Source organism: Rhodococcus sp. 15-725-2-2b (assembly GCF_002259075.1).
Classification (GTDB): Bacteria; Actinomycetota; Actinomycetes; order Mycobacteriales; family Mycobacteriaceae; genus Rhodococcoides.
In genome coordinates this window covers 1-57,373 of the sequence record NZ_NPFL01000008.1, presented here as the reverse complement: position 1 = coordinate 57,373, position 57,373 = coordinate 1, and the positions used below count along the sequence as shown (strand labels likewise).

General features: G+C 65.0%; 53 protein-coding genes, 1 tRNA gene and 1 other RNA gene (1 of these 55 cut by a window edge). 22 read left to right on the top strand and 33 right to left on the bottom strand.

The annotated features are described in order from the left end of the window. Together CH306_RS11045 and CH306_RS11040 are read right to left on the bottom strand one after the other, a co-directional pair. Positions 1–1,901: the 5' portion of a 3-hydroxyacyl-CoA dehydrogenase NAD-binding domain-containing protein gene (locus CH306_RS11045; RefSeq protein WP_032395307.1), read on the bottom strand. Its footprint begins 235 nt before the window's first position; the window shows 1,901 of its 2,136 coding nt (coding positions 1–1,901); its start codon is at positions 1,899–1,901; the stop codon falls past the left edge of the window. Between the two features lie 9 nt (positions 1,902–1,910). Further along, positions 1,911–3,122, bottom strand: a complete 1,212-nt coding sequence (locus CH306_RS11040; protein ID WP_032395308.1) for an acetyl-CoA C-acetyltransferase — start codon at positions 3,120–3,122, stop codon at positions 1,911–1,913. Positions 3,123–3,354: 232 nt separating this feature from the next. On the opposite strand from CH306_RS11040, the gene CH306_RS11035 reads away from it, so the two are divergent. Next, a complete protein-coding gene (locus CH306_RS11035; protein ID WP_094632114.1) occupies positions 3,355–3,591 on the top strand; it encodes a hypothetical protein in 237 nt (78 codons plus the stop codon). A gap of 12 nt (positions 3,592–3,603) precedes the next feature. Here the strand turns inward: CH306_RS11035 and CH306_RS11030 are convergent, their stop codons facing one another. The 7 genes from CH306_RS11030 to phoU form a co-directional block, all read right to left on the bottom strand. Continuing rightward, on the bottom strand, positions 3,604–5,880 hold the full coding sequence (locus tag CH306_RS11030; protein ID WP_094646644.1) for a DNA polymerase III subunit gamma and tau: 2,277 nt from the start codon (positions 5,878–5,880) through the stop codon (positions 3,604–3,606). A 44-nt stretch (positions 5,881–5,924) separates the two neighbouring features. Next, positions 5,925–8,318: a helicase-associated domain-containing protein gene (locus CH306_RS11025; protein WP_094646626.1), complete on the bottom strand. Its 2,394-nt coding sequence runs from the start codon at positions 8,316–8,318 to the stop codon at positions 5,925–5,927. Between the two features lie 51 nt (positions 8,319–8,369). Beyond that, positions 8,370–8,945 (bottom strand): HhH-GPD-type base excision DNA repair protein, encoded by a 576-nt coding sequence (locus tag CH306_RS11020; protein WP_032395311.1) that lies wholly within the window; start codon positions 8,943–8,945, stop codon positions 8,370–8,372. Between the two features lie 106 nt (positions 8,946–9,051). Then, a complete protein-coding gene (locus CH306_RS11015; protein WP_094632110.1) occupies positions 9,052–11,775 on the bottom strand; it encodes a helix-turn-helix transcriptional regulator in 2,724 nt (907 codons plus the stop codon). A gap of 326 nt (positions 11,776–12,101) precedes the next feature. Then, positions 12,102–13,334: a hypothetical protein gene (locus tag CH306_RS11010; protein ID WP_141214778.1), complete on the bottom strand. Its 1,233-nt coding sequence runs from the start codon at positions 13,332–13,334 to the stop codon at positions 12,102–12,104. 33 nt (positions 13,335–13,367) lie between these two features. Beyond that, complete coding sequence (locus CH306_RS11005; protein WP_052049483.1) at positions 13,368–14,171, bottom strand: transglutaminase-like domain-containing protein; 804 nt, start codon at positions 14,169–14,171, stop codon at positions 13,368–13,370. A 37-nt stretch (positions 14,172–14,208) separates the two neighbouring features. After that, positions 14,209–14,862 carry a phosphate signaling complex protein PhoU gene (phoU, locus tag CH306_RS11000; RefSeq protein ID WP_032395313.1) on the bottom strand — a complete coding sequence of 218 codons (654 nt, stop codon included), beginning with the start codon at positions 14,860–14,862 and terminating at the stop codon, positions 14,209–14,211. A 105-nt stretch (positions 14,863–14,967) separates the two neighbouring features. Between phoU and CH306_RS10995 the strand changes: the two genes are divergently transcribed. Then, positions 14,968–15,297, top strand: coding sequence for a YnfA family protein (locus CH306_RS10995; protein ID WP_032395314.1), 330 nt, complete (start codon positions 14,968–14,970; stop codon positions 15,295–15,297). Between the two features lie 25 nt (positions 15,298–15,322). Here CH306_RS10995 and CH306_RS10990 read toward each other — a convergent pair whose 3' ends face one another. After that, positions 15,323–16,573, bottom strand: coding sequence for a lipase family protein (locus CH306_RS10990; protein WP_094632215.1), 1,251 nt, complete (start codon positions 16,571–16,573; stop codon positions 15,323–15,325). Between the two features lie 185 nt (positions 16,574–16,758). After that, positions 16,759–17,430 (bottom strand): TetR/AcrR family transcriptional regulator, encoded by a 672-nt coding sequence (locus CH306_RS10985; RefSeq protein ID WP_094646625.1) that lies wholly within the window; start codon positions 17,428–17,430, stop codon positions 16,759–16,761. A gap of 104 nt (positions 17,431–17,534) precedes the next feature. On the opposite strand from CH306_RS10985, the gene CH306_RS10980 reads away from it, so the two are divergent. Then, entirely contained in the window at positions 17,535–19,052 is a 1,518-nt protein-coding gene (locus CH306_RS10980) for a DHA2 family efflux MFS transporter permease subunit (protein WP_094646624.1), read from the top strand. A 53-nt stretch (positions 19,053–19,105) separates the two neighbouring features. Here CH306_RS10980 and CH306_RS10975 read toward each other — a convergent pair whose 3' ends face one another. Further along, positions 19,106–20,392, bottom strand: coding sequence for an aminotransferase class I/II-fold pyridoxal phosphate-dependent enzyme (locus tag CH306_RS10975; protein ID WP_094646623.1), 1,287 nt, complete (start codon positions 20,390–20,392; stop codon positions 19,106–19,108). Positions 20,393–20,445: 53 nt separating this feature from the next. Beyond that, positions 20,446–20,540, bottom strand: an RNA gene (ffs, locus tag CH306_RS10970) — signal recognition particle sRNA small type. A 95-nt stretch (positions 20,541–20,635) separates the two neighbouring features. On the opposite strand from ffs, the gene CH306_RS10965 reads away from it, so the two are divergent. Beyond that, a tRNA-Ser gene (locus CH306_RS10965) sits at positions 20,636–20,723 on the top strand. 213 nt (positions 20,724–20,936) lie between these two features. Here CH306_RS10965 and CH306_RS10960 read toward each other — a convergent pair. Both CH306_RS10960 and CH306_RS10955 read right to left on the bottom strand, forming a co-directional pair. Further along, positions 20,937–21,683: a 3-hydroxybutyrate dehydrogenase gene (locus CH306_RS10960; protein WP_032395318.1), complete on the bottom strand. Its 747-nt coding sequence runs from the start codon at positions 21,681–21,683 to the stop codon at positions 20,937–20,939. After that, the gene (locus tag CH306_RS10955; RefSeq protein ID WP_032395319.1) at positions 21,680–23,095 is read right to left on the bottom strand and encodes an MFS transporter; all 1,416 of its coding nucleotides are present in this window, start codon (positions 23,093–23,095) and stop codon (positions 21,680–21,682) included. The genes CH306_RS10960 and CH306_RS10955 overlap by 4 nt, the downstream gene beginning before the upstream one ends. A 137-nt stretch (positions 23,096–23,232) precedes the next feature. On the opposite strand from CH306_RS10955, the gene CH306_RS10950 reads away from it, so the two are divergent. Together CH306_RS10950 and CH306_RS10945 are read left to right on the top strand one after the other, a co-directional pair. Beyond that, positions 23,233–24,141: a LysR family transcriptional regulator gene (locus CH306_RS10950; protein WP_179273014.1), complete on the top strand. Its 909-nt coding sequence runs from the start codon at positions 23,233–23,235 to the stop codon at positions 24,139–24,141. A 64-nt stretch (positions 24,142–24,205) separates the two neighbouring features. Beyond that, positions 24,206–24,928 carry a mycothiol-dependent nitroreductase Rv2466c family protein gene (locus CH306_RS10945; RefSeq protein ID WP_032395321.1) on the top strand — a complete coding sequence of 241 codons (723 nt, stop codon included), beginning with the start codon at positions 24,206–24,208 and terminating at the stop codon, positions 24,926–24,928. A 148-nt stretch (positions 24,929–25,076) separates the two neighbouring features. Here CH306_RS10945 and arr read toward each other — a convergent pair whose 3' ends face one another. Further along, positions 25,077–25,505 carry an NAD(+)--rifampin ADP-ribosyltransferase gene (arr, locus tag CH306_RS10940; protein ID WP_032395579.1) on the bottom strand — a complete coding sequence of 143 codons (429 nt, stop codon included), beginning with the start codon at positions 25,503–25,505 and terminating at the stop codon, positions 25,077–25,079. 119 nt (positions 25,506–25,624) lie between these two features. Further along, positions 25,625–26,485 carry an NmrA family NAD(P)-binding protein gene (locus CH306_RS10935; RefSeq protein WP_094646622.1) on the bottom strand — a complete coding sequence of 287 codons (861 nt, stop codon included), beginning with the start codon at positions 26,483–26,485 and terminating at the stop codon, positions 25,625–25,627. Between the two features lie 49 nt (positions 26,486–26,534). Between CH306_RS10935 and CH306_RS10930 the strand changes: the two genes are divergently transcribed. Then, on the top strand, positions 26,535–27,281 hold the full coding sequence (locus CH306_RS10930) for a TetR/AcrR family transcriptional regulator (RefSeq protein ID WP_094646621.1): 747 nt from the start codon (positions 26,535–26,537) through the stop codon (positions 27,279–27,281). A 106-nt stretch (positions 27,282–27,387) separates the two neighbouring features. On the opposite strand, the gene CH306_RS10925 is transcribed toward CH306_RS10930, so the two are convergent. After that, positions 27,388–28,038 (bottom strand): class I SAM-dependent methyltransferase, encoded by a 651-nt coding sequence (locus CH306_RS10925; RefSeq protein WP_094646643.1) that lies wholly within the window; start codon positions 28,036–28,038, stop codon positions 27,388–27,390. 63 nt (positions 28,039–28,101) lie between these two features. Between CH306_RS10925 and CH306_RS10920 the strand changes: the two genes are divergently transcribed. Further along, the gene (locus CH306_RS10920) at positions 28,102–29,538 is read left to right on the top strand and encodes a dihydrolipoyl dehydrogenase family protein (protein ID WP_256981133.1); all 1,437 of its coding nucleotides are present in this window, start codon (positions 28,102–28,104) and stop codon (positions 29,536–29,538) included. On the opposite strand, the gene CH306_RS10915 is transcribed toward CH306_RS10920, so the two are convergent. Both CH306_RS10915 and CH306_RS10910 read right to left on the bottom strand, forming a co-directional pair. After that, entirely contained in the window at positions 29,510–30,121 is a 612-nt protein-coding gene (locus CH306_RS10915; protein WP_094646619.1) for a CDP-alcohol phosphatidyltransferase family protein, read from the bottom strand. The two genes, CH306_RS10920 and CH306_RS10915, sit on opposite strands and share 29 nt — an antisense overlap. Further along, complete coding sequence (locus CH306_RS10910; RefSeq protein WP_230596763.1) at positions 30,118–30,786, bottom strand: TVP38/TMEM64 family protein; 669 nt, start codon at positions 30,784–30,786, stop codon at positions 30,118–30,120. The genes CH306_RS10915 and CH306_RS10910 overlap by 4 nt, the downstream gene beginning before the upstream one ends. 168 nt (positions 30,787–30,954) lie before the next feature. Between CH306_RS10910 and CH306_RS10905 the strand changes: the two genes are divergently transcribed. From CH306_RS10905 to CH306_RS10885, 5 genes are all read left to right on the top strand, one after another. Further along, positions 30,955–32,166: an ABC transporter substrate-binding protein gene (locus CH306_RS10905; protein WP_256981132.1), complete on the top strand. Its 1,212-nt coding sequence runs from the start codon at positions 30,955–30,957 to the stop codon at positions 32,164–32,166. After that, positions 32,163–33,002 (top strand): ABC transporter permease subunit, encoded by an 840-nt coding sequence (locus CH306_RS10900; protein WP_094646617.1) that lies wholly within the window; start codon positions 32,163–32,165, stop codon positions 33,000–33,002. Before CH306_RS10905 ends, CH306_RS10900 begins: the two co-directional genes overlap by 4 nt. Then, entirely contained in the window at positions 32,999–33,772 is a 774-nt protein-coding gene (locus CH306_RS10895; RefSeq protein WP_094632092.1) for an ABC transporter permease, read from the top strand. Before CH306_RS10900 ends, CH306_RS10895 begins: the two co-directional genes overlap by 4 nt. After that, a complete protein-coding gene (locus tag CH306_RS10890; RefSeq protein ID WP_094646616.1) occupies positions 33,769–34,800 on the top strand; it encodes an ABC transporter ATP-binding protein in 1,032 nt (343 codons plus the stop codon). Before CH306_RS10895 ends, CH306_RS10890 begins: the two co-directional genes overlap by 4 nt. A gap of 158 nt (positions 34,801–34,958) precedes the next feature. Continuing rightward, positions 34,959–35,090, top strand: coding sequence for a hypothetical protein (locus CH306_RS10885; protein ID WP_256981131.1), 132 nt, complete (start codon positions 34,959–34,961; stop codon positions 35,088–35,090). Positions 35,091–35,134: 44 nt separating this feature from the next. On the opposite strand, the gene wrbA is transcribed toward CH306_RS10885, so the two are convergent. Continuing rightward, on the bottom strand, positions 35,135–35,734 hold the full coding sequence (gene wrbA, locus CH306_RS10880) for an NAD(P)H:quinone oxidoreductase (protein ID WP_032395327.1): 600 nt from the start codon (positions 35,732–35,734) through the stop codon (positions 35,135–35,137). A 285-nt stretch (positions 35,735–36,019) separates the two neighbouring features. On the opposite strand from wrbA, the gene CH306_RS10875 reads away from it, so the two are divergent. From CH306_RS10875 to CH306_RS10860, 4 genes are all read left to right on the top strand, one after another. Further along, entirely contained in the window at positions 36,020–36,733 is a 714-nt protein-coding gene (locus CH306_RS10875) for a haloacid dehalogenase type II (protein WP_256981130.1), read from the top strand. A gap of 10 nt (positions 36,734–36,743) precedes the next feature. After that, positions 36,744–37,604, top strand: a complete 861-nt coding sequence (gene gluQRS / locus CH306_RS10870) for a tRNA glutamyl-Q(34) synthetase GluQRS (protein WP_094646614.1) — start codon at positions 36,744–36,746, stop codon at positions 37,602–37,604. Between the two features lie 103 nt (positions 37,605–37,707). Then, positions 37,708–38,490, top strand: a complete 783-nt coding sequence (locus CH306_RS10865) for a hypothetical protein (RefSeq protein WP_094646613.1) — start codon at positions 37,708–37,710, stop codon at positions 38,488–38,490. A gap of 78 nt (positions 38,491–38,568) precedes the next feature. After that, positions 38,569–39,318 carry a queuosine precursor transporter gene (locus CH306_RS10860; protein ID WP_032395329.1) on the top strand — a complete coding sequence of 250 codons (750 nt, stop codon included), beginning with the start codon at positions 38,569–38,571 and terminating at the stop codon, positions 39,316–39,318. Here CH306_RS10860 and CH306_RS10855 read toward each other — a convergent pair. The 4 genes from CH306_RS10855 to CH306_RS10840 all read right to left on the bottom strand — a co-directional run bounded on the left by CH306_RS10855 (position 39,278) and on the right by CH306_RS10840 (position 43,018). Beyond that, entirely contained in the window at positions 39,278–40,129 is an 852-nt protein-coding gene (locus tag CH306_RS10855) for a PaaX family transcriptional regulator (RefSeq protein ID WP_094646612.1), read from the bottom strand. The two genes, CH306_RS10860 and CH306_RS10855, sit on opposite strands and share 41 nt — an antisense overlap. Continuing rightward, the gene (locus CH306_RS10850) at positions 40,110–41,321 is read right to left on the bottom strand and encodes a kynureninase (RefSeq protein ID WP_094646611.1); all 1,212 of its coding nucleotides are present in this window, start codon (positions 41,319–41,321) and stop codon (positions 40,110–40,112) included. Before CH306_RS10850 ends, CH306_RS10855 begins: the two co-directional genes overlap by 20 nt. After that, complete coding sequence (locus tag CH306_RS10845) at positions 41,318–42,172, bottom strand: tryptophan 2,3-dioxygenase (protein WP_094646610.1); 855 nt, start codon at positions 42,170–42,172, stop codon at positions 41,318–41,320. Before CH306_RS10845 ends, CH306_RS10850 begins: the two co-directional genes overlap by 4 nt. Before the next feature lie 126 nt (positions 42,173–42,298). Next, the gene (locus CH306_RS10840; protein ID WP_094646609.1) at positions 42,299–43,018 is read right to left on the bottom strand and encodes a VIT1/CCC1 transporter family protein; all 720 of its coding nucleotides are present in this window, start codon (positions 43,016–43,018) and stop codon (positions 42,299–42,301) included. 178 nt (positions 43,019–43,196) lie between these two features. On the opposite strand from CH306_RS10840, the gene CH306_RS10835 reads away from it, so the two are divergent. Further along, positions 43,197–43,853: a pyridoxamine 5'-phosphate oxidase family protein gene (locus tag CH306_RS10835; protein WP_094646641.1), complete on the top strand. Its 657-nt coding sequence runs from the start codon at positions 43,197–43,199 to the stop codon at positions 43,851–43,853. Here the strand turns inward: CH306_RS10835 and tgt are convergent. From tgt to CH306_RS10800, 7 genes are all read right to left on the bottom strand, one after another. Further along, positions 43,807–45,045 carry a tRNA guanosine(34) transglycosylase Tgt gene (gene tgt, locus CH306_RS10830; protein ID WP_094646608.1) on the bottom strand — a complete coding sequence of 413 codons (1,239 nt, stop codon included), beginning with the start codon at positions 45,043–45,045 and terminating at the stop codon, positions 43,807–43,809. The genes CH306_RS10835 and tgt overlap by 47 nt on opposite strands. Before the next feature lie 87 nt (positions 45,046–45,132). Next, complete coding sequence (locus CH306_RS10825) at positions 45,133–47,067, bottom strand: ABC transporter ATP-binding protein (RefSeq protein ID WP_306436757.1); 1,935 nt, start codon at positions 47,065–47,067, stop codon at positions 45,133–45,135. A gap of 8 nt (positions 47,068–47,075) precedes the next feature. After that, positions 47,076–48,806: an ABC transporter ATP-binding protein gene (locus tag CH306_RS10820; protein ID WP_032395341.1), complete on the bottom strand. Its 1,731-nt coding sequence runs from the start codon at positions 48,804–48,806 to the stop codon at positions 47,076–47,078. Positions 48,807–48,886: 80 nt separating this feature from the next. Further along, on the bottom strand, positions 48,887–51,187 hold the full coding sequence (locus CH306_RS10815) for an MMPL family transporter (RefSeq protein WP_094646606.1): 2,301 nt from the start codon (positions 51,185–51,187) through the stop codon (positions 48,887–48,889). 2 nt (positions 51,188–51,189) lie between these two features. Beyond that, on the bottom strand, positions 51,190–51,828 hold the full coding sequence (locus tag CH306_RS10810; protein WP_094632062.1) for a TetR/AcrR family transcriptional regulator: 639 nt from the start codon (positions 51,826–51,828) through the stop codon (positions 51,190–51,192). 86 nt (positions 51,829–51,914) lie between these two features. Further along, the gene (locus tag CH306_RS10805) at positions 51,915–52,373 is read right to left on the bottom strand and encodes an RrF2 family transcriptional regulator (RefSeq protein ID WP_032395344.1); all 459 of its coding nucleotides are present in this window, start codon (positions 52,371–52,373) and stop codon (positions 51,915–51,917) included. Positions 52,374–52,432: 59 nt separating this feature from the next. Beyond that, complete coding sequence (locus CH306_RS10800) at positions 52,433–53,068, bottom strand: SOUL family heme-binding protein (RefSeq protein ID WP_094646605.1); 636 nt, start codon at positions 53,066–53,068, stop codon at positions 52,433–52,435. A gap of 114 nt (positions 53,069–53,182) precedes the next feature. Between CH306_RS10800 and CH306_RS10795 the strand changes: the two genes are divergently transcribed. Then, positions 53,183–54,088 carry a sterol desaturase family protein gene (locus CH306_RS10795; protein ID WP_045198246.1) on the top strand — a complete coding sequence of 302 codons (906 nt, stop codon included), beginning with the start codon at positions 53,183–53,185 and terminating at the stop codon, positions 54,086–54,088. Here CH306_RS10795 and CH306_RS10790 read toward each other — a convergent pair. After that, a complete protein-coding gene (locus CH306_RS10790; RefSeq protein WP_032395347.1) occupies positions 54,069–54,758 on the bottom strand; it encodes a YceI family protein in 690 nt (229 codons plus the stop codon). The two genes, CH306_RS10795 and CH306_RS10790, sit on opposite strands and share 20 nt — an antisense overlap. 120 nt (positions 54,759–54,878) lie before the next feature. Between CH306_RS10790 and CH306_RS10785 the strand changes: the two genes are divergently transcribed. From CH306_RS10785 to CH306_RS10775, 3 genes are read left to right on the top strand one after another with little or no spacing between them, the layout of a single operon-like run. Beyond that, positions 54,879–55,889, top strand: a complete 1,011-nt coding sequence (locus CH306_RS10785; protein WP_094646640.1) for a PHP domain-containing protein — start codon at positions 54,879–54,881, stop codon at positions 55,887–55,889. Further along, positions 55,886–56,800 carry an alpha/beta hydrolase family protein gene (locus tag CH306_RS10780; protein WP_032395348.1) on the top strand — a complete coding sequence of 305 codons (915 nt, stop codon included), beginning with the start codon at positions 55,886–55,888 and terminating at the stop codon, positions 56,798–56,800. Before CH306_RS10785 ends, CH306_RS10780 begins: the two co-directional genes overlap by 4 nt. A gap of 35 nt (positions 56,801–56,835) precedes the next feature. Next, positions 56,836–57,291: a hypothetical protein gene (locus CH306_RS10775; RefSeq protein ID WP_094646604.1), complete on the top strand. Its 456-nt coding sequence runs from the start codon at positions 56,836–56,838 to the stop codon at positions 57,289–57,291. Positions 57,292–57,373: the final 82 nt, after the last annotated feature.

The window sequence follows — 57,373 nt, the reverse complement described above, 5'->3', positions numbered from 1 at the left end:
CGTTCCTTGAGGTCCTCGAACGGGATGTCCGCCGAACCCGACTTGAACGCATCACGCAGTCCGGGCCACAGTCCGGTGCGCTTGCCGTCCTCGTACTCGTAGAAGCCCGCGCCCTTGGCCTTCGACGGACGCTCGAACTCGTCGACCATCTTGTCGATGACGGCACCGGCCGGATCCTCGGGAGGAGTCTGACCCGCGGCGATGAGGGCGTCGTAGGTTTCCTTGCGGATCTTCTGCATCAGGTTGAGCGTCAGCTCGTCCGAGAGCTGAAGCGGCGCAGCCGGGTAACCGGCCTGCAGACCGGCCTGCTCGATGGTCGACGGCTCGACGCCCTCGCCCAGCATCGCAATGGCCTCGTTGATGAACGTGCCGATCACACGCGAGGTGAAGAAGCCGCGGCTGTCGTTGACGACGATCGGGGTCTTCTTGATGATCTGCACCAGGTCGAATGCCTTGGCCAAGGCCGCATCCGACGTCTTCTCGCCGCGAATGATCTCCACCAGCGGCATCTTGTCGACGGGCGAGAAGAAGTGGATTCCGATGAAGTCTTCCTGACGCTTGATGCCCTGAGCGAGGCTCGTGATGGGCAGCGTCGAGGTGTTGGAACCGAGCAACGCCGTCGGATCGACGAGGTCCTCGATCTCCTGGAACACCTTCTGCTTCAACTCTTCCGACTCGAAGACGGCCTCGATGACGAGGTCTGCGCCTTCGACGTCCTTGGCGTCGGCCGTCGGGTGGATCCGCGCGAGCAGAGCGTCGGACTTCTCCTGGGTGGTCTTGCCACGCGAGAGTGCCTTGGCCTCGATGGCCTCGGAGTACGCCTTGCCCTTCTGCGCCGCCTCGAGAGCAACATCCTTGAGCACCACGTCGATTCCGGCCTTGGCACACACGTACGCGATGCCCGCGCCCATCATGCCTGCGCCGAGAACCGCAACCTTGGTGAAGGTGGTCTTCTCGATGCCGTCGGGACGGGACTTGCCGGCGTTGATCGCCTGCAGATCGAAGAAGAACGCCTGAATCATGTTCTTGGACACCAGGCCGGTGACCAACTCGGTGAAGTACCGCGACTCGATGGTGCACGCGTTGTCGAAGTCGACCTGCGCACCTTCGACCGCCGCCGCGAGAATCGCACGCGGTGCAGGCATCGGAGCGCCCTTGATCTGCTTGCGCAGATTGGACGGGAATGCGGGCAGGATCTGTGCGAGCTTCGGATTGGACGGCGTGCCGCCGGGAATCTTGTAGCCCTTGACATCCCACGGTGCGACGCCACCCTCGGGGTTGGCCTTGATCCAGGCCTTGGCGGTGGGCACCAATTCGTCGATGCTGCCGACCAACTCGTGAATCAGACCGATCTCGAGTGCCTTCGCCGGACGGAACCGGGTGCCCTGCGCGAGCACGGTCATGAAGCCGGTCTGGATGCCGAGAAGTCGCGTGATGCGGGCGACTCCACCGCCGCCGGGCAGCAGGCCGAGGGAAACCTCGGGAAGACCGATCTGGACGCCGGGAACGTCGGCCGCGATGCGGTGATGAGTCGCGAGCGCGATCTCGAGTCCGCCGCCGAGTGCTGCGCCGTTGATGGCGGACACGACCGGCTTGCCGAGCTTCTCGATACGACGCAGCTGGCCCTTGACTTCCTGCACCTCGTCGAACACCTGCTGAGCGTCCTCGGGCTTGGCAGCGATGAGCGTGTGCAGATCGCCGCCGGCGAAGAACGTCTTCTTGGCGGAGGTGATCACGACGCCGGTGATGGAGTCGACCTCGGCCTCGAGGCGGTCGACGGTCGCTCCCATCGAATCCTTGTACAGCTGGTTCATCGTGTTGGCGCCCTGGTTGGGGTCGTCCATCGTCAGAACGACGATACCGTCGGCGTCCTGGTCCCACTGAATCATGTTGTCAGACATCGTAATACCTCAGACTCGCTCGATGATGGTGGCGACGCCCATGCCGCCGCCGATGCACAGGGTGATCAAGGCGTACCGGCCGCCGCGGCGCTCGAGCTCGTCCAGCACGGTGCCGGTGATCATCGCTCCGGTCGCTCCCAGCGGGTGGCCCATGGCGATGGCACCACCGTTGACGTTGAGCTTCTCGTTCGGGATGTTCAGATCCTTCTGGAAGCGCAGCACCACGGAGGCGAACGCCTCGTTGAGCTCGAAGAGATCGATGTCGTCGACGGTCAGGCCCGCGGTCGCGAGAACCTTCTTCGACGCCGGGGTGGGCCCGGTCAGCATGATGGTCGTATCGGCACCACTGGTGGCGGTCGCGACGATGCGCGCCCTCGGAACCAGGTTCAGATCCTTACCGGCCTGCTCGCTGCCGACGAGGACGAGTGCTGCGCCGTCGACGATGCCGGAGCTGTTTCCGCCGGTGTGCACGTGATCGATCTTCTCCACCCAGTGGTACTTCTGCAGCGCCACATCGTCGAATCCGCCCATGGCCGCGATACCGGTGAAGGCCGGGTTCAGCTTGCCGAGCGATTCCACGGTGCTACCCGGACGCATGTGCTCGTCCTGATCGAGGATGAGCAGGCCGTTCTGGTCGGTGACCGGAACGACGGACTTCGCGAAGTAGCCACCCGACCACGCTGCGGCGGCGCGCTCCTGCGACTGGACGGCATATGCGTCGACGTCCTCGCGGCTGAACCCCTCGATCGTCGCGATGAGGTCGGCACCGATGCCCTGCGGGGCGAAGTAGGTGTCGTAGTTGGTGACGGGGTCCATGGCCCACGCGCCGCCGTCACTGCCCATCGGCACACGCGACATCGACTCGACGCCACCGGCGATGACGAGCTCGTCCCAGCCCGAGCGCACCTTCTGTGCAGCCAGGTTGACGGCCTCGAGACCGGACGCGCAGAAGCGGTTGAGCTGGAAGCCGCCGACGGTGTCGGGCATCTTCGCTGCGAGCACCGCCGTGCGCGCGATATCGGCACCCTGATCTCCGACGGGTGAGACCACGCCGAGGATGAGGTCGGAGATCCGGTTCTCGTCCATGTCGGGGAACCGTCGACGAAGCTCGTCGATCAGACCGGTCACCAGGGAAATCGGCTTCACCGAATGCAGGGAGCCGTTCTTTCCCTTGCCTCGGGGAGTCCTGATGGCCTCGTAAATGAATGCCTCTGTAGTCACAGCGCGCAGTTCCTTCCAGATACTCGATCTTCTTGCGGTCGCCGTGCCGGCCGACCGCGTCGGTGCGAGGCCATGACAGACCTCAGCTCATGCCACAGTAGGGCGGGCGATGGATCCGGCGTAAGGACCGAAACGAGCGTTGTACATGACCGACGCGAAGGTTCACGTTTGAACGACCTGATCGTGGGACACTCCGATAGATCAGATCTACCGAGCGCGGAAGAAGACCTCCATGGAAACCAACAACGAATTGACCGTGGGCGCTCGCGTCAAAGTACGCATTCACACCACCGGCACCGATGACGAAGCTGCTCAGGACACGTACGAGACCGGGGCGATCGTCGAGGACTTCGGTGTCCAGACACCCGAGACCACCTCCCGGGACTGGGCGGTGGCACGGCGTTGGGCCGTGGCGCTCGACAGCGGACGCCTGGTGTTCGCCGACAACGAGGACCTGACCGTCGGCTGAGTCACCCGTCGATCAGGTCTCCTTGAGCGGTACCGCTCCCAGTTCGCTGACCAGCAGCTCCATCGCGACGGTCTCCGGATCGCGTCGAACCGTCGGATCGGCAGGCTCGGCCGCGGCCTTGAGCAGCTCTTCCTCGTCCTCCGGGGTCTCCGGTGGCGGTGGCCCTACCGGCTCGGGCTCGTCGGGGTAGTCCGGCGCTTCGGGCATCGGAATGTCGTCCGCCCCGATGCCGGCCGAGGATCCATCGCCCGCTGATCCGAACCCGTCCGACGTGGGACGGGAAGCCCCTGCCTGGCTCGGCCTCGAGAACTTCGGCAGCGACGCGGGTTTCGCTGCCGGTTCATCTTTTTTTGCTGATGACTGTTCCGGCGGTGCCGCCGCACCGACCAGGCACACCACCGACCATTCGACCCCGAATACGTCACGCAGAGCGTCGCGAATGACGTCGGCGTTGCGCGGTTCCTCCAGCCGCTTGGCCAGCGGTGCCGAGTCGTGACCGAGCGTGATGGTGCCGTTCTCGACGGTGCGCACCGAGGCACCGGAGAGCATCACCTCGACGGTCCGGCTCCGGTCTCGTACCTTCGTGCGCACCTCCGACCACACAGCTCGAACCGCGGCTGCGTCGGGCTCGCTCGACACGGCGGCGGGGGCCGCCACGGGTTCCGGTTCCGACTCGAACACCGGATCCGGCTCGGGGCCGTAATCGTCCTCGGGCTCCGGCGGAAAATCTTCGTGGGAAACCGAGGCAGCGGGGGCCGGTTCCTGTGATGCCGAAACCGGTTCCGGAGTCGGCTCGGGTGTGGGGGCCGGTTCCGGAGTCGGCTCGGGTGTGGGAGCGGGCTCGGGTGTGGGAGCGGGCTCGGGTGTCGGAGCGGGCTCGGGTATCGGGGCCGGCTCGGGTCGTGCAGGCTCCGGTGCCGGTGTGGGAATCGAGGCAGCGGGTGCGGGCGCCACTGGAGCAGGTGCCGGTGCGGGCGCTGCCGGCTCTGCGGCCGGTGGACGTTGCGACGGTCGCTGAAACTTGCTCACCGGTGCCGGACCCGGGGGCGCGGGTTCCTCGGTGGGTTGCAACTGCGGTCGCGTCGGATCTGCGGCTGCCTGGGCGACGGCTGCTTGCTCCCCCGCCGGAAGGGTGACGTCCAGGCGGCGCTCGACGCGTTCGAGTCGTTGCAGCACCGCCGATTCCGCGTCGGACGCCGAGGGCAGCAGCATTCGGGCACACATCACTTCGAGCAGCAGACGCGGGGCCGTGGCACCGCGCATCTCGCCGAGGCCCGAGTGCACGATCTCGGCGTACCGAGTCAGTGTCGCCGAACCGAGCAGATCGGCCTCGTCACGCAGTCTCTCGAGGACGTCGCCGGGAACGTCGACCAGACCGCGTTCTCCGGCGTCGGGCACGGCCTTCATCAGGATCAGATCTCGCATGCGATCGAGGAGGTCGATGGCGAAGCGGCGTGGGTCGTGGCCCGCGTCCATCACCTTGTCGACGGTGCCGAACAGTGCGCCGCCGTCGCCCGCGGCCAACGCGTCGACCGCTTCGTCGATCAGTGCGACGTCGGTGACGCCGAGAAGCGAGAGTGCGCGCGGGTACGTGACGCCCTCGGGTCCGGCTCCGGCCAGGAGCTGATCCATGACGCTGAGCGAGTCACGGGGCGAACCTCCGCCGGCGCGGATGACCAGCGGGTAGACCGCATCCTCGACCGGAACCTGTTCCTGGCCACAGATCTTCTCGAGCAGACCGCGCATCGTCGACGGCGCGAGGAGCCGGAACGGGTAGTGGTGGGTACGCGAGCGGATGGTGGGGAGCACCTTCTCGGGCTCGGTGGTGGCGAAGATGAAGACGAGGTGCTCTGGTGGCTCCTCGACGACCTTGAGCAGCGCGTTGAAGCCCGCCGGGGTCACCATGTGTGCCTCGTCGATGATGAAGATGACGTAGCGCGATTCAGCCGGGGCGTACACGGCCTTGTCTCGCAGATCTCGCGCATCGTCGACGCCACCGTGGCTGGCCGCGTCCATCTCGACGACGTCGAAGTTGCCGGGTCCGCCCGGTGCGAGGGCGACGCAGGAGTTGCACACGCCGCAGGGGGTCGACGTCGGACCCTCGGCGCAGTTCAGCGATCGGGCGAGGATGCGCGCCGAGGAGGTCTTTCCGCAGCCACGCGGCCCGGAGAACAGGTACGCGTGGTTGATTCTGTTGCTGTCCAACGCCACGCTGATCGGCTCGGTGACGTGCTCCTGACCGACGACCTCGGCGAACGTCGCGGGACGGTACTTCCGGTAGAGGGCCACGCCCGAAAGGGTACCGGCGACCACGGACACAGTTGCATCGCCGGTCATTGTGGACGGGTGGATACCGCTCTGATGTTCATGATGGCGAAGCTCTCGCGGCTGCCGGTCGATTCCGAGAGCGCGTGCAGCCAGTGGCCGTCCTGCAGCGCATCCGAGATCGCGTGCCGAACGATGGCTCCTCTGGAGTTCTGGTAGTCGATGGAGACGGGTGTGCCGCGCGCTGCGGCGTCGGTCAACAGATCCAGCTCACGCGGCAGCAGCCGGCTGTGTGAATCGAGTGCAGACCGCACTCGTGCCTCGTCGACGGCTCCGTCGCCGCCGGCCAGCAGGAGCCGCGCGAGCTCGCGTGGTTCGCGGCGGTGCCGTGCCGGGTGGACGGCACGATGGGTCTCCCGAGTCTCCCCCGTGCGGATTCGAGGCGCGCTGTCGAGTTGGAGTTGCCCGGTGTCGGAGTGCCGCACCGGGGAGTATCCGTGCCTGCGAAGCACGGCGATGGTGTCGATGGGCGTGGCCGAACTGACCAGGACGGTGGGAGCGAGGCGCTGGAACTGCAGCACGGCCAGTGACTCGTCGGTCTCGATGTTCGTCAACAGGACGACGTCCTCAGAGACGATCGCGCACGGGATCCTCCTCACGGCCAGTGCGCCGTAGCTGCGCCAGCAGTCTCGGATCGTGTAGTCCAGTGCCTGAGGCAACTCGGTGTCGGCCATCGCGGTCAACGCATCGATCAACTCCTCGCCGGTGCCGCCGGTGTCGAAGAAGCCCCGGATGGTCGCCGGGGTGAAACGCCAGACCGACGCGACGTCCCTCGACTCGGGCTGCGCCGCCGAGCCGAGTATCGACGCCACCTCGGTACTGGGTGGTCCGGTCACCACCGCCGTGGAATCGGGCAACAGCCGAACGGAGAACGGAACCCACCCGGCCATGTCCTGCAACTGTGCTGTCAGAGCCGCGCGGATCTCGCGAGGGTCGCCGTCTCGACCCGCAGGGAACTCGGTGAGGGTGCGGCACAGATCGGTCGGCGCACCGTCGGCCAGTACCCCGAGTCGACCGGCCTCGAGCCACAGCGCGTGCACGTGACCGGCCCCGGCGCTGGTCGAGACGACCGGGATGTGCCAGTCCAGATACCGGGCAAAATCCTCCGAACCATGCAGAACCGTCGCCGGCGCGTCGGCGTCCTCGTATCGCAGCAGAGCCGTCAGCGCCGTCGCACGCAGGTCCGCTGCCGCCGGGTCGTCGAGCATCTTCTTGAGAACGGGAACGGTCTTCTGGGACGCACGGGGCACTCGGTGGGTGGGCGTGAAGGGCGAACTCCACCATGCCGTCAGCAATGTGGCCGCCTGTTCGGCCCGCGTGCTCGTGGACCACGTCTCGTACGCCGAAGTCAACGCGATTCCGGTCTTCCCGCGTTCGGCCAGCAGTCCGGCTTCGCGGGCCAGCATCAGCATCAACGCGGTGTCGTGTTCGTCGGCGAATCCCAGCCTGCTCGTCAGCGACCGAATCCCCTTGGCACTGACGCCACCGGTCTTCATCGTCGTCAGGCCGTCGGCGTCGATGGCCGTCAGCAACGCCTGCGTGTGTTCGCAGAACTGCAGCAGGGCGATCGAACGTGTGCGCCGCACGTCGTCGTGCGAGAGCACTCGGGTGTCGAATGTCGGCGGCGTGAGTTCGATGGGCAGACGCCACCGCTCCCCTCGCAGGGCGATGCTCACCTCCAACGGCATCTCGACGCGATGCCCGTCGAGTCGATACAACAATCCCCGCTCGAATGCGGCCGCGCCTGCAGTCGGAGGAACATCGAAGATCAGTGACACCGGCTTGCCATCAACGAAGCGAGACAACATCTCTCGCATCTCCTCCGGCCCGCCGTCGAACAGTTCGCGGATACGTTCGGGCGTCATGGCAGTGGCAACGGAATCCGCGCGCGCCGCTCGCTCGAGCGTCGGGTCGATACCGAGGAGCGACAGCACAGCCACCCTGTCCTGCTCGACTGCGCAGTGCAGGAACAGCTTTCGCTGCCTGCGGGCCAGTCCGAACGGATGCGAGAACACCCCGGACAGGTCGACGGGTGAGTATTCGACAGTGCCTGCGCCGAGTGAGGAATTCGGCCAGATCAACCCGTGGGCCGTCAGTGTGGCCAGAGCTGCATCGATGTGTGGTGTCTCGTTGATCGATCCTTCACTCGCCCAGTGCCCGATCTCCGCGCGGCTCAGATCGCCCATGAGCGCAAATAATTCGAGGAGAGCGAGCGCACCGCTGTCGAGTCGACGCGGCAGCATCGACACCCGAGACGGGGCTTCGAGCAACTGCGCGAGCAAGCCGAACGAGCGCGGTGGTGGGTCGGTCGCCACGTCCGGCCGACGGTGCAGCAGATCGGTCAGCGCGTCCTCGTCGAGAGACGCCAGCCAGCCCTCGTACGTCCCGATACTGTCGGTCATCTCGCCCCCCGGTGAAAGTTCTGGTCACTGTAACGACCGGCACCGACAGACTTATTTGTTCTTGGCTGCCGCTTTCGCCGCCTTCTTGAACTCGCGCACCTCGAGCAACGACTTCTCGTCCACCACGTCGGCGATGGATCGACGCGCTCCGTCGTCGCCGTACGGTCCGGCGGCCTTGCGCCAGCCGTCGGGCGTGACGCCCATCTGCTTACCGAGCAGCGCGAGAAAGATGCGGGCCTTCTGATCGCCGTAGCCGGGGAGGGCCTTGAGTCGTTTCAGCACTTCGGCACCGTTGGGATCGTCGCGAGTCCAGATCTCCTGCGGCTTTCCGTCGTAGTTCTCGACCAGGAACGCCGCCAGCCCTTGGATGCGCTTGGCCATCGAACCCGGGAACCGATGGACGGCCGGGGTCTGCGCGCACAGGGCCGCGAATTCCTCGGGATCGGCGTCGGCGACGGTGTCGACTTTCAGGTCGCCGAGACGGTCGACGAGCTTCTTGGGGCCTGCGAACGCCGACTCCATCGGTACCTGTTGATCGAGCAACATGCCGATCAACAGCGCGAACGGATCCTCGGCGAGCAGTGCATCGGCCTCGGGATCGCCGACGAGGTGCAGTGTGCGAGACATGGCCTCGATCCTGCCACGGTGGATCTCGATCCGTGGCCGGGGCCGCAACAGATCCGGTTCAGTTCCATGCGCTCTCCATTGTCCGAAGAAGCTCCGGACGTCTCGTTCACCCTTTCGCGAAGCGCGCTGCTTCCGTGCGGTTCCGGGCTCCGAGTTTGGTCAGCACGTTCGACACGTGCACGCTGACGGTCTTGACGCTGATCACGAGCCGCTCGGCGATCTGTTTGTTGGTGCATCCCTCGCCGAGGAGTTCGAGAACGTCCCACTCGCGACGAGTCAACAGGTCGGTGCCCAGGGGACGGCGCGCATCGCCGAGTCTCACGGTGACCCCGAGTCGGTCGTAGATCGCGATGGCCTGATCGGCCGCGTGTGCGGCTGACGACCGGTCCCCGGCCGCCTCGAGGGCTTCGGAGAGCGACTGCAGGGCACGGGCACGCTCGAACGGCTGAATTGCGAACGCGTCCACAGCCGCACGCCATGCCGCCACTACCGAGGCAGCATGCCCGTATCCGCAGTTGAGACGCAGGTGACCCAACTCGGCCTCGCCCCGCAGTATCCACGCAGTCGACTCCCAACCGTATGACGGGCTGGAACTCGCGGTGCGTTCGATGTCGGCGTGCAGGCGTGATCCGATGTCCAGTGCGGCCTGAGTTCCGATGACGGTCGACCCGCGGCGCGCCGCTTCCATCGCCAGTACCGACAATCGGATGCGTCCCCCGAACCATGGGTTGTGCCACTGCGCGCCCACGGTGGCGACAGCGGCTTCGAGGGATGTGATCACTTCGCCGAACCGCCCGTTGCACAACGCTGTATAGGCAACAGCTGTGCTCGTCAGAATGGTGATGAAACCATCCTGAGATTGGAAGGGTCGAACACGTTCGATGTCGGACGCGAGTTCCTCGTCCCCGATTGCGGCGCGAATCTGAAACCCTGCACACAGCTGCTCGGCCGAACCCAAAGGTGCTGCGTCCGATTCGATCCGAGCCAGGTCGGTAAGGGCCAGGGTCCAATCACCCGAGTAGTACCGCACGTTCGCCAACTGGACACGCGCCCCGACGCCGTAAGGTGTCCATTGGCGGCCGGCGGATCGGGCGATCTTGACTGCCTCCTCGAACGACTCCTGAGCCGATACGAAATCTCCGTCGTCGAATTCGACCATCCCGAGATTGAACTTGCTGCGCAACAGATTCCCGATGTCACCGCTTTGCCGTGCGAGCGCAGCGGTTCGTATGAGGAGCGTGCGCGACGCCGCGGGGTCGTTGTGGCGTCTGTGTAAGCGCGCCAGGGTGATTCGTGCATCTGCCGACAGCCCCGGGTCGCCGAGGGATTCTGCGATACGTACAGACTCCTCGGCCCAGGCGAGCGACTGATCCTCCCGGCCCAACGCCTCGGTTATCCGAGCACCGAGACCGGTCAAGTGCACTCTCCATGAAGCGAATTCCTCCGAGGCCGCGATGATCAAAGCGTGCTCGACGGCCGCCAGGGCCGCATCCTCTCGTTCGATCGCCAGAGCCGATGTCGCCTCGGCATGCAACAAGTCGAGTCGCTCGGGGATCGTCAGCGCATCCCCACCCCGTTCCAGTTCGGCTCGGACGACCGAGAGCGCCCGCTGGTCTTGCCCTGCCGCCGTCGACGCCGACGCGTATTCCAGCACCAGCGCCGTTTCCGTCGGCTCCCATTGCGGCTGTCGCAGTTCCAATGCGGCGGCGAGGTGAGCCATGGCCTCAGCGGGAGCAGCCAGCGTCATCGCCTCGCGGCCCGCGTCGACGTGGGCTCCGAACGCCTTCGGCAGATCGTGGGCCAATCCTGCGTGTCGAGCCAGGTCCGCGGCGGCACCACGATGCCGGTGTTCGGTGAGCGTATCGACGAAAGAAGCGTGCAACCTCGCACGACGGCCGGGCAGGACGTCGTCGTAGATGGCGTCGGCCAGGAGCGCGTGCCGGAAGACGTAATAGAAGTCGGTGGTCTCCACGAGCCGGGCGTCGACGATTTCGCGGATCACGTCTTCGAGCCGGTCGTCGTCAAGACCGGTCACCTCAGCCAGAACCTCGTGCGCGACGCGGGGGCCACCCACCGCCATCGTTTCGGCTACCGACTTCGCCTCGGGCGACAAGGCGTCGAGCCGGACCAGCAGTAGCTCGGCAAGGCCCGGCGGTATCGACGATCCGGGACGCTGGCCGGCAGAGACGAGTTCTTCGATGAAAAACGGATTGCCGCCCGATCGCTCCACGATGACGTCCCGGGATGCCACATCCGTCGCTGCCGGAAGCGAATCGAGGAGGCGATACGACGATTCGACATCGAGAGGCGTCACGTCGACTCGACGGACGTAGCTCAGACGTGTCCACTCGGAGAGCGACTGCCGGAGTGGGTGTTTGCGATGCAGATCGTCGCTACGATACGAGATCACCAAGGACACATGCGTTTTCGCGAGTCTCGACAGCAGGAATGTCATGAGCTCACGGGTGGAGGTGTCCGCCCAGTGCGCATCCTCGACGATGAGGAGCGCCGGGCGGTCGGCCCCAGCTGCAGTCAGTGCGACGAGGGCAGCATCGAACAGTTCGGACCGGGTGGTGTGCGGGAGTGGACCGAACAGTTCGGTGAACGCGAGGTACGGAATACCGACCTCACCGAGGTCCAAGCACCGCCCGACCAGTACCCGAGTTCCGCGTGCTTCCGCATTGCGCCACAGTTCTGCCAGCAGCCGCGTTTTGCCGACACCGGCGTCACCGGACACGACGACCGCGGCAGGTGCACCGCGGGCAGCGTCGGCGACGACCTGTTCGAGCGCCGCGAGTTCGGCATCCCGTCCGATCAGAGTGCGAGCCACGCTAACAAACTACGCCGCGCTCGTGGCCTGCGGTCGTTCTGTGCGCGGCTGCGCACCCGGCGGTCGTACGCTCGCAGCGAATCGGCAACACGGCGTTCATGATCGGCCAGAACATCATAGGTGGGGTACATGGAACCCACTCTTGCTCCGCCGCACCGTCCACACATCGGACGAGTTCCCTATCTTCGGTCGAACCGTCGTGCGAGAGCGCCCTAGGGAACAGTCTCGGGGCACCTGGTCATATCCGACAGACGTCACCGACGCTCACTATGATCCGGACGAGTTCATCCATCTGTCCGTGTGCACGATCGCGACGAACGCCGATGTCAGTCGACAGACCCTGCCACAGTCAACGCAATCGCCTGCAGAAGGGGTCGGTCCACAAGGGTTTGTGCTGCTGCAATCTGCACGTCCACTCGGGTGCCCGACGGTTTGACCAAAGTGATGTCGTCGATCGGGTCGCCGTCGAGGGTCATTCCGCTCGCACCCGGGTAGTCGTCACGAAATTGCGAGCCGTCCGCCAATGTCACCGCACCCGAGGGATTCGGGGACGGCTCGTAGTCCGCGTCGATCACTCTGATCATCAGGGTGCCGTCGCCGGCCATCACGGCTCCGCACGCGCCGGCCGATCCCGATGGGGACGTCCGCATCGAGCCCAGCGGTCTGTCGAGTTCCACCGGAATCCCGGCCGATTGCCAGAAGTCGTCCAGCGAGGCATTGAGGCGATCGACTGCCTGAGACGAGAACTGCCCTGCGCCTTCGGAATTGGTGTCACACGACATCGGGAGCGGGGGAATTCCATCGGGAACAGGTGCGGACCAGAGCAGTTCGGGCCGCAGCGCAATCCTGCGCAACTCATCGATCGACAGTGGCACGGTACCGGTGGATTCGTAGTCCGCGTTCCGGTCCGATGACGCCGCTACGACGACGGAACCATCGCGTGCATACACACGCACGATATTGGAGTGGGAGCGGTCACCGTCGAATTCATCCCAGGTGTCCCGAATGTCGACGACGGTTCCGTCGGGCAGAGTTTCGCGAGCGTCGAGCCAGCCGGCCTGGCATGGCTTGGGCCCATCGTCCACGCGGGTGACATTGACCGTCACCGAACCTTCGACGCCGTCGCGAGTGACCAGCCCGTCCGCGGAAGTGCCGGGGTCATACGCACCGTCCGCGCTGGCTGCGGGTTGGAAGACGAGAGGATCGCCCGCATACCGAAGCGACGAACCGTCGACAGTGTCGACTCGAGGGGGTAGGGCCTCGCGCACCGCAATCGACATCGCGTTCGCCTTTTTCGACGTCAACCACGGGTAGGCGGGGTTGTCGTAATCCTCCTGGCCCGTGGTCAGCACGCCGTAGAACTGCTCCTCCTCGGGCGGCTCCACCGATTCGCATCCAGGAATGTTCACCGGGTACTCGACAGGCTCACTGACGTAGCCCGATCCCGACTGCCCCATCGGCTGGTGGGTGAGACCCGCGGCAACTGTTCCAACGGCGACGATCACGCCAATGACGACCCCGTCGGTTCGCTCCCCACCACGCCGCAAAGAGATTCGCACGGCCGCAGCCTAACGCGGCCCGACTCGGCGCGATCAGGTGATCGAGACCAGCTGGGTGATGTCGTCGAAGGGCAGTGGTCCGTCGACGACGGCTCCGACGACGGCGCTGTTGAGGATGATCGATCCGCCGTGGTTGTCGAGGAAGGCGGTGTCGGATGCATCGCGTCCGGTGGCGATGCGCACCAGGGTCGATCGAGGTGCGAGGCACGTCGCGTCCACCACTCGCCATTGGCCTTCGACGAATGCTTCGGCGACCGCGTGGAAGTCCATGGGATCGCAGCCCGGTGCGTACACCGCGACCAGGCGAGCGGGGACGTTGACCGCACGCAGCAGGGCCACCACGAGGTGGGTGTAGTCGCGGCAGACTCCGGCTCCGGCGAGGAGGGTGTCGACCGCGCCGTCGATGGGGTCGCTGCTGCCCGGGACGTAGCTCAGACGGGCACCGACCCAGGACGAGACCTCCGCGAGCAGCTTCTCCGACGGCGGGTAGGAACCGAATTCCGTTGCCGCGAAACCGAAGAACTTGTCCGCTTCGGAGTATCGACTCGGCCGCAGGTAGAGCGAGAGGTCGTAGTCGGAGACCGGAGCAGGCTCGGTGTTGCCGTAGATGGTCGCCGAATACGACGCCTCGAGCTTGCCGACGTCGGCGTGGATCTTGTGGATGCGGGTGCCGTGAGCGCCGCTGATCTCCTGCGCCTCGATCGGTTGACCGTCGAGTGTGAACGAGAGTGCTTCCCACACATCGGTTCCCGGATGAGGTGCGATTGCGATCTGGAACTCGAGGGTGCTGGCCTCGGTCACGTCGACATCGAGGTACGCAGAGACGTCACGTTTCATCGTGCCGATCCTGCCATCTTCGAGCCGTTCGCGCAGACTATGACTCGTCGGTGGGGCGATCGCCGGTCACCAGGAAGATGACGCGTTTGGCGACCTCGACAGTGTGGTCCGAGTATCGCTCGTAGAAGCGTCCGAGCAGCGTGATGTCCACTGCGGCCGGCACACCGTGCGGCCAATCGGGTGCGGAGGTCAGCATGAACAGGCTGCGGTGCAGCGCGTCCATCTCCTCGTCCTGGATCCGGAGGTCGGCTGCGAGTTCGGCGTCTCGGGTTTCCAGCACGCGTTGGGTGGCCGCTGCCTGGGCGACGGCAACCCGGCCCATCTCCTCGAACACTCCCTCGACCTCGGGCGGAAGTACGTGCGCGGGATGGCGGCGGCGAGCCAGCTCTGCGACGTGGACGGCGAGTCCGCCCATCCGCTGTAGGTCGGCGACGATATTGATCCCGGAGACGACGCGTCGTAGATCGTGGGCGACCGGTGCCTGCAGGGCCAGGAAGCCGAATGCTCCGTGCTCCCACTCGGCGGCGAGGGTATCGATCTCCTCGCGGTATTCGATGGTCTGCTCGGCCATGACGATATCGGCGGTCAGCAGTGCACGGGTGGCGTCGACCATTGCCTTCTCGGCGATTCGCGACATTTCGGACAGGTTCGACGCCAAGGAATCGAGCGTCTCCGTGTAACTGTCCCGCATGTGAAACTCACCCCTACCGACTCGGCCCTCGACGCGGGGCCTGTAGGCCTGTACCCCCAAAGGCATCTTTCTACACCAGGTCGGGGCTGTGGGAGCCTTTGTCGCATGAACATTGTGAAGTCGGTCATGCTGTTCGCGGTTGCGGCCGTGTTCGAGATCGGCGGGGCGTGGCTGGTGTGGCAGGGGGTCCGCGAACATCGCGGATGGCTCTGGGCGGGAGCGGGCGTGATCGCCCTCGGTGCCTACGGTTTCGTGGCGACGCTGCAGCCCGACGCCAATTTCGGTCGGATCCTGGCGGCATACGGCGGTGTGTTCGTTGCGGGATCACTGCTGTGGGCGATGGTGGCCGACGGCTTTCGACCCGATCGCTGGGACATCGCCGGGTCGTCGATCGCACTGATCGGCGTGGCGGTGATCATGTACGGCCCGCGCTGACCCGCGCGGGCCGTACATCGGCAGATCAGCAGTTGGACGGCGCGGGCACTCCGTAGAACCGATCCTTGATCCAGTTCTGCGCCTCGCCGAGACCGAGAAGGTCCGGAATCAGGTGTCCGGCACCGGAACCCGGCACGATTGCGGGTACCTGCGCGGCACTCAGCTGCACGGTGGCACCCTTGCCGCACCAGTCACCGGCCAGCCCGACGGCCTGTCCGTGAGGCACGATGTCGTCGGACGTACCGGACTGGATCAGCACCGGAGCGTTGGGCGTGCGCTCACCGATCTTGTTCTTGGCCAGGATTTCCGCGGCGATGGGCAGCCGGTCCAGTACAACCGAGAGCGGCTCGCCGGTCTTGGTGTACTCGTTGGTGCGGTGCAGCCCGACGTTCAGAATCGTTTCTCCCACACACTGATTCGCCACCAGGTTAAGCATGGCCTTGCCTGCGTCATTGATGTTCTCGTCGACGATCGGCTGCAGACCGGGATCGGAATTGAGCAGACCGTTGAGGGTGTAGCCGATCACGCCGGTCAGGATGGTGCCGTCGACCTGCTCGAGGGTCGCCTTCAGATCCGCCGGGGGTGCGCCCGCATAGGTGCCGACGAGGTCGATCTCCGGTGCGTACTCTCCGGCGATTTCCGCTGCAGCAGCCGCTGCTCCGCCGCCCTGCGAGTAGCCGTACGCCGCGACCGGACCGTCCGCGGAGATCTTGGTGCCCTGCAGGTTCTGCGCTGCGCGGGCGGCGTCGAGCACAGCGTGCGCTTCCGAGGCGCGGTTGACGTAGGTGTGCGCACCGGGAGTGCCGAGGCCCTCGTAGTCGGTGATGACGACGCCGTATCCCTGCGACAGCAGGGAGTATGCGGCGAGTACCTCGTACTCGACCATGAAGCCGAGCGGCGGGGTGTAGGTGATGACGTTGTTGAGCATCTTCGATGGCGCGCACTGATCGCCCTGGCCCTGGGTTCCTGGGGCGAGGACGACGAGCGGACGCGGGCCCGGCCCGGTCCACGGTGCGGCAGGATCGATGTAGGTGCCCGTGACGGCATTGGCCGCATCGTTGGAGTCGGTGCTGCGGTACATGATTCGCGTTGCCGCGCCGGGCAGAGGGCCACCGATTCCGGGGACCGACAGAGCGAGATGCGACGGCTCGGACCGGATCACATCACCCGGGGAGCCTGCGGGCAGCGGGCTCGGCGGTACGTAGAAGTCCGATTCGACGGTGGAACCCGTCGACGATCCGGAGCCCGGGGCTGCCGATGCAATCGGATTGGTCATACCGATGAGCACCGCGGATACCGCTACTGCCGAAAAAATGACACGCGTCGAACGCAACTCGAATCCCCCAACGTCGATCCCCAGCTCCCGAGTAAGCGGTACATCGGGTAGCACTCAATTCCGTTAGGGACCCTACGTGATCGATCGCACAACGCAAAGGGTTTCGTGACGTGGACCCAGTTCACTCAGCGTCGACGACGATGCATCACCGTCTTGGCCATGTCGACCTCGTCGCTGGTGAAGGGACGCCCTGGAAGCGCCGAGCGCGGGACACCGTCGCCCCGCAGACCGTCGAGGAGGACGGTGAAGTAGCGACGCCAGTTGGTCGCATCGACGGCGCTGGAGAATTCGACGCTCGCGCCGATCATGCCGAGCACCGGATAGAAGTCGTTGACCGCGATATCGGACCTCAGCTGCCCGGACGCGAGCGCTCGCTCGACGATCTTCTCGAAGAACGGATCGATACGCGAACGAACCCGAGCGATGCCGCGACAGCCTTCGTCCGAGCCGAGGACGACCTCACCGAGTCCCCTGTCGGAGGACATCCCCTCGCACACCTCGGCCAGGAACTGCACCAGCCCCTCCCACGGATCCTCGGCCTCGAGTGCGCGCTCCGCGGTCGCGAGCATGTCTTCGAGTCGCTGCTCGAAGACGCCGTCGATCAACTCTTCCTTGCAGGAGAACCGTCGGTAGACGGTTCCGACGCCCACTTTGGCGTGGGCAGCGACGTCGTCGAGTGTGATGTCGATTCCGCGTGAGGCGAACAGTTCGCGCGCCGCGTCCACGATGCGTCGACGGTTGCGTTCGGCGTCCGCACGGAGGGGCTTCGCTGCCGATGTGTCGGCTCTCACACTCATTCGATGTCCGTTTCACCCGATAAGCGGAGGACAGTCCTCCACTTCGCTGCTACCTTGTTCTACAACCGGAGGATACACCTCCGCATAGTCGAACCGAGGACACCATGACCACCCTTTCATCGGAGAACGTGGGCGACGCGACGTCGACCACGACACCGGCGGACGAACGTGCGCAAAGGAATCGATGGCTGATTCTCGCCACGCTCGGCCTGGCCCAGCTCATGGTCGTGCTCGACGCGACCATCGTGAACATCGCACTCCCCGCTGCCCAGCTCGACCTGGGCTTCGACAACGCCGATCGCTCCTGGGTCGTCACCGCATACGCCCTCGCGTTCGGCAGCCTGCTGCTGCTCGGCGGACGGCTCAGCGACCTCTTCGGTCGCCGCAACACCTTCCTCATCGGCCTCGTCGGCTTCGCGTTGATGTCGGCGGTGGGCGGCGCGGCCGTCAACTTCGGCATGCTCGTCGCGGCTCGCGCCGGTCAGGGTCTCTTCGGCGCACTACTGGCCCCCGCCGCCCTGTCTTTGTTGGCCACCACCTTCACCGACACCAAGGAACGCGCCAAGGCATTCGGCATCTTCGGTGCCATCGCAGGCGGCGGCGGCGCACTCGGCCTGCTGCTCGGCGGCATGCTCACCGAATGGGCCAACTGGCGCTGGAGCCTGTACGTCAACCTGATCTTCGCTGCACTCGCCTTCGTCGGCGGGTTCCTGTTCCTGGCCAAGCACAAGGTCGACGTCCGGCCGAAGCTCGACATCCCCGGCACCCTGGCGGTCTCGGCTGCACTGTTCTCCATCGTCTACGGCTTCGCACACGCCGAGTCCGACGGCTGGAGCAACTCGGTCACCCTCGGATTCCTCGCCGCTGGTGTCGTTCTGCTCGCGGTATTCGTGACCATCCAGATGCGCGTCGAGCACCCCCTGTTGCCGCTGCGCATCGTCCTCGATCGCACCCGTGCGGGATCGTTCCTGGCCGTATTCGTCACCGGCGCAGGCATGTTCGCGGTATTCCTGTTCCTGACCTACTACCTGCAGAACACCCTGAAGTACACACCCATCACCACCGGGTTCGCGTTCATGCCGATGATCGCGTCGCTGATCCTCACCGCCACCCTGTCGACGGCGCTGATCCTCCCCCGCTTCGGGCCGCGCATCCTGATGACGACCGGCCTGATCGTGGCCTCGGTCGGAATGGGACTGCTGACGCAGATCGACATCGACAGCAGCTACGTCACGCACATCCTGCCCGGCCTGGTCATCATGGGCCTCGGACTCGGGGCCACCATGGCACCGGCCATGCAGGGCGCGATCTCGGGCGTCGACCCGGACGACTCCGGCGTCGCATCGGCAACGGTGAACACGATGCAGCAGGTGGGCGGCTCGATCGGCACGGCGCTCCTGAGCACAGTGGCTGCCAACGCCGCCACCAGCTACGTCAGCTCCAACATGGCGACGGCAACCGACGCGGCTCTGCTGCAGGCCAATGCCGAGATCGCCAGCTACACCACCACATTCTGGTGGGCGTCGGGAATCTTCCTGCTCGGCGCAGTGCTGTCGGCCACGCTGCTGAAGAAGGGACCGCTACCGTCGGCTCCCGAAGGTGCGGTTGTCGTCGGGCACTAGTGCGCTACGCGCAGTGGTGTGGTTATGCGCCTCAGGGGCGCATAACCACACCACTAGCTTTCGAGGAGCTTCTCCGTCGCGGCCAGCAGAACGCAGGTCGCGACGCCGTCCATCGACTTCTCCAGCTCACCGAGCGACGGGAAGCTCGGGGCGAGGCGAATGTTCTTGTCTTCCGGATCTTTTCCGTACGGGAAGGCCGAGCCGGCGGCCGTCAGAGCGATTCCGGCATCCTTGGCCAGCGCGATCGACCGCGCAGCCGTCCCTTCGAGCACGTCGAGGCTGATGAAGTAACCACCCTTGGGTTCGGTCCACGACGCGATCTTCGAGGCACCGAGCCGGTCCTCGAGAATCTGCTGCACCAGCGCGAACTTGGGCTTCAGAATCTCGCGATGCTTGGCCATGTGAGCCCGCACCCCCTCGGCGTCACCGAAGAATCGCAGGTGCCGTAGCTGGTTGAGCTTGTCCGGTCCGATGCTCTTCTTACCGAGGTGCTTCTGATACCAGGCAAGGTTCTCCTCGGAACTGCCGAAGAAGCTGACGCCCGCACCGGCGAACGTGACCTTCGACGTCGAGGCGAACACGAACGCGCGATTGGGGAAACCGGCCTCCGCCGCCATCCCGATGACGTCATAGGACGGCGCGAACTCCTCGGTCAGCGGATGCACCGCGTAGGCGTTGTCCCAGAACAGACGGAAGTCCGGTGCAGCCGTGGGCATCGTGGCCAGCGCTCGCACAACTTCCTCGGAGTAGACGGCACCGGTGGGGTTCGCGTAGTTCGGCACCACCCACATGCCCTTGATCTGCGGGTCCGACGCCACCAGGTTGGCGATCTCGTGCACATCGGGGCCGTCGGGTCCCATGGGAACAGAGATCATCTCGATGCCGAAGCTCTCGGTGATCGCAAAGTGCCGGTCGTAGCCGGGAGCCGGGCACAGAAAGCGCACGTTCGGCTCGGCCGACCAGGCCCGCGGCGAGTCGGGCAGACCGTGCAGCAGCGCCCAGACCACGAGGTCCTGCATGATCTCGAGGCTGGCATTGTTGCCGGCCAGCAGGTTCTTCACCGGGATGCCGAGCAGTTCACCGAAGATGGCGCGCAGTTCCGGCAGGCCCGCGAGCCCACCGTAGTTGCGGCAATCGGTGCCGTTGCCGTCCTTGTAGTCCGCGCCCGGGAGCGTCAACAGCTCGGCAGCGAGATCGAGCTGCTCGGGTGACGGCTTGCCGCGGGTGAGATCCAGCTTCAGATTCTCGGTCTTGAGCTGCGTGTACTTCGCGCTCTGCCGCTCGTGCTCGGAGGCAAGCTCCTCATGGTTCATCAGACCCAACTGGGTTTGCGCTGACATGCGGAGCGGCCTCTCGGTGACTGGGTTCCCCGGACAGTGTTGCTGCCACTGAATAAAGGGGACCCCGCGCACCCGGCAGAGCCCATTGACCCTTGCTGCCTTCCGGCCCTGGGGGAGTTCACAGGATGCGCGCCGCGCGGGATCCGTTAGGAAGTGTAGCCGCCTCCCGCCGGGCAACACATCACCACCCTTCGCGCCTCCCGATTTGGGAGATGGTGGGGGTAACCGGGTAAGCTCCCCCACGGAGGATTCGCCTAGTGGCCTATGGCGCTCGCCTGGAACGCGGGTTGGGTTAACGCCCTCAGGGGTTCAAATCCCCTATCCTCCGCCAGAGAAGCCCCCGTGACACGTCACGGGGGCTTCTTGCTGTTCGGGATGGGTCCGTTCACCCGCCCGCCCTGGTTCGCGCCTACCCCGCCGCGTCAATGGACCCTTGCACCGGTCAGACGTGTGCAAGGGTCCATCCACCCAGTTCACGATTCCGCGTCAATGGCACATTGACACGCTCAGACGTGTGCAGTGGTCCATTGACGCGGGGCGCGGACTATCGAGCCGACCAACCACCGTCCATCGTGTACGACGCTCCGGTGACCATGCCTGCGTGCTCGGAGGTCAACCAACCCACCAGTGAGGCGACTTCGGCGGGTTCGACGAGTCGCTTGATGGCGGCCTCGGTCAACAGGACCTTTTCGAGTACTTCGTCCTCGGGGATATCGTGTGCCTTGGCCTGGTCGGCGATCTGCTTCTCGACCAGCGGCGTGCGCACATATCCCGGGTTGACGCAGTTGCTCGTCACACCGTGGGCGGCACCTTCGAGGGCCGTCACTTTCGACATGCCTTCGAGTGCGTGCTTGGCGGTGACGTAGGCGACCTTGAATTCCGATGCCCGCAGTCCGTGTACCGAAGACAGGTTGACCACTCGGCCGAAGCCGCGAGAGTACATGTGCGGCAGGGCAGCTCGGATGAGCAGGAACGGAGCCTCGACCATCAGGGTCTGAATTCTGCGGAACGCGCCTGGGTCGAAGTCGACGATCGGTGCGACGGTTTGAATGCCCGCGTTGTTGACCAGGATGTCGACGTCCAATCGGAGGTCGTCGAGAGCGGTGGTGTCGAGCAGATCCACCGACCAGACGTCACCGCCGATCTCCGACGCCAATTCCTTTGCGGCAACGTCGTTCACATCGGCGACGGTGACGCGGGCGCCCCGGCCGGCGAGCTCGCGTGCACACGCGGCCCCGATGCCGGACGCTCCCCCGGTGACGAGGGCGGAGCGTCCGGTCAGGTCGGTCACTGCTTCACATTCTGATCGAGCAAACCAGCCTTGGCCAGCTCGGCTTCGGTGGCCAGGTTCTTGGCGTCGGCGATGTCGATGCTTTCGAGCGCCAGTCCCTTTGTTTCCCTTGCGATGACGACGGCAACCACGGTGATCGCGCAGGCCACGGCGAGGTACACCGCGATCGGCACGGACGAGCCGTAGACGTCGAGCAGCTTCACCGCGATGATCGGGGCCAGCGAACCGGCGACGATCGAGGTGACCTGGTAGCCGAGGGACACACCGGAGTAGCGCATCCGCGTCGGGAACATCTCGGCCATGATGGCCGGCTGCGTGGCGTACATGAAGGCGTGGAACATCAGGCCGATGATGATGGCCAGCATGATGACGACGTTGTGTCCGCTGTTCATCATCGGGAAGGCGAAGAAGCCCCACGTCGCGGCGGTGATGGCACCGGCGAAGTAGACGGGGCGACGCCCGACGCGGTCGGCGAGCTTGCCCACCAACGGAATCGTGCAGAAGTGGATCGCGTGGGCGATGAGCATCCACCACAGGATCGTGGAGGTATCCGTTCCCACTTCCACCGAGAGGTACGTGATCGAGAAGGTGACCACGAGGTAGTACATGACGTTCTCACCGAAGCGCAGGCCCATTGCGGTGAACACGCCACGGGGGTAACGCTTGACGACCTCGAAGACACCGTACGACGCGGCCTTGATGACCTCGGCCTGCTTGTGGGCCTCGAGGAAGATCGGGGCGTCGGAGACCTTGGTGCGGATGTAGTAGCCGACGAAAACGATGACGGCAGAGAGCCAGAACGCGACGCGCCAGCCCCAGCTGAGGAAGGCCTCGTCGGACAGGGTGGTCGTCAGGACGAGCAGAGCGACGGTGGCGAGCAGGTTGCCGGCGGGCACGCCTGCCTGCGGCCAGCTGGCCCAGAATCCGCGGGACTTGTTGGGGCTGTGTTCTGCGACAAGGAGAACCGCGCCGCCCCATTCGCCGCCGACGGCGAAGCCCTGGATGAATCGCAGGGTCACCAGCAGGGCCGGTGCCCAGTAGCCGATCGCCTCGAAGGTGGGCAGGCAGCCCATGAGGAACGTGGCTCCGCCGACGAGGACGAGGCTGAACTGCAGCAACTTCTTGCGGCCGTACTTGTCGCCGTAGTGGCCGAAGACGATGCCACCCAACGGTCGTGCGACGAAGCCGACGGCGTAGGTGACGAAGGCAGCGAGGATGGCGTCGAGCTCGCTGGTTCCGGCGGCGAAGAAGATCTTGCTGAACACCAGTGTCGCGGCGGTTCCGTAGAGGAAGAACTCGTACCACTCGACGATGGTGCCTGCCATCGATGCCCCGACGACCTTCTTGAGGCCTGCGGGGGTGGCATCGGGGTCCGGTTCGGACCGTTCTGCCAGCGGCTGATCGACGCTCATTGACTCTCCTGTGTTACTCGGCACTCGATGGTCACTCTTGTGACAGACCACACATTGGCGGGTTGCTCTGAGTATTGGTGCAGATGTTTCTCGGCGCAAGAGCCATGAACGCAGGTCGGATCTGCAAAACTGCAGACATGACGCTCGGTGGCGCGAAGATCCCCAGTGCAGACGACCTGCTGGTGCTGCTCGCTGTCAGTCGAACAGGTCGCTACAGTTCTGCGGCCGACGACCTGGGTATCAACCACACGACCATTTCCCGACGCATCGCCGCGCTCGAGGACACCCTCGGTGGCCGGGTCCTGACGCGGGGTGCCGGTGGCTGGGAGCTGACGCAGTTGGGCCGCGGAGCGCTGGCCGCTGCCGAGGCCGTCGAGGACGCGCTGCGCACCCTCGTCTCGAGCGACGCGGGTGCGTTGGAGGGCGTCGTGCGCATCTCGGCGACCGATGGCTTCAGTGCCTACATCGCGGCCCCGGCCGCGGCGCGGGTGCAGCGCGCTCACCCGCGGGTGAGTGTCGAGATCGTCGCGGTCACCCGACGGGCATCGCAGCAGCGATCGGGCCTGGACATCGAGATCGTCGTCGGCCAACCGCAGGTGCACCGCGCGGAGGCCATCCGGCTGGGGGACTATCTACTCGGCCTCTATGCCTCCGAGGCCTATCTGAAGGACCACGGAACTCCGCAGGTGCCGGCCGACCTCTCCGCGCACCCGTTCATCTATTTCATCGACTCCATGTTGCACGTCGACGATCTCGATCTGGCCCCCAACTTCACCCCGACGATGCGCGAATCGGTCACCTCCACCAACGTCTTCGTCCACGTCGAGGCGACCCGCGCCTCGGCCGGCATCGGACTGCTGCCGTGCTTCATGGCCGACCGCCACTCCGACCTACAACGAATCCTGCCCGACGCCATCGCGGTGAAACTGACCTACTGGCTCGTCACCCGAAGCGAAACGTTGCGACGGCCGGAGGTGTCGGCGGTGGTCGACGCCATCCGCGCGGTGGTGAACGAGCAGCGCGCGGCTCTGTTGGGCGAGAACTGACAGTGTCGGCGCGGGTATACCGTCGACCACACGGAACTTCCGTCCCAGAAGGAGCGTCCCCTCGATGGCCGATATCGACTTCTACTTCGATCCGGTGTGCCCGTTCGCCTGGATGACCAGCAAATGGGTCCGCAAGGTCCAAGCCCAACGCGACTACACCGTCGACTGGCGGTTCATCTCGCTGCGCCTGCTCAATTCGCACATCGATTACGACGCGCACTTTCCACCCGAGTACGAGGCCGGTCACACCGCAGGTCTGCGACTGTTGCGGGCTGCCGCCGACATTCGTCGCGAGCACGGGTCGGACGCGATCGGGCCACTGTACGAGGCCCTCGGCACGCACATCTTCGACACCGAGGTGGTGCCCGACGACGCTGCGAGCCACGGACATCGCGGCACCGCGGAATTCCTCGGGCCGATCCTCGAAGAACTCGGGCTACCCACCCGTCACACCGCAGCACTGGATGACTCGTCTCTGGACGAGGAGATCCGAGCCGAAACCGATCATGCGCTGTCACTGACCGGCAAGGACGTCGGCACACCCATCATCGCCTTCGAGCCGCCGGACGGAGTTGCCTTCTTCGGCCCGGTGATCAGCCGACTCCCCAGCGACGAGGAGGCAGTAGCACTGTGGGACAACGTGATCGGCCTCGCTCGGTTCCCCGGCTTCGCCGAGATGAAGCGCAGCCTGCGTGAGCTTCCTCAGTTGAAGGCCCTCGGTGTGCAGGACGACGAAGCGGGCGTGGTCCAGGACTGGCACGGCGGGAGCCGACGCCAGAAGAAGTGATGGTGCGGCCGGCTTGTCGTTGTTCGTTTTCACCCCAACGCTTTTCGCAGGCTCTCGGCGAATCGGCTCCGATCAGGTGACCGCAACGCACGTGCCGTCGTGATCGGGTGAACCTCGGCCCGAGCGAAAAATCACCGGAGAGTGTCGCCTAGTCGTAGAGAACGGCAGTTCCCGTTCGCCGCAACGCCTCCAGACCGTCTCGGAAACGCTGCAGGTATTCGGGCGAATGACCGACCCAGTCGGTCATCTCCGCGACGATGCGTACCGGTTCTGCACTGCGATAGGAGTGGGTCGGGTTGCCGGGAAACTTCTTGTCCGTGACGTTCGGGTCGTCCTCTACACTGCCGGTCGGCTGCACGATGTAGACCCGCGGATTCCCCTCGCCGACGGCCATTTCGGCCGCGAGCACGGCACCGTCGAGCACCTTGGTCATGTAGACGTAGTTCGAGATGTGCTCGGGACGATAATTCGAGCGATAGCCGGGGACCAAGAAGTCACCGGCCTCGAGATCGGCCTTCGTGCCATGAAAGTAGGCACCGGACTCGTGTACGCGAAATCGCTCCGGTGTATCGGCCATGTCTGCCATCACAACTCCTCCGTGTCGGTAGCCGGAAGAGTGTGCACCGCCGACGGGGTCTTGCCGCAAGCCCCCTACCCGGCGATACACTGAAGGCAACGGTGGCGGGCACGGCCATGTCACGTCGCGCGTTCACTCGAAACGAGAAAGTCACGCGTAGTTCGTGGTTCGCGACCGAGCAGTTCGCCCAACAGCGGGTCGGTCCCGGCGAATCGGCCGTCGTGGGCGGCGACAAAGATGCCGAGGGTGAAGCGAGCCATGAACTCGTTCGCACCTGCAGCCACGCGATCGGTGACCCACTGCTCCTCACCCACGATCGAGACCTGGATCTTTCGACCCACGACTTGTGACGCGATGGCCGCTACCTCGGTCATTGTCGGGGCATCGCGGGCCGTCAACACCGTAGGGCCCTCGTATGCGCCATCCGACGTGAGTATCGCGGCGGCAGCTTCCGCCGAATCCGCTCTGTCGGTCCACGAAACAGGGCCGTCCACGGGTATGGATACAACGCCGGTCTCGCGCCAATCGCCCATGACGAAATCGAGGCTGTGTGCGTAGAAACCGTTGCGTAACGACGTCCACGCCACACCGCTGTCGGCCAACATCTGCTCGGTCGCAGCGTGATCGCGCGCAGGCTTGAACGGACTGTCGAGCCCCGCGCCCTGGTGACTCGTATAGAGAATGCGTCCGGCACCGGCGGCGACCGCCGCATCGATCGCGTTGCGATGCAACGCTGTCGCGTCGGCCCCGGGATCGCTGGACGAGACGAGCAACACCTGGTCTGCCCCGTCGAACGCCGTCGTAAGCGAGTCCGAATCGTCATAGTCGCCTCGACGCACCTGCACGCCTCGATCCGCAAAGCGCTGCGCCCGAGCCACATCGCGAACCGCGACGGCGATCTCCGAGGGGGGAAAGCGTTCGAGTAGATGGTCGACGGTGGCACCGTTCAATGCCCCGGTAGCTCCGGTGATGACGATCATGACAACCTCCTGTTATCAATGGAATCATCTAGAAGCTAACATCGGAAACATGACGATATCAACAGTGCGTTATCGTCGATACGTGAGGGATTCGTCGACGAGCACCAGAGACAGCACACGTCAACGAATCGTCGATGCCGCAGCTCGGCTTCTGCAGGAAAACGGCCCGGGGGCGGTGACCACTCGCGGCGTCGCCGAGTCGGCCGGGGTTCAGGCACCGGCAATCTACCGATTGTTCGGGGACAAGAATGGTCTGCTCGACGCCGTGGCCGAACATGTCATGGCCACCTATGTGTCCACCAAGTCCGAGATCGCAGACAATGAGCTCGCCGAGAATGGTGACCCCGTGGAGGATCTGAGAACCGGATGGCGCGCACAGATCGAGTTCGGAATCGCCAACCCAACCTTGTTCGCTCTGCTCAGCGACCCTGGTCGAGTGCCCGATTCTCCCGCGGTCCGGGAAGGAGAAGCGGTTCTCGCGGCACGGATTCGCCGGATAGCCCGCACCGGCCGACTTCGGGTCACCGAGCAGCGCGCGGTGGAGCTGGTTCATGCCGCGGGTACGGGTGCTGTCCTGACCATCCTCGGCACACAGCACGATCGCCGAGACGTCGGATTGGCCGACGAGCTGTTCGATGCAGTCATGCGCCACATAGTCGTCGACACACCTCGGTATCCCGAGAGCTCTGCGCACGGTGCAGCGATTGCCTTGCGAGCCTCGATTTCCGAAGTCGACGTACTGAGCAATTCGGAGCGGCAGTTGTTGGCCGAATGGCTCGATCGGATATCCGGGTAGCGATGCACCCGATGCGCGGACGCTGGCGGTATCGCCGAACGCATTGACTCGATCGCCGTTCGACAAGGCAGACCTCGCGCGCCGATGTGCCGTTCGACGCCACCGTTCATGAACTCGGCTCTGCCGAGCCGGAGTTGACCGTCCCGACGCGAATCTGAATGTGGCCGCCGCGGACAGCGCGAGTCGACAGATCCCGCAGCAGTGGCGTCATCGCCGTCCACGGATGAGCCTCGATGTCCGACCCACCGAGTCGACACGCGAGTTTCGCCAGCGGGGTCCACCCCGCCGACCATCCGACGGGACGCTGCATGTCGACGACAGCCACGACGCCGCCCACTCTCGTCGCCGCGATCATCGCCTCGAGGGCCGCCTGCCATGGCGTCATCAGCGACAGCGCGTAGGTGCTCAGGGCCGCATCGAACGGGGCCTGTTCCCCCAGATCCGCGGACGTCAGGGCGGTGGCGTCGGCTGCGACGAGCGTGACGTTGCTCCAACCGAACCGGTCGGCTCGCCGTCGGGCCTGTTCGAGCATCTGCGGGCTGGCGTCGACTCCGGTGATCGAGCCGGTCGGGCCGATCATCCGCTGCAGCCCCGCGAAATTCAGCCCCGTCCCGCAGCCGAGGTCCAGAACATGGCTCCCCACAGGCAGATTCAGCAACTCGAACGCCGCCTCCCGCCCGGCGCGATACACCGGCCACTCGAAGGAGATCACGTCGTACAGGCGCGCCGAGACGGTGTACTTGGTCGGTCGTCTCATCTCGGGTCTCTCCAAGGCGCAGGCATAGTGGGAGGTATGGGAATCCGTCGTTCGTCTTCGAGTGTGCCCGAGAACCGTGCCGACGTGGTCATCGTGGGCGGCGGTACCGCCGGCATCGTGGCAGCGAAGACCGCGGCGGGCTTCGGTGTACGTGTCGTACTGATCGAGCGTGACCGCACCGGCGGCGACTGCCTGTGGACCGGATGCGTTCCGTCCAAAGCATTGCTCGCGGCGGCTTCGGTGGCCGCGACGGTTCGATTCGCGTCCCGCTTCGGCATCGACACCGAACCGCCGCGCGTCGATTTCGCGCGCGTGATGCGGCACGTGCACGGTGCGATCGCCGAGATCGCGCCGATCGATTCACCTGCGGCCCTCACCGAGGCCGGAGTACAGGTGATCAGCGGCGACGCGGTCTTCACCGGTCCGAACACTGTGAGAGTCGGAACGCGGATACTGCATTTCGGTCAGGCAATCGTGACCACCGGCGCGCATCCCACGGTGCCGGCAATCGACGACATCGAGCACGTGGACTACCTGACCAGCGACACCCTCTGGGATCTGACGGACTTACCGCAGCGACTGCTGATCGTGGGAGCCGGATCGGTGGGTTGCGAGATGGCGCAGGCATTCTCGCGTCTCGGGTCGGACGTGACCCTCGTCGGGCGGTCGGCCACGATCCTTCCCCGCGAGGACCGGTCGGCCTCGTCCGTACTGACTCGGACCCTCACGAACGAGGGCGTGCGGGTCCTGACCTCCACCGCCGTCGTGCGCATCGACGACGGCTCGGCCACCACCGACACGGGCGTCGAACTCGGATTCGACCGGGTTCTGATCGCCACCGGACGAACGCCGCGCACCGCGGCACTCGGCTTGGACACGGCCGGAGTGGCTCTGAGCGACAACGGATTCGTACAGGTCGACGAAAATTTGCGGACCACCAATCCTCGCATCTGGGCGGCCGGGGATCTCACCGGTCACCCGCAGTTCACGCACACCGCAGGCGTGCACGGCAGTCTGGCCGCGAGCAATGCAGTCCTCGGCCTTCGGCGAAAGGTGAGTACCACGGGAACTCCACGAGTGACGTTCACCGAGCCCGAGATCGCCTCGGCCGGAATCGATGTACGCACCGCCAGGCAGTGCGGGTTGCGACTGCAGACCCTCGACCACCACCACGTCGACCGCGCCGTCACCGAGGGGGCAACGAACGGATCGACGACGCTGGTGCTCGACGCCAAGCGTCGTATCGTCGGGGCCTGCGTGGTCGGACCTCGAGCGGGCGAGACCATCGGGGAGCTGATCATCGCCATCGAGCAGGGGCTGAGGACCCGAGACCTCGCCGGAGCCACCCACCCGTATCCGACGTACAACGACGGTCCGTGGAACGCTGCGATCGCAGACGTGAAGGCGCAGTTGAGTTCTCCCGTCATCTCGCGGGCAACGGCCGTACTGGCGAAAGGGCGGAGCAGATGGATCAGGAGAGGGCGCGATAGCCGGCGATGATCCGCTGACCGGAACTGACCGCAACCACTGCCGCCCAGACCACCGCGATCTGCCATGAGATACCGGGCAGCAGCAGCCAGAGACTGTGCACCGCAATCGTTTCCGCACCCTCGGCCAGGCCTCCGAGGAACGACAGCGAGCGGCCGTCGTCGATGGTGCGGCCGTTGCGTTCGGCGACCGAGGAGAACGCGAGAAACGCGGTGCCGTTGATGTAGTACGCCAACAGCACCAGCAGGAACGGCCACCACGGGGCGTCGTATGCGGCCGAGGCACCCACCGCGACGCCCACCACGGTGGTTCCGTAGACCACGAAATCGGCGGTGATGTCGAAGAATCCACCGGCACCGGCAGTTGTCGCCCGCCTACGCGCCAGCGGCCCATCCAGGCCGTCGGCGGTGCGGGAGACGATCCACAAGGCCAACGCGAGCAACCAGAACTGCAGGCCGGCCGCCAGTGCACTACCGAGACCGAGCACCAGTCCGGCGGCGGTGATGCGGTCGGGCGTGATCGACGGGCGGTCGAGCGTGCGGGCACAGCGATCGAGCGGGCCTTCGAGATGGCGGCGCAGAAAGCTGTCGATCATTCGGCAGCTCCGGTGAGTCCCAGGCGTCGCGCCAACAGGGCCGAACCGGCCGCGATCGCCAGCACCGCGAGCAGTGCGATAGCGAACGGCCACGACAGCGGAGACGTTCCGTAGGCCCCGAGTGCGGTGTAGGCGACGGTCGCGGGCACGATGCCGATCATGGTGCCCACCACGTAGTCGCGCTGGCCCACCGCGCTGACTCCGGCCGCGTAGTTGACCAACGAGAACGGAAGCGGCACCAGACGCACGAGCAGAACCGACAGCAATCCCCGACGGCCGAGCATGGCGTCGAGCCGGCGGAGCCTGTCCCATTCGGTGCGGGCCACCTGCCCGCGGCCCAGCGCCCTCGCTCCCCAGTACCCGAGGTACGCCCCCATCGTCGCGGCGAACACCACGACGGTTGCGCCCACTGCCAGACCGAACAGCAGTCCCGACGCGATGGTCAACGTGCTGGCGGGGAACGGAGTGGCGGACAGGACGGCGTAGAGCACGACGAACAACGCGATGCCCCAGGGCCCGGCCGACGCCACTCGGTCTCGGATGTACGACGGATCGGGCAGGTCGACGGTGCCGAGCACGATCACCAGAGCGACGACGACCACGGCGGCCCCGAGCAATTTCAGGGTCGTGCCTCGCCGGCGACGCGTCGGGCGGTCCTGCGTCACGGTGTGTGCCTCTCGTCCGACGGTTCACGCTCCATTGTGCACACGGCCGGTCTGCCCGCGTGTTCAGCGGTTGTCTCATTCGACCGATTACGGTGGTGAGGGCAGCGTCGACGACGGCTGCTTCGGTTGATCTGGAGGCCCACGGTGATTCGTTCGGTACGGTGCGCAGTGACGATTGCCGCGAGCGCAGGGCTGCTGCTCACGGCCTGCGCTGCGCCGGATTCGGAAGCTCCGATCGCCGAGGCGCAGTCGTGGAGCGAGATCGAACAGCAGGCACAGGGGCAGACCGTCTCGCTGTGGATGTACGGCGGCGACGAGCAGGGCAACGCTTACGTCGACGATGTGCTCACCCCCGCGGCGGCCGAGGAAGGCGTCACACTGCGCCGGGTGCCGGTGGAATCGACCACCGATGCCGTCAACCGCATCCTGTCCGAGCGGCAGGCCGGGGTCACCGACGGCGAAGTGGACCTGGTGTGGGTCAACGGCGCGAACTTCGGCACCGGCCAGCAGGCGGGCGCGTGGCTGTGCGGGTGGACGCAGAACCTGCCGAACATGGAACTGACCGATCCCGAGGATCCACTGTTGCTCGACGACTTCGGCACACCGGTCGAGAACTGCGAATCACCCTGGCACAAGGCTCAATTCACATTGGTCTACAACGCGGCGGCCATCCCCGATCCGCCGACCACATTCGACGGCGTGCTCGACTGGGCTCGCGCGAACCCGGGCCGCTTCACTTACCCCGCTCCCCCGGACTTCACCGGATCGGTGTTTCTGCGTGAGGCGTTGATCAATGCCTCGGGCGGCGTCGACGAGGTTCCCGCTCGGTTCGATCAGGACTCCTACGACCGCTTGGCCCCGGCATTGTTCGATCGACTGAACGAGCTCGCCCCGTCACTCTGGCGCGAAGGCACGACGTATCCACAGTCCTCCTCCGAGCTCGACGCCCTCTACGCCGGCGGTCAGGTCGACATGACCATGACGTACGGCCCCGCGACCCTCCCGAAACTCGTCGCCGACGGCACCTTCCCGCCGGAGACTCGCGTCCTGACTCTCGACGAGGGAACCGTCGGGAATGCGAGTTTCCTTGCCATCCCATCGACGTCGGGGAAGTCGGCGGCGGCACAGGTGGTCGCCAATCTCGCGTTGTCGCCCGAGCAACAACTCGCGAAGGCGACGCCGGACGTGTGGGGTCAGTTCACCGTTCTCGATCTGGATCGGTTGACGCCGGAGTCTCGCGCGCAGTTCGAGGCGTTGCCGAGTTCGACGGTGCTGCCCTCCTACGAGGAGTTGTCGGCCGATGCGCATCCCGAACTCTCGGCGGACTGGGTCTCGCCGCTCGACGAGGGTTGGCGTCGAAGCGTGCTCGCCGGTCAGTGAGCGCGTCCACGAAGAGCTTTCGCGGCGCGGCGGCGGTGCTGCCTGCCGTCGTGTTGGTCGTTCTCGTCGTCGGCGGCGGTCTCGGGACGGTGGTGCTGCAGAGCCTGGGTCTGATGCCGTTGGTCGGCACCCCCGAATTGTCGGTCGGCGCGTATTCGGCGCTCGGCGGTGACCTGTGGCGCTCAGTGGGGCTGACGCTGTCGATTGCCATCGTCTCGACGGCGTTGGCCACGGTGATCGGGTTGGCCGTTGCACTGACGGCTCTGTCGGGTGGACGCGCCGCGTTGGTCGCGGCCGGGGTGACGGTTACGGTGCCGCACCTGATCGGTGCCGCCGCGATGGCATTGTTGCTGGCCGATTCGGGGATGCTGCCCCGCATTCTCGGCATGACCGACGGTGGCTGGCCGGAATTGGTCGGTGGGAAGTGGTGGATCGCCGTTGTCCTCGAATACGCCTGGAAGGAATCGGCTTTCGTGGCCGTCGTCGTGGCGGGCACGCTCGCCACCCGAATAGCAGCATTCGACGAGACGGCCGCGACCCTCGGTGCAGGCCGGTGGGCTCGGCTCCGTTTGGTCACGCTGCCGTTGGCTCGGCCCGCGTTGATCGCGTCGGCGGCTATCGCGTTCGCCTACACGGTCGGCTCGTACGAGGTGGCCCGTATTCTGGGTCGGCCGTATCCGGAGCCGTTGTCGGTGATGGCGATTCGCCTGTTCACGTCGATCGATCTCGAGACGCGTCCGCAGGCAGCCGCTGCGGCGACCGTCGCCACCGCTCTGACGGTGGTCGTGGCCGCGGTGGCACTGCATTATCTGCGCAGATCGGCAGCGTGGAAGTGAATCGCGTTCCTCCTTTCGCCGGCCGGGCCGTGCTGGTCCTGTGGTTCTTGCTGCCGTTGATTCCGGTTGTCCTGTGGGCCATCAGCAATCGCTGGTCGTTTCCCGGTTCGGTTCCCCAGGAATGGGGATTCGACGGCGTCCGCAGCGCCCTCGATGCCGGGGGTACCGATGCTTTCATGCGATCGACGCTTCTCGCTCTCGCCGTCGCCGCCATCGCAACGCCATTGGGCGCGTTGGCCGCTCGCGCCCTGGTGAACGGTACCGTGCGCCTTCCTGCTGTCGTGGCCGGTGTTCTGTTCGCGCCTGTGGCTCTACCCCCGTTCGCCGTGGCGTTGGGGCTCGACGTTCTGGTGCTGCGCTCGCGCATTCCGAGCACGGTGGCGGTGATCGCTCTGCTGACCGTCGCGGCCATTCCGTACACGACGTATCTGATGCGAGTGGCATTCGGCGCGTACGACATCGGCTACGAGGAAGAAGCTCGCACACTCGGTGCGTCGAATGCCATGGTGCTGAGACGGATTCGCATTCCGCTGTTGGCTCCGGCGTTGGCGGGTTCGGCACTGCTCGCGTTCCTCGTGGCGTGGAGCGACTACGTGATAACCCTGCTGATCGGTGGAGGCAGACTGGTCACCGTGCCCATTCTCGTCGCGTCGTTCGCTGCCGGGACCGGCAACGATTCGGTGGTGGCTGCACTGTCGGTCGCCGCTGTGGTGCCGCCGTTGTTGCTGGTGCTCATGCTGGCCCGGTTGCGTCGTAGGAGTGCACGATGAGCGTCGAACTGTCCGTTCACGGACTCACCAAAGTCCATGCCGGTCAATCGGTTGCGGCTCTCGATTCGATGGATCTCACCGTGCCACCGGGTTCGTGCACGGCGATTCTCGGGCCGTCGGGATCGGGCAAGAGCACTGCACTACGACTCATCGCGGGACTCGATTCACCCACTGCCGGCACGGTGCGCATCGACGGACACGAGGTGAACGACGTCGCGGCCGAAAATCGCGGCGTCGGCATGGTGTTCCAGCGTCCGATGTTGTTCCCGCACATGTCGGTACTCGACAACATCGGCTTCGCCTACCGCGCCGCCGGGGACAGTCGCAAGCGGTCGCGCGAACGTGCCCGGGAGTACCTGGACCTGGTCCACCTCGGCGATATCGGAGGTCGTGCGGTGTCCGAGGTATCGGGCGGGCAGGCTCAGCGGGTGGCGTTGGCGCGCTCGCTCGCCGGCTCACCGCGCGTGTTGTTGTTGGACGAGCCCTTCAGTGCACTGGACCCGTTGTTGCGCAGCGAGATGCACGACCTGGTTCGCGAATTACGTTCGACGCTCGATCAGACCCTGCTGCTCGTCACCCACGATCAGCAGGAAGCGGCCGTGCTCGCCGATTCGGTGGCGGTGCTCATCGACGGTCGATTGGAGCATCACTCCGATATCGCCACGGCCTACACGCGCCCCAGCACGCTGGCAGTGTCGCGCCTGATGGGTGGGGTCAACGAAATCGAGGGTCAGTGGGACGGGGTTGGGGTGCATCGCTCCGAGCTCGGGGAGTTGGAGGTCGACGGGGTTTCACTTCCGGCTGGGCCGGCCGTGCTGTTATTGCGACATGAGCTGATCACTCTGGATGACAACGGGATTCGTGGGGTTGTTTCCAACCTGCGGCCTACCGGATTTCGCAGCATCGCGGACGTGACCGTGGGGTCACTGACTGTGAAAGTTGAGTTGGCGGCGGGGTCTGCGTTGCGGGTCGGGGATGCGGCGGGGTTGCAGATTCCGCGTGGGGCGAGGTTTGTTGTCACGGATTGAGTTCGTGAGTGGGGCGATTCGCAGAGAACGTGGCCGAACTCGATAAGCGCTCGGTATGCGGTCGATGCTGTTGTTCTGTACCAGGCCGGCGAGCGGATCTCACAGTTCGCAGGGGTTGAGGGTCTTTCCGAGGCCTGTCCGTTGACGCGGCCGACGCCATGCTCCGCATCAGCACGTTCGTCGTCGAGGGGTTGCTGACGCACGCGGCGTCACCGGCAGGCCCGCGAGCGGTCATCGAGCAACTCGTCGCATCCATCGCATCGGGTCACCCAGGACACAACCCGCCCTGAGTGACCCGATGCCGAGTGATGGAGCTACGAGCCGCTCGTCCTGCTTACCGCGACAATGCCGTTGCGACGGTGACCACGCGGGTGGCCATGTGCTCGAGGGCCGCAAGCGTGGCATCCTCCAGTTCGTTCTGGTTGTCGCCCCCGGTCACATGGCTGACGCCATAGGGGTTGCCGTCGGCGAACTTCAGACCGTCGGTGTATCCGGGCGGGACCAGGACGCCGCCGAAGTGCATCAGCGAGGTGTACAAACCGGTGAGCGTCGTCTCCTGGCCGCCATGCAAAGTCTGGCTGGAGGTGAACGCGGCGTACGCCTTGTCCGCAAGTTGTCCCTTGGCCCAGTAGCCACCGAGCGAGTCCATGAAGGTCTGGAACTGTCCCGCGGTGCTACCGAAACGCGTCGGCGATCCGAAGATGACGCCGTCGGCCCAGACGATGTCGTCGCCGCTGGCAGCCGGAAGATCCTTTGTTGCTTCGTACTGCGCCGTCCAGGCGGGGTTCTCGGCAAAGGTGCTCGGGTCACGTGTCTCTGCGATGTGCCGCACGCGGACCTCCGCTCCCGCAGCTGTGGCTGCGTCGGCGAGCTTGTTCGCCATGGTGGCCCCGTGACCGGTTGCCGAGTAGTAGATGATCGCGATCTTGGTCATGTGATGACGCCTTTCGGTATGCGGAGCAGGTCGGCCCTCGGCGGGTGTGACTTCTTGACGTCTCACCGGGCGCTTCGGCAACGTGCGCCGTCGGCCTGCAAGTCGTTGCGATGTCAACAACTTCGACCGTACCCGAAGTAGTTGCTTTGTCAACCATCTACCTACCGGAGCGTGCTGCGATACTGGCGCGATGGACGATCTCGGAAGCGACACCGATCGACGTTTCCGGGAATGCGGCGTCGTCGTTGTCCAGGAAAAAGAGAACCACCACAAGGAGCTCAGTTCGTGACCGATCCCGACAACCCGAACATCTCGCCTGCGCTGCGTCGACCACGCGTGATCGTCTTCGACGTCAACGAAACGCTGTCCGACATGTCGCCGCTGTCGCATCGCTTCACCGACGTGGGAGCCCCCGCAGAACTCGCGTCACTGTGGTTCGCGAGTGTCCTGCGTGACGGCTTCGCCCTCACCGCAGCCGGCTCGGCGCAGCCCTTCGCGGACGTCGCATCCGGGCTACTTGCAGTGATGCTGCAACGTGAGGCGCTGAATCGGGAGATCGACGACGCCGTCGAGCACATAATGGGCGGCTTCATGGGCCTGGACGTGCATCCCGACGTAGCAGACGGCATCAGAGCACTGGCTGCGCTCGAGATTCGGCTGATCACCCTGAGCAACGGCGCGGTCGGCGTTGCTCGAAAACTGCTCGACGGTGCCGGAGTTTTGGAACACGCAGAGATGCTGCTGTCCGTCGACCAAGCCGGGGCATGGAAGCCCGCCGGACAGTCGTACCGATACGCACTCGATCGGTGCGGCGTCGAACCCCACGAGGCCATCCTCGTCGCCGTCCACCCCTGGGACATCGACGGTGCCCACCGTGCCGGACTGTCCACGGCCTGGATCAACCGCACCGGCACCACCTACCCGCAGCACTTCACCGCGCCGGACCTCGAGGCGACCTCACTGCTCCACCTCGAGCAACTTCTGCGGCACTCGACCTAAGGTTGTCCCCGTGCCCGCCGGACGCTTCGCCCCCAGTCCTTCGGGCGATCTGCATCTCGGCAATCTCCGAACCGCGCTTCTGGCTTGGCTCTTCGCCCGCTCCACCGGACGTCGGTTCGTGATGCGCGTCGAAGACCTCGATCGCGTCAAACCCGGCTCGGAGCAGCGGCAACTCGACGACCTCGCCGCCATCGGAATCGACTGGGACGGGCCGATCATGCGGCAATCCGAGCGTCGAGAAATTTACGACGCCACGATTCGGGCGCTCACCGCAGCCGGGCTGACGTACGAGTGTTTCTGCACGCGTCGGGAAATCCTCCAGGCCGCCTCCGCCCCGCATGCTCCCGACGGCGCGTATCCCGGAACCTGCCGCGACCTCACCGCAAACCAGAGAGCAGCGAAGGACCGCCCACCTGCCATTCGATTGCGTTCACAGGTAACCGAATTCACCATCGTCGATCAGCTGCAGGGGCTGTTCCGAGGCCAGGTGGACGACTTCGTCCTGCGTCGATCCGATGGCGTGCCCGCCTACAACCTGGCTGTCGTCGTCGACGATGGCGCGCAGGGCGTCGATCAGATCGTGCGCGGCGACGACCTGCTCACCTCCGCGCCGCGACAGGGCTACCTCGCTCAGCTCCTCGGCCTCACCCCCGCGACGTACGTCCACGTTCCCCTCGCGCTCAACGTCGAGGGCAAGCGTCTGGCCAAACGAGACGGCGCGGTGACGCTAGCCGAACGACCCGACGCGTGGGCACTCATCACCACTTCCCTCGGTGTGCCCGACGTAGAGAACGCCGAGGAATTACTCGAGCGGTGGAAGCCGACGCAGGTACCCCGCGAACCGTGGGTGTTCGACCCCGCGAATCCCTGATCCACGAACCGATCGAGATCACGTTGCAATGTGACGGGACCCAACTCGGGATCGATCGGACGTACAGTGACCGCGACAACTCTTCCCGAGGGAGAAGGACACGATGACCTCAGGCGGTTACGACCCCGACAAGGATCCACAGAACCCCGGTGGCTATCCGCCGCCGCAGGGCGGTTACCCACCACCTCCCCAGGGCAACTACCCACCACCCGGGAACTACCCGCCGCCTCCACAGGGCAACTACCCGCCGCCTCCGTCGTTCGGTGAGTCGCCGATGCCGACGCAGTTGTCGGTCGGTTCCGCCATCGGATACGGCTTCGAGAAGTTCAAGCAGAACGCCCTCGTCTGGATCGGCATCGTCCTGATCGCCGCGATCATCCAGGGCGTCCTGAACTTCGTGCTGACCTCCGACAACTTCGTCCTCAGCTTGATCTTCAGCGTCATCGTCGGAGTCGTCGCCCTCCTCATTCAGGCGGCACTCGTCCGCGGCGCTCTGCACGAGGTGGACGGGATCAAGCCCGCTTTCGGGTCCTTCTTCCAGTTCAACAACGTCTTCGCCATCGTCATCGCCGGCGTCCTCGTGGGCATCGCAACCGGCATCGGCTACATCTTGTTGGTCATCCCAGGACTCGTCGTCACGTTCTTCACGTGGTGGACCTTCCAGTTCGTCATCGACCGCGGCGACGAGCCGATCCCCGCCATCAAGGCCAGCGCCAAGGCGATCGCATCGAACGGCGGGACCATCTTCGTCCTCGCGCTCGCCCTGTTCGGCCTCAACATCGTCGGCGCGATCCTGCTCGGCATCGGTCTTCTGGTGACCATTCCGATCACGATCATCGCCGGCACCTACGCGTACCGCGTCACCGTGGGCGGCCGCGTCGCCTGACCGGTTATACGCCTCGATGGGCGCGCATCCCTCACCCGGGATTCGCGCCCATCGTCGTCTCGGTGCTTGGATCGAGCGGTGACTACTACCGAACACACCGCCCCCGACGGCGGCACCGAGTCTGGGCAGGCCACATTCGCTCACATCAGCCGGGGCTACTACCCCACCATCGTCGCGCTCTTCGTCGCGACGCTGCTGATCTCGAATGTGGCCGCCAGCAAAGGTGTCGCCTTCTTCGCCTCGTCCGACGTCATGCTCGGACCTTTCCAAATCCTGCCGATCAACACCGACGGCGCATTCTTTCTGTTCCCCCTCGCCTACATCCTCGGCGACGTCCTCAGCGAGGTGTACGGCTTCAAGGCCGCACGCCGCGCGATCTACCTCGGCTTCGGATCGTTGCTGCTCACCTCGGTGTGCTTCTGGATCGCCATCGAACTTCCCGCCGCGTCCTTCTACGAGAACCAAGAGGCCCTCGAAACCGTCGTCGGTGTCGTCCCCCGCCTCGTTCTCGCCGGTCTCGCCGGCTATACCGTCGGGCAGCTCCTGAACTCGGTCGTCCTGGTCAAGATCAAGGAACGCACCAAGGAAAAGCACCTGTGGGCGCGACTGATCGGGTCGACCATCGTCGGCGAATTCTTCGACACCCTGATCTTCTGCTCCATTGCCGCCGGAGTCATCGGCATCAGCACCTGGACCGACTTCATCAACTACGTCATCGTCGGATTCCTGTGGAAGACCCTGGCCGAGGTCATCGTCATGCCGATCACGTATCGCGTCATCTCGTACATCAAGAAGCGCGAACCGTCGTATCGACCCATGCCCGACTGATCTCCAGGTAGCGCTCACGCGCCGCATCGAAAGTCGCGACGGCCCGGGTCCCCGGCCAGTCCTCCGGTGTCATGCACGGAGGCAGGCCCGGGTCGACGTAGGGAATGACACGCCACTCGTCGAGCAAAGGCACGAACGTGACGAACGCCTCGCGGGGGTTCCGGGCCGGCGACCCGCCGTCGTGAGCGGCAAGGAATGCCCGATGCCGAGCGGCGATGCCCGCCAGGTCCCACCACTGGGCGGCGCTCTCACGCAGTGTGGCGGGTGGCGCTACCTTGGAGGCCACGAAGCTCGTCACGTATTCCGACAACTCCAACGCGTCGATGATGTCGCCCGCCTCACCCGCGAGGTATTCGGGCGCGATCCACAAACCGGGTGAGACCGTTCCGCATCCGATTGCGGTGAGTCGACGCCTCAGTTGGTGGCGCGCGGCACGTTGCGTCTCCGGAATGGTGAACGAGATGAGCCGGAACGGATCGCCGTCGGCCATCCGACGGAACCCGAAGATCCGACCGTCACCGCGCGCGAACATGGTGTCGGCCTGCTCGGTGATGCGATAGCCGGTGCGGCCCTCACGATTATCGGATTCGACGACGCCCTTCTTCTTCAGCCTGGTCATCGCGATGCGCGTACTCTCCGGTGCCACTCCGAGCGCATCCATCCACACGACGAAGTCGGCGATGGCAAACCACCCTCCGAGCGGCCGAACGTACGCCCCGAGCACCGTGCGAACCAGTGAGGTGGCGCTGCCCGGACGAGAGTCGAAATCGTCGAGAATTGCCCCGGCGGTGCTAGGCGCGGAGTTCGTCACGGATCGCCACGATTCCCAGGTACACCTCGCGATACGAGGTGCTCAGTGGGCTCAGGCCCAATCGAATACCCTGTGGCGCGCGGTAATCCGGGATGACACCTCGCTTCCACAGACGAGCGGTGATGGCCTCGAACTCGGGATGGTCGATGGTGACGTGCCCGCCGCGTCGCGTCGAATCCTCGGGTGAGGCGATCTCCACTCCCAACGGCACCAACATCTCACGCACCAGCTCGAGGGCATACTCGGTGAGCGCAACGGACTTCGCGCGTATCGCGTCCATCCCCACCTCGGCGATCATCTCGATGGTGTCCTGCATCGCGATCATGCCGAACACCGAGGGCGTGCCACTGATGACCCGTCGAATACCCTGTGCCGGAACGTAACCCTGCGCCATCTCGAACGGATCGGCCCGACCCATCCAGCCCCAGATCGGCTGGACGAACTCGCCCTGAAGATCACTGCGCACGTACGCGAACGCGGGCGATCCGGGACCGCCGTTGAGGTACTTGTAGGTGCACCCGACGGCCAGATCCACTCCCCAGGAATCGAATTCGAGCGGCACCGAACCGACGGAATGGCACACGTCCAGCAGCATCAGTGCGCCGGCCTCGTGCGTGATACGTGTCGCCTCGGCCACGTCGACGAGGAAGCCGGACCGGTAGGCAACGTGGGTGATCACCACCAGCGCGGTGTTCTCCCCCACCACCTCGGCGAGTTGTTCCGGTTCGATACCACCGCGGCGGTCCGTCTCGATCCATCGCAGCGTCATGTTCGATTCCGCCGCAATGCCTTCGAGAAGATAGCGATCGGTCGGGAAGTTGTCGCGGTCGATGACGATCTCGGTGCGACCCGGCCGCATGGCGATCGCCGCCCGTGCCAGCTTGTACAGCAACACCGTCGTCGAATCGCCGATCGTGGTCTGCCCGGGCGCGGCTCCCAGGGTGGCGTCGGCCAGGGCGTCGCCGATGGTGACGGGCAGGTCGAACCACTGCTCGTCCCAACCGCGGATCAGGCGTCCACCCCAAGCGTCGGTCATGAAGGTGTTGATCCGTTCGACGCTCGCCTTGATAGGCCGGCCCAACGAGTTTCCATCGAGATACGCGCTGATCGACGGGTCGTCGATACCGAGGAATCTGTCGCGGTAGCTACGGAGTGGATCCTGGGCGTCCAGTTCGTCTACGCGTTGCGTCATCGTCCGATATCCGTTCTCACAGCCAGCAATTCGGGAAAGAAGGTGAGCTCGAGCGCCTTCTGCAGAAATCCGACTCCACTCGATCCACCGGTTCCGCTCTTCATTCCGATGGTACGGAGCACCGTCCGCATGTGACGGAAGCGCCAGAGCTGGAAGTTCTCCTCCAGATCGACGAACTCCTCGAAGGCCTCGTACACCGTCCAGTGCTCGGTGTGGTTCTCGTAGACGAATGTGATCAGCGGCATCAGGTCCTCGTTGAACGTGTATGCCGCGGTGACGTCGCGATCGAGGGCTGATGCCGGTACGTCGTACCCCTGCCGCGCCAGCGACTGCCACAATGCGTCGTACAGGCTCGGCTGATGCAACAGCGTCGAAAGCAGCTCATGCGCAGCCGGATCCGACTCGAAGACCTTCAGCATGCCCGCATTCTTGTTGCCGAGCACGAATTCCACCGCCCGGTACTGGTACGACTGGAAACCCGAGGAGTTGCCGAGAAAATCGCGGAACTGCGAGTACTCCGTCGGGGTGAGTGTGGCCAACACCGACCACTGCTCGGTCAGCGTCTTCTGAATGTGCTTGACTCGCGCAACGCATTTCAGTGCGGTTCCGATGTCGTCGGCGTCCAATGCCGCTCGGGCCGCGAGTGTCTCGTGAATGACCAGCTTGAGCCACAGTTCGGTGGTCTGATGCTGAATGATGAACAGCAGTTCGTCGTGATGCTCGGGGGTGCTCACCGGCTTCTGCGCGCTGAGCAGAGTGTCGAGGTCCAGGTACGCGCCGTAGCTCATACGATCGCTGAAATCGGTGACGACGGTTTTCTCTATCGCGCGGGTGTTGGCTTCGACGCTCATGGATGGTCCTCGAGATCGTGGGCTGATAGCGCCAGAGTATTACACGATCGCGCCGCCCGCTAGGAGTACGAAATATCTCAGCGTTGCACGCAAGCCCGTTACCTCGATCTTCAGCCGGACGGTCGATCAGATCCCGGCCACTCCAGCCAGTTGGCCGATCGCGTAGGTGACGGCCATCGCGATCGCGCCACCGATCACGATTCGAGTCACCGCCGGGCGACTCGGCGCTCCACCGAGGCGCGCGCTGACGGTGCCGGTCAATGCCAGAGCCAGCAACACGACAACAAACGTGACCGGAATACGTTGCGAAGCAGGCAGAAGCAGGATCGAGAGCAACGGCAAGAGGGCACCGCTGATGAACGACACCGCCGACGACGCGGCCGCTTGCCATGGATTGGTCAACGCGTCGGGGTCGATCCCCAACTCGACGTCCACGTGCGCGGCGAACGGATCGTGGTCGGTCAGTTCCTGCGCAACCATCTGCGCGGTCTCCGTCGAAAGCCCTTTGGCTTCGTAGAGTGCAGCCAGCTCGGCCAACTCCTCCTCGGGTTCCTCGGCCAGCTCCCGCCGCTCCTTGATCAGCAGAGAACGCTCGGCGTCGCGCTGCGTGCTCACCGAGACGTATTCGCCGAGCGCCATCGACACCGCTCCGGCGACGAGACCGGCGATGCCCGCCGTGAGCAGCGACCCACGATCGGTGGTGGCAGCGGCCACGCCGACCACCAGGCCCGCCGTGGACACGATGCCGTCGTTCGCGCCCAATACGCCTGCCCGAAGCCAGTTCAGCCGACCCGACAGATCACCGTGCGGTTCGTGCTCGTGCAGGGCCGGCTCGGGCTCAGACATTACCGACCGCTGTCACGTCTTCCCACGCGGCACGCGCGCCGGACTCTCCGATTCTGTACACCTGCACGATTGTCGTCGTTCCGATCTGTTCTGCAAAGACAACGGCACCGCCGTGCTGGTGTGAGACCGAGGCTCCTAGAGTTCATTCGTGCCGCCGAACAACCACTATCACCACTTGATGTTCGGCCCTGCCGCGATTGCGCGGCAGAAGGTCGACGGCAGCTACACCGCCTACGGCTCGCAGACCGAGCGTCCCGACGACGGCCCGACGCCTCTCGACACTCGCGAGAAGGCCATGATTCGCGCGTTGGATCAGTTCCAGATCGCCACCGTCGCCGAGACCGGGTGGCCCTACATCCAGTATCGAAGTGGACCGAAGGGCTTTCTGCAGGTCCTCGACGATCACACGCTCGGCTTCGCCGACTTCGCCGGAAACCACCAGTACGTCACGGCGGCCAATCTCGACCACGATGACCGCGTCGCACTGTTTCTGGTGAATTATCCTCTGCGGCAACGTCTCAAGCTCTACGGGCGGGCCCGTACCGTCGAAGCGGCGGACAATCCCGAACTGTTGTACCGACTGAGAAGGATCGGCGACACGACCGTCGCCGCCACATGCGAACGCAGCGTCGTCATCGACGTCGAGGCCTTCGACTGGAACTGCACCCGCAGCATCATTCCCCGCTACGACGCGAATTACCTCGCGGAGCTGTCCGAGGTCTACCAGCGCAAGGCCACTGAGCGGGAACAGGAACTGCTACAGCGTATTTCGGAGCTGGAAGATCAGCTCACGCAGTCTTCGCAGCATAGAACCGACCCAGAAACTCCGTCCTGAATTCGGCGAAGCGCCCCTGCTCGATCGAGGCGCGAATGTCGTCGACCAGTTTGACCGTGAAGCGCTCGTTGTGGATGGTGCACAGCGTCGAGGCGAGCATCTCCTTGGCCTTGAACAGGTGATGGATGTACGCCTTGGTGTAGTGCGCGCAGGTGTAGCAGTCGCAGCTGTCGTCGATCGGGGTGAAGTCGCGTCGATGCTTGGCGGTGTTGATGTTGAAACGGCCCGTCGGCACGTAGATCGCCGCATTACGCGCCACCCGTGAGGGATTGACGCAATCGAAGGTGTCGGCACCGTTCTCGATGGCCGTGAAGAAGTCGTCCGGCTCGCTGATGCCGAGCATGTGACGCGGCTTGTGCTCGGGCAGTTCCTCGTTCACCCACCGGGTGATGGTGCCGAGGTTCTGCTTCTCGAGTGCGCCGCCGATGCCGTAGCCGTCGAATCCTCTGCCGGTCTCTCCGGTGATGGTCTCGAGATCGTGTGCAGCCTTGCGTCGCAGATCCTCGTACTGCGCGCCCTGGACCACCCCGAACAGGGCCTGGTACGGCTTGTCGGCGCGCTCGACCGTGAGCCGTTCGTGTTCGAGGACGCACCGCTCGGCCCACGCCTGCGTCCGATCGACCGACTTCTCCTGGTAGCCACGGGTATTCATCAGCGTCGTCAGTTCGTCGAACGCGAACATGATGTCGGCACCGAGACGATGCTGAATCTGCATCGAGACCTCGGGGGTGAAGCGATGCTTGGAGCCGTCGAGGTGGGACTTGAACGTCACCCCGTCGTCGTCGACATGCGCGAGGCGTTCCTTGCCCTCGGCGATGACGTCGTCGGACTCCACCCGCGAGGCGTCCATCGAGATGACCTTCTTGAAGCCGACGCCGAGCGACATCACCTGGAATCCGCCGCTGTCGGTGAACGTCGGCCCGTCCCAGTTCATGAACTTGCCCAGCCCACCCGCCTCGTCGACGATGTCCGAGCCCGGCTGCAGATACAGGTGGTACGCATTGGCGAGCACCGCCTGCGCGCCGAGTTCCTTCATCGCTTCCGGCAGCACTGCTTTGACGGTCGCCTTGGTACCCACCGCGATGAACGCGGGGGTGGCGATGTCACCGTGCGGAGTGTGGATGGTGCCGGTACGACCGAGCTCACCGTCGAGCCGGGTGCCGATATCGAAGCCGAAACTGGAGGAACTCACCGCGTCAGTATGCCGCTCCGCGGCTTGTGAGTGGAAATTCGTAGCCTGCTACGAGGCAGGAGTGGAGCCTGCGGAACGACCGGTGAATCAGCCGTGCACCTGCGGCGCAGCCGCTCCAGCCGCATTCAGCCGGAAGTAGGCACCCCTGGCCGCGAGCAGTTCCTCGTGATTGCCCTGCTCGACGATGCTGCCGTTCTCCATCACCACGATGGTGTCCGCGTCACGGATGGTCGAAAGCCGATGTGCGATAACGAAACTGGTGCGATCGGTGCGCAGCTTCGCGGTGGCCTTCTGCACCAGCAGTTCGGTGCGGGTGTCGACGGAGCTCGTGGCCTCGTCGAGGATGAGGATCAGCGGCTTGGCCAGGAAGGCGCGGGCAATGGTGATGAGCTGCTTCTCACCGGCGCTGACGTTGTTGCCTTCCTCGTCGATGATCGTGTCGTAGCCGTCGGGCAACGAGTGCACGAATCGGTCGACGTAGCTCACCCGCGCGGCCTCGAGGATTTCCTCTTCGCTGGCAATCGGGTCGCCGTAGGCGATGTTGTCGCGAATGGTTCCGCCGAACAGCCAGGTGTCCTGTAGCACCATTCCGGTACGGGCGCGCAGTTCTTCGCGGGTCATCTTCATGGTGTCGACGCCGTCGAGGGTGATGCGGCCGGAATCGATCTCGTAGAACCTCATGATCAGGTTCACCAGGGTGGTCTTGCCAGCACCGGTCGGTCCGACGATCGCGACCAGATGCCCGGGATCGGCAACCAGCGACAGGTTCTCGATCAGCGGGCGGTCGGGCGAGTAGCCGAACGAGACGTTCTCGAATTCGACGCGTCCTCGGCGCTGAGTAGGTCGAACGGCATCGGCCGGGTCCGCGTCCTCTTCCTCGGCGTCGAGCACCTCGAAGATGCGCTCGGCGGACGCCACACCCGACTGCACCAGGTTGACCATCGAACCCACCTGGGTGAGCGGTTGCGTGAATTGACGCGAGTACTGGATGAACGCCTGCACCTCACCGAGCGTGAGCGTGCCCGACGCGACCCGCAGCCCACCGACGACGGCGATGACCACGTAGTTGATGTTCCCGAGGAACATGATGACGGGCATGATCATGCCGGAGATGAACTGCGCCCGGAAGCTCGATTGGAACAGCTTCTCGTTGCGGTCGCCGAATTCGCGTTCCACGTCGGCCTGACGGCCGAAGGCCTTGACGATCTCGTGACCCGTGTAGGTCTCCTCGATCTGCGCATTCAGCTTGCCGGTGTGCTTCCACTGCGCGACGAAGTGCGGCTGTGAACGCTTGGCGATGACGGCGGTGACCGCGAACGACGCCGGAATGGTCAGCACCGCAACGAGAGCGAGCAACGGCGAGATCCAGATCATGACGCCGAGGATGCCCAGGACGGTGAGGATGCCGGTGATCAATTGGCTCAGCGTCTGCTGCAGGCTGGTCGAGACGTTGTCGATGTCGTTGGTGACGCGGCTCAGCGTCTCGCCGCGAGCATTGTTGTCGAAGTACTTCAGCGGCAGTCGATGTACCTTGGCTTCGACACTGCCGCGCAGCAACAGGATTCGACGCTGCAGCGCGATGTTGAGGATGTATCCCTGCGCCCAGGCCAGCACCGCAGAGAGCACATACAGAACCAGGACCCACATCAGTACGGTTCCGACTGCACCGAAGTCGATTCCGGCTCCGGGAGTCAGGTTCGTGCCGGACACCAGATCCGCGATGGAGTCGTTGCCTTGGGCGCGCAGCTGGTCGATGGCCTGGTCTCTGGTCTGACCCGGATCGAGCTCGCGGCCGACCACACCGTTGAAGATGAGGTCGGTCGCGTGTCCGAGGACGCTGGGCGCGGCGACGGTCAGGACGGTGCTGGCGATACCGAACGCCAGCATGATCGACAGGAGCACTCGCTCGGGCGCGAGCAGGCCGATCAGTCGTTTGAACGAGCCCTTGAAGTTGCGGGCCTTGGTTCCCGGCTTCACAGTCTTGGAGACGGGAGCGATGTCCTCCTCTTCCGCCTTCTCCACCTGCGCGGTCACAGTGCACCCACGGCGTGCTGCGAGTCGACGATCTCGGCGTAGGTGGGGCAATCGGCCATCAATTGGTCGTGGGTACCCACACCTACCGGCTTTCCGTCGTCGAGTACGAGTATCTGATCGGCGTCGATGATGGTCGAGACGCGTTGAGCGACGACGATCATGCACGCATCTCGCGTCACTGCCTTCAGCGCTGCACGCAGATTGGCGTCGGTGGTGAGGTCCAGCGCGGAGAACGAGTCGTCGAACAGGTAGATGCTGGGTTTGCGGACCAACGCGCGGGCGATGGCGAGGCGTTGCCGCTGACCGCCGGAGACCGTCGTACCACCCTGCGCGACGGGTGTTTCCAGTCCCTCGGGCATGGCCCGAACGAAGTCGGCACCCTGGGCGATTTCGAGTGCCTCCCACAGTTCGGCGTCGGTGGCGTCGGATTTGCCGTAGCGCAGGTTGCTCGCGATGGTGCCCGAGAACAGGTACGGCTTCTGCGGAATCAGACCGATCTCCGAGCGCAGCAGGTCCAGATCGAGTTCACGGATATCGACTCCGCCGACGCGTACCTCACCGCCGGTGACGTCGATCAGTCGCGGAATCAGGTTGACGAGAGTGGACTTTCCCGAGCCGGTACCGCCGATGATGGCGGTGACCTTGCCGGCCTCGGCCCGCAGGTTCACCCCGCACAGCACCGGATATTCGGCTCCGGGGAAGGAGAATTCGGCGTTGACGAGCTCGACCGTTCCCGGCGAGGACGTGAACGTCTTCGGCTTGTCGGGCAACACGACCGAGGATTCGGTGGCGAGTACCTCGCTGATGCGATCGGCGCACACCGACGCACGGGGAACCATCATCGCGATGAACGACGCCATCATCACCGACATGAGGATCAGCATGATGTAGCTCAGAAGTGCTGTGAGAGAGCCGATCTGCATCGTGCCGTCGTCGATCGCGTGGCCGCCGAACCAGATGACGGCGACGCTGGTGACGTTGCTGATGAGCATGACCGTCGGGAACATCAGGGCCATGAGCCGTCCGACGCGAAGGGCGGTATCGGTGAGCGCGCTGTTGGCCGCCCCGAAACGGTCGACCTCGAAGTCCTCGCGAACGAACGCCCGTACCACGCGGATGCCGGTGATCTGTTCACGCAGAACGCGATTGACGGCATCGATGCGCTTCTGCATGGAGCGGAACGCCGGCACCATCTTGACGATGATCAGACCCATCGAGATGGCCAGACCCGGTACTGCGATGAGCAGGATCCAGGACAGCCCGAGATCCTCGCGCAGCGACATCACGATGCCGCCGACGCACATGATCGGGGCCATCACCACGATGGTGAACCCCATGACGATCACCAACTGCACCTGCTGAACGTCGTTGGTGTTGCGGGTGATCAGCGACGGCGCACCGAACTGGCCGACCTCACGGGCGGAGAACGTACCGACGCGATGCAGGATGGCACCGCGCAGGTCGCGTCCGACACCCATGGCTGCGCGCGCACCGATGAACACCGCCGCGACCGAGCTGATGATCTGCACCGCCGACACCAGCAACATGACGCCACCGGCCGAGAGGATGTAACCGGTGTCGCCGGTGGTCACACCCTTGTCGATGATGTCGGCGTTGAGACTGGGCAGGAACAGGGCCGCCAGCGTGGCGACCAATTGCAGCAGAACCAGCGCGACGATCGGCATCTTGTACGGAGCCAGATACGTGCGCAGCAGGGGAATCAGCATGATGGCCGAAGATTACTCGTACACATGGATAACAGTCTCTCCGTTTTTCGAGTGTTGCGGGTAATCTTCGGCCGACCGGCTCAGACCGTTACTCGGGCGTCCTTCTCCGGTGCCGTCTTCAGCTTGGCACCTTCGATGTCGACGTTGGGCAGGATCTTGTCCAGCCACTTCGGCAGCCACCAGGCCTTGTCGCCCATCAATGCCATCACCGACGGAATCAGCACCATCCGCACGACGAACGCGTCGAAGAACACTGCCGCGGCGAGCGCGAATCCGATGGACTTGATGAACGAGTCCGGCTCGGCGATGAATGCGGCGAACACCGAGATCATGATGACCGCGGCCGAGGTGACCACGCGTGCGCCGTACTTGAACCCGTTGACGACGGCATCCTTGGCGGCGGCTCCGTGAACGAATTCCTCACGCATACGCGAGACGAGGAACACCTGGTAGTCCATCGCGAGACCGAACACCACACCGATGAGGAAGACCGGCATGAAGCTGACGATCGGCTGTGGGTTGGAGATCAGGCCGAGGCCGCCCTCTTGGAAGATGAACACCGTGGCACCGAAGGTCGCGAGCACGCTGAGCAGGAACCCGAGCGTTGCGGTCAGCGGCACCAGGATGGAGCGGAACACGAGCATCAGCAGAACGAAGGCCAGGCCGACGACCACTGCCAGGTACGGGATCAACGCGTCCTGCAGTCGTTCGGAGACGTCGAGCTCGAGTGCCGTCTGACCGGTGACTCCGTAGGAGACGCCGTCACTGGCCACCAGGCCCGGTTCGGCGTCGCGCAGGTTCGCCACGAGGTTCTTCGTCTGCTCACTGTTCGGTGAGGACGATGGAGTGACCAGGATCTGTGCGGTGTCCCCGGCCTGGTTGACGGCGATGATCTGGGCATTGGTGACGTCGGGCTGCCCGGTGATGGTCTCGACGACCTTGCCGAACGACGCCGTGCGATCGGCCTCGGCCACGCCGGAAGCGTCGGCGATGACCAGCAGCGGGCCGTTGCGTCCGGGACCGAAGCCCTCGTCGACGATGTCGTAGGCCTGACGTGCAGGCGTCGACGGGTCGGCGGTGGCGGTGGACGGCAGTGCCAGCGACAGACCGGTGGTGGGTCCTGCGATAACACCGAGCAGGACGATGCCGCCGATGAGTCCCAGCGCGGGCCTCTTGACCAGGAATCGGGCCCAGCGAAGTCCGTTGGTTGGCGTGGCGTTCGGGTCTTCCGGGTCGGTTGTGTTGACGAACTTGATCTTGCCCGCGAAGGCCTTGCCCTTGTAGAGGCCGAGCATCGCCGGCAGGAACGTCAGTGCGATCAGGACCGCGATAAACACCGCGAAACCTGCGGCGAGGCCCATCTGGGAGAGGAACGGAATCCCGACGACGCGCAGGGCAACGAGGGCGATGAGCACGGTGGCACCGGCGAACACCACGGCCGAGCCCGCGGTTCCCACGGACCGTCCGACGGCTTCTTCTCGGTCGTCCGTCAACGTCAGTTCGTGGCGATAACGGGCGAGGATGAACAGCGAGTAGTCGATCGCGACGGCCAGACCGATCATGATCGCGAGCACCGGCGTGAACGACGACAGGCTCGCGAAGCCGGACGCCGTGGTGATCGCCAGGCTCGAGATACCGATTCCGACGATGGCGGTGATCAGCGGCAGGCTGGCGGCCGCGGCGGATCCGAACATGATGAGCAGCACGACGGCGGCGACGGCCAGACCGACTATTTCCGACGTACCACCGGGCGCGACGTTCTCCTGCGCGACGGTGCCGCCGAGGAGGACGGTCAGTCCGGCGTCACGAGCGGGCTGCGCGGCCTCGTCGAGCTCGGTGCGGATCTGGTCGGTGACGTCGGCGAGTTCGACGTTGATCGGCACGGTGACGGTGCCGACGTTGCCGTTGGGGCTCAGCGGTGACGTGGCTGCCGCGTCGGCGGCCACCTGGTCGGCCGGGGTGCCCGCTTCGGTTGCCGCCTCGGTGTATCGCTCGATGATCGACTGATTGGCCGCAACCGGATTCGCCAGCGGCTGCGCACCTTCGGCGGGTTTGGCGGCGTCGATCTTCTCGATCTCGGCGATGGTTGCGTCGATCGCCGAGGTGTATTGCGGAGTGTCCAGCGTCTGCCCGTCGGGTGCCTGGAACACGTACTCGGCGCTGACGGCGGTGAGCGGGTCCTCGGCGGAGCCGAACCGCTCGGACTGCAGATCCAGCGCAGCCTGCGCGGGCGTTCCCGGGATGCTGAACGAGTTCGCGGTGGGGCCGGACAGCGTCGCTGCGCCCACTCCGGCGAGCACCAGAATCGCCAGCCACAGTCCGAGGACGATGCCCTTGCGTCGGTACGCGAATCTTCCGATTCGGTAGAGATAGGTGGCCACTGTCAAGCTCCTCGGTTGGGTTCGGACGGTTGCGGCTCGGGAAGTCCAGCGCGCAGTTGGTCGAAGGCGTCCTCGATGAGGGCCCTCGGCGTCGATGCGCCTGCAGAATCGGTGACCCAGATGTTCAGTGCTGCCGTGACGGCACCACCGACGGCCATCTGGAGCAGGTTGGGGTAGAGGTCGGTGTCGATGTCGGTACCGGTTCGCTCGGCGATGGCTTCGCCGAGTTTGCGGGTCAGCGATTGGTGCATCTCGAGCTTGCGGGCCATCAGGGCGGGGTTGGCTTCGATCAGCCGGGCTGCCGCGAAGGTGTCGTCCAGATCCCGGCCCGGGTCCGCGACGAGGTCGATTGCGATGTGCCGCAACGAGTCCCAGATCGGTTCGGTCGACGGCCTGGCGCGCAGGAGCTCGAACCATTCGAGGGCAGACACTTCGATGTGGTGAAGAACTGCTTCTTCCTTGTTGGAGAAGTAGTTGTGGAAAGTGCGGGTGGAGACTCCCGCTTCGTGCGCGATGGCGTCGGCGGTGACCGCGTCGATGCCGTGCTCCTTGCCCAGACGCACGGCAGCCATGCCGAGCGCGTCGCGGGTGGCCGCCTTCTTCAGATCGCGAAGGCCAGTCGGAGAAGTCACGATTACCAACCTACGGAACTTGCACTGTTCTGCAAGTTTGCAGTGGTGTGCAATTTTGTCGATCCCGCCACAGCCTGCGCCGGATGTGACTCAGGTCATCGACGCGCCCACGCGGTCGGCTCGCTGATCAGCTCTCCGACGAAGTCCGGCAGCTCGTTGTCGACGATGTCCGCCAGCGACACCGCCTCGAGCACCGCACGCAGATTGACGCGTACCGCCAGCCACACCCGGGTGAGCGGCTCGGCCGGACCGGAATACTCCGCATCCTCGGGCCGCTGACCGCGCACCGACGCCAACGGGCCTTCGACGGCCCTCATCACATCGGCAACCGAAATGTCCGACGCCTCCCGCGCCAACCAGTAGCCGCCGTCGGGCCCCCTTCTACTGCACACGAGATCTGCGCGACGCAGATCCGAGAGCACCGATTCGAGAAACTTGTGCGGGATTCCCTGCGCCATGGCCAGCGCCTCGGCCTTCGCGGGCCGCTGCCCACCGACGGCAGCGAGTTCGACGAGCGTGCGAACCGCATAGTCCGCCTTGGCCGTGATGTGCACGTTCAATTCCTACCATCGCAGTAGGGAATTAGCGAGCGCGTGCGGGACACCCCGACGCGTCAGGAACCGTCCGGTACCGCCACGACGACCTCGTTACGACGCAACGGCGCCAAGGTCCACGGCGGATCGTAGAACCAGGTCATCGGCTCACCCAGCATCTCGATACCCTCGGCTCGCAACGCTTCGGTCAACGCCGCGATCTGCGGTCGGACGTCGTCTCGGCTGCGGCCACCGCTGAACCGCAGTACAGCGACCGTCTCCGCCGGAACCTCCGTCAACGTCACGCGGTTGTCGTCGGGCTCGGGCAGCGTGTCCATCGTCCATTCGGCAGGCATGAAGAACCGGACAACCCACCCGTCGCTGCCGGGCGTACTCGATACCGGCGCAGTCATGGCGATCTTCTGCGACCCTGCCGGCGATTGACTGACGGGAGCGGTCATCGCGACCCGTTTCTTGCCTCCGTTCCCGCCGAAGATGTAGCGAGCCAAGCGGCGGAAACCCTCCTGCCGTGCCTCTTCCTCATCGGCGTCGACGACTGTCTGTGCCGCGATGCGTGGGCGGTAACGACGGATCTCCACTGCATCGGTCAGTCGACGGCTCGTATGCGGCGGTTCCTCGGTACCGACCCGGATACCGACGACACCCAACGCCGACTCGACCACCTGTCCGATAGTGGACGCGATTTTCTGCAACAAGTCCGACTCCGCTCTCTCGGCCGATTGGTGCGCCGCCTTCCACGGTACGAGCCCTGGGGAAACCGAGCAGAAAAGCGTTACACTCAACCCTTAACTGTCACGCAGGAGGTTTCGATGAGCGAGTGGATCGGTTCGGCGTGGAATGCACTCCCCGAACCGCTGCGCGATCCCGTGGCACTGGCCATTCCCGCGTTCGCACTGTTGTTGGCGATCGAGTGGATCGCGGCCGCGAAGCTCGAGGACGGTGAACGCGGCAGCTATTCCGCCAGGGATGCACGCTCGAGCCTGAGCATGGGACTGGTGTCCATCGCGACCACCACGGCATGGAAGGCGCTCGCCCTCGTCGCCTACACGGCGATCTACGTCTACGTCGCGCCGTGGCATCTTCCGGCCGACGCCTGGTACACGTGGGTGATCCTGATCCTGGGCGTCGACCTGCTGTTCTACGGATATCACCGCATCGCGCATCGGACCCGCATCATCTGGGCGACGCATCAGTCCCACCATTCGAGCGAGTACTTCAACTTCGCCGCGGCGCTGCGACAGAAGTGGAACAACAGCGGCGAGGTCATCATGTGGCTACCGCTACCCCTGTTGGGCATGCCGCCGTGGATGGTGTTCGTCGGATTCTCGATCAACCTCGTCTACCAGTTCTGGGTGCACACCGAGCGCATCGACCGGCTGCCGCGTCCGTTCGAGTACGTCTTCAACACGCCCTCGCATCACCGCGTCCATCACGGCCGCGATCCGCAGTATCTCGACAAGAACTACGGCGGCATCCTCATCATCTGGGACCGCCTGTTCGGCACCTACGCCGAGGAGGTCGAGCGCCCCAACTACGGACTCACCAAGCCCGTCGACACGTTCAACATCTGGACCCTCCAGACACACGAATACCGCAACATCGCGCGGGATGTTGCGGCATCGCGGTCATGGAAGGAACGCATCGGATATCTCGTCGGACCGCCGGGATGGACGCCCGAGCCCGCGCGAGAACCCGCTACTGCTGATTCAGATTGATCAGGAAATCGATGGTCCCGGACGGATCGACGGTGACGAAGCCGAGTGACGGCGGCTCGATCTGGTAGTCGGTCCACGTCGTCGGAATGGCACCCGACGCGATGAGCGTGTCGCCGGACTGCAGCACTTCCATCTCCACCGAGACCGGACGTGTCTGATCCTTGAGCGTCAACGTGCCCTCGGCGGTGACCGTCATGGTGGTGCCGTCCTTGGGCAGTGCGGACAGATCGATCGGCGAGTCGATGTTGAACGTCGCCGTCGGATAGGTCGCGGTGTCGAAGATGTTGCCGCGGAACTGACTGTCGCGACGGTCGCTGTCGGTGCTGATCGAGTTGGTCATGACGACCACCTGCCCCTCGGTGAGCGTGTTGTCGGCTATGACGACGTTGCCCGCGACCTCGGTCGTCGACCCGACGACCGTGACATCGGACCCGTTCAACAGCTCGTCGACGGTGTAGCCCGCGGCAGTCGTGTTGGCGGCGTCACCCGGAGTGACGATCCACCGTCCGTCGATGTCCTGTGTGGTCGCGGCCTGCGCGCCGGAGGTCGACACGGTTGCCGCCGGTGCGTCGTCGCCCTCGAACGAGGCATAGATCTTGGGGCCGAAATACAGTCCGAGCGCCACTACGACAACGACGATCGCGCCGACAATCCACCATTTCTTGGTCATGACTGCCGATGGTAGTTGCAGCTTCAAGCCTATGGGGAGTGAGCGACCTGGCAAGTCCCTGAGAGTTTTGTCCGTTTACCCCGTGAACACGTGTCGGTACCGCCAGGCACAATGGACCGCATGGATCCGGTGGACGCACTTCGAGAGATCGGCTTCTGGCTCGAACGCTCCCGCTCGGACACCCATCGAGTCAAGGCCTACCGTCGGGCCGCAGATGTGGTCGAATCCCTCACGCCCGCACAACGATCCGAGCACGAGAAGGCAGACAGCTGGTCCTCGCTGACCGGTATCGGAGCCAAGACCTCGCTGATCATTCGCCAGGCACTGACTCAGGACGTTCCGGACTATCTCCGCGAGCAACGAGACGCGGCAGAACCCATCGGAGACAACGAACTTCGCGGTGCATTGAAGGGCGATCTGCATACCCATTCCAACTGGTCCGACGGCGGCAGCCCCATCGAGGAGATGATGCGCACCGCCGCGAGGCTCGGTCACCAGTACTGCGCTCTCACCGACCATTCCCCACGCCTCAAGGTCGCCAACGGCCTCACCGCCGAGCGTCTGCGCGCACAACTCGACGTCATCGCCGAGCTCAACGAGCGGCTCGCACCGTTCCGCATCCTCACCGGAATCGAAGTCGACATTCTCGACGACGGATCGCTCGACCAGGACGAGGGTCTGCTCGCAGAGCTGGACGTGGTGGTGGCGAGCGTGCATTCGAACCTGCGGGCCGACTCCAAGACCATGACCAAACGTATGGTCACCGCCATCGCCAACCCGCATGTCGACGTACTCGGTCACTGCACCGGACGGCTCGTCGAGGGTGGCCGCGGAACCCGACCCGAATCGACGTTCGACGCCCCCGTGGTGTTCGAGGGATGCCGCCAGTTCGGCACCGCAGTGGAGATCAACGCCAGACCCGAGCGCCAGGATCCCCCGGAGCGACTGATCGACATCGCCCTCGAGCGCGACTGCCTGTTCTCCATCGACACCGACGCGCACGCACCCGGACAGCTCGACTGGCAGGGCTACGGCTGCATCCGAGCCGAAGAGCGCGGCGTCCCCGCGGAGCGCGTGATCAACACCTGGCCGCTCACCGAACTGCTCGACTGGACGGATCGGCACGCGTGAATCGTCGCCACTTCCTCTCCGGCCTGCTGGCGGTCGCGCTGGTCGGCTGCAGCTCGGCCGACACCGACTCCTCACCGAGTACCGCAGAGACGTATTCGGCTGCGCTGCAACCGGTATCGGGCCCGGCCGGGGATCCCATTCGACTGAACTACGGATACGAACCGGACAACATCGGCGACCTGTACCTCCCCGACAACAACGCCACCTCGCTCCCGGTGGTGGTGATGATTCACGGCGGCGGATGGCAGGAAGACCTCGACCTGTCGTACTTCCAGCAGATGTCGACGGCCATCGCCGACGAAGGCATCGCCGTGTGGAACGTCGAATACCGACGCGGGCCGAACAATTGGGCCAACACCCTCTCCGACGTCGACGACGCCACCGAGGCACTGGCAACCGTCGTCCAGAATGCTGCCGATGGTCGCCTCGATCTCGATCGCGTCCACGTCGCCGGACACTCGGCAGGCGGCCAACTCGCCGCATGGGTCGCGGCTCGACACCTCATGCCCGTCGACGCGCCGGGCGCAGAACCGAAGATCCGACCACGCAGCGCCACCATCATGGCCGGCGTCTTCGACATGAAGCGGGCAGCCGACATCGGCGGCGACAAGTTCGTGCCTGCCTTCCTCGGCGGCATGCCGAACGAGGTGCCCGGACGCTACGAGATCGCCTCCCCCATCGAATACCTCCCCCTCGACGTTCCGCTCACTGCGCTGCACGGTGACGCCGATCAGACCGTCTCGGTGAACCAGAGCCGCGTCTACATCGACGCATCGACGAAGGCGGGCAGCACCGACCCCGAGCTCGTCGTCCTGCCGGGAGCGGGGCACGGAGCATTCCTCGACCCGAAGAACCTCGCCTGGTCGACGGCGCTGAGCACCATCACCGGACGTGCGCAGACCCTGCTCTGACGTCGGTGGTTCCGCCGGGATGGTACACAGTTGCGATGAACGGAAAAATCGCGACCGGATTGCTCGGGCTGATCGTGGCCGTCTCGATTGCCGGATGCAGCAACGACCCGTCGAGCGAGGAGGCGTCGAGCACCACCGTCGCCGCAGCGACGACGACCACTGCGACTTCCACGACTGTCCCCGCGACCACCACGGTCGACGCGCCCTCACCCGAGCCCGCTCCTGCGTCCGAGTTACCGCCCGCTGCCGAGCCTGCAGCTCCGACCGACGCGACCTCCGGCGTCACCGGTGAAGCGCTCTACCAGCAGACTTGCACACAGTTTCTGCCGTCGATCGATGCACTGGAGCAAACCGGAATCTCCGATCGCGCCAAGTCGGTCGAGGGTCTGCGCAGCGAAATGACCACCGCACCGAGCTGGAACGACGTGCCACCCGGCGATCAGAACGAAATTCTGCGGGGACTCGACGCCGCGGGTGCGGGGCAATGCTGAGTTCCTGAGTTGCCGCGGTTCGGTGCCCGGCCTGGCCCGCGCCCACTCCCGCCCACTGATCCCGGGTCTATTTCGCGCGCAC

Excerpts from the sequence above, each read along its gene's own strand:
- CH306_RS11035 (WP_094632114.1), top strand. The coding sequence starts at position 3,355 with ATGGAAACCAACAACGAATTGACCGTGGGCGCTCGCGTCAAAGTACGC.
- CH306_RS11025 (WP_094646626.1), bottom strand. The coding sequence starts at position 8,318 with ATGACCGACAGTATCGGGACGTACGAGGGCTGGCTGGCGTCTCTCGAC.
- CH306_RS11020 (WP_032395311.1), bottom strand. The coding sequence starts at position 8,945 with ATGTCTCGCACACTGCACCTCGTCGGCGATCCCGAGGCCGATGCACTG.
- CH306_RS11005 (WP_052049483.1), bottom strand. The coding sequence starts at position 14,171 with ATGAAACGTGACGTCTCTGCGTACCTCGATGTCGACGTGACCGAGGCC.
- phoU (WP_032395313.1), bottom strand. The coding sequence starts at position 14,862 with ATGCGGGACAGTTACACGGAGACGCTCGATTCCTTGGCGTCGAACCTG.
- CH306_RS10995 (WP_032395314.1), top strand. The coding sequence starts at position 14,968 with ATGAACATTGTGAAGTCGGTCATGCTGTTCGCGGTTGCGGCCGTGTTC.
- CH306_RS10990 (WP_094632215.1), bottom strand. The coding sequence starts at position 16,573 with ATGACCAATCCGATTGCATCGGCAGCCCCGGGCTCCGGATCGTCGACG.
- CH306_RS10985 (WP_094646625.1), bottom strand. The coding sequence starts at position 17,430 with ATGAGTGTGAGAGCCGACACATCGGCAGCGAAGCCCCTCCGTGCGGAC.
- CH306_RS10980 (WP_094646624.1), top strand. The coding sequence starts at position 17,535 with ATGACCACCCTTTCATCGGAGAACGTGGGCGACGCGACGTCGACCACG.
- CH306_RS10975 (WP_094646623.1), bottom strand. The coding sequence starts at position 20,392 with ATGTCAGCGCAAACCCAGTTGGGTCTGATGAACCATGAGGAGCTTGCC.
- CH306_RS10955 (WP_032395319.1), bottom strand. The coding sequence starts at position 23,095 with ATGAGCGTCGATCAGCCGCTGGCAGAACGGTCCGAACCGGACCCCGAT.
- CH306_RS10950 (WP_179273014.1), top strand. The coding sequence starts at position 23,233 with ATGACGCTCGGTGGCGCGAAGATCCCCAGTGCAGACGACCTGCTGGTG.
- CH306_RS10945 (WP_032395321.1), top strand. The coding sequence starts at position 24,206 with ATGGCCGATATCGACTTCTACTTCGATCCGGTGTGCCCGTTCGCCTGG.
- arr (WP_032395579.1), bottom strand. The coding sequence starts at position 25,505 with ATGGCCGATACACCGGAGCGATTTCGCGTACACGAGTCCGGTGCCTAC.
- CH306_RS10935 (WP_094646622.1), bottom strand. The coding sequence starts at position 26,485 with ATGATCGTCATCACCGGAGCTACCGGGGCATTGAACGGTGCCACCGTC.
- CH306_RS10930 (WP_094646621.1), top strand. The coding sequence starts at position 26,535 with ATGACGATATCAACAGTGCGTTATCGTCGATACGTGAGGGATTCGTCG.
- CH306_RS10925 (WP_094646643.1), bottom strand. The coding sequence starts at position 28,038 with ATGAGACGACCGACCAAGTACACCGTCTCGGCGCGCCTGTACGACGTG.
- CH306_RS10915 (WP_094646619.1), bottom strand. The coding sequence starts at position 30,121 with ATGATCGACAGCTTTCTGCGCCGCCATCTCGAAGGCCCGCTCGATCGC.
- CH306_RS10890 (WP_094646616.1), top strand. The coding sequence starts at position 33,769 with ATGAGCGTCGAACTGTCCGTTCACGGACTCACCAAAGTCCATGCCGGT.
- CH306_RS10885 (WP_256981131.1), top strand. The coding sequence starts at position 34,959 with ATGCTCCGCATCAGCACGTTCGTCGTCGAGGGGTTGCTGACGCACGCG.
- wrbA (WP_032395327.1), bottom strand. The coding sequence starts at position 35,734 with ATGACCAAGATCGCGATCATCTACTACTCGGCAACCGGTCACGGGGCC.
- CH306_RS10865 (WP_094646613.1), top strand. The coding sequence starts at position 37,708 with ATGACCTCAGGCGGTTACGACCCCGACAAGGATCCACAGAACCCCGGT.
- CH306_RS10850 (WP_094646611.1), bottom strand. The coding sequence starts at position 41,321 with ATGACGCAACGCGTAGACGAACTGGACGCCCAGGATCCACTCCGTAGC.
- CH306_RS10845 (WP_094646610.1), bottom strand. The coding sequence starts at position 42,172 with ATGAGCGTCGAAGCCAACACCCGCGCGATAGAGAAAACCGTCGTCACC.
- CH306_RS10840 (WP_094646609.1), bottom strand. The coding sequence starts at position 43,018 with ATGTCTGAGCCCGAGCCGGCCCTGCACGAGCACGAACCGCACGGTGAT.
- CH306_RS10835 (WP_094646641.1), top strand. The coding sequence starts at position 43,197 with ATGTTCGGCCCTGCCGCGATTGCGCGGCAGAAGGTCGACGGCAGCTAC.
- CH306_RS10820 (WP_032395341.1), bottom strand. The coding sequence starts at position 48,806 with ATGCTGATTCCCCTGCTGCGCACGTATCTGGCTCCGTACAAGATGCCG.
- CH306_RS10795 (WP_045198246.1), top strand. The coding sequence starts at position 53,183 with ATGAGCGAGTGGATCGGTTCGGCGTGGAATGCACTCCCCGAACCGCTG.
- CH306_RS10790 (WP_032395347.1), bottom strand. The coding sequence starts at position 54,758 with ATGACCAAGAAATGGTGGATTGTCGGCGCGATCGTCGTTGTCGTAGTG.
- CH306_RS10785 (WP_094646640.1), top strand. The coding sequence starts at position 54,879 with ATGGATCCGGTGGACGCACTTCGAGAGATCGGCTTCTGGCTCGAACGC.
- CH306_RS10775 (WP_094646604.1), top strand. The coding sequence starts at position 56,836 with ATGAACGGAAAAATCGCGACCGGATTGCTCGGGCTGATCGTGGCCGTC.